Here is a 53,852-nt window from a genome sequence, read left to right as displayed (position 1 = left end):
TTATTTAATCTAACACACATATTTTTTTTTAGAGAACAAAAAAAATTCTCTAAATAAATTACAATAATTATATAATTAAAATAAAATATATAAATAAAATCAAAGAGAGCATCTGAACACTATTCGTTCGACAGAAAAAAATAAAAATGGTAAAAACTTTTAGTAATATACTATAATAAGACTATATAGAAATGAATTAAACACATTTAAAGGAAGTAATCTTTTTACAGATTTAGATTTGAAACACGTGAAGGAATACTGTTGAATTTTGAATTTCAAGACAAAAAACTTAAAAAAGAACATTTGAAAAAATATAGGAATTATAAGGTTCATTTACAATGCCAATCAGGAAAACCGGTAGTTACAGTAATTATCTGTACATATCACATCAAATCAAGAATCTATGTATATGATGAAACCGAAACATCTCTGTTAAAGCCAATAATAGAATATTTGACAGATTATTATGATGAAGTTAAGTATTTAACTATTAAAAATAAAATTAATAATGAGTTAAAACTGTCACTTAGGGAAATCCAATTTTTAGTACTATTACCATTCATGACTAGGAAAAAATTTAGATTAAATAAAGTAAGGGATGTTTGCAATTTGATAGAGGAAATTAAAGATAAAAAGCTATTCGATGATGAGAAATATTATTTACCGTTAATTTCAGCGATTCATCAGTGGCAGTGATGAAACAGAACAAAAAAACTTAATTAAGGTGTTAACTATGAATATGCCAGCAGATGAGATATATGAAAAAGTAATGAACAGTGGAATATACGAACAAGGATTGGAACAAGGATTAGAACAAGGTTTGAAGCAGGGAGAATTCAATATGGCTTTAAAGATTAAGAAATCTTTGGGAATTGATGAAGCGGTTAGACTCAGTAATTTCTCAAAAAAAGAACTTGAAGAAGAGATTTTAGATAAATAATTAATTGGGTTTAGTATTTCAAACCCAATATTATTCTCCAAAACTTACCCTTTCGAATTTTTCTAATGTTTTCAGTGATTTTGTAGCATCCACACCAATTTTTGTTGTAGTACCATCGCTTTCAGCTACAGGATCAAGTGATGAACCACGGACATTAGGAACAATCATAATGTCTCTGTCACCTTTTACACGTGTAGCTATTGCGTATTCTACATCTTCAGCGTCAAACACGTTAACGTCAGTATCCACTACAACACAATGCTTGAGTGACGGGTGAGCGGATAACGCTGCCATAATAGCATTTTTTCCGTCACCTTCGGTCTGTTTATTGATTGAAACAGCCGCATGCAACCAGCAGCATCCTCCTTCAGTTAAAACAACATTTTCAACTGTTGGAACTGCATTTTTTACGGATTTATATATTCTAGGCTCTTGAGGAAGTCCTTGAAGCAATTTGTGTTCAAATCCGGCAGGGACAATTGCATGATATGCAGGATTGTCTTTTTTGATATGCATTTTTTCCAGGTTAATAACCGGCTGGTCACGGATGATGTCATAAGTATCAGTCAAATCGACGAACGGTCCTTCAGCTATGCTTTCTGTTACGGAAATCTTACCTTCTAAAATGATATCCGCTTGAGGAACTTCCAGTTCTCCGCATTTGATTAAGGTCAATTCACCATCTTTAAATGCATTTGCAACTTCCATTTCATTATAGTCGATTGGAATTGAAGTGGTACTTGCAAGCAATATGGCAGGGTCCATTCCAATAGCTATTGCAATTTCCAGATCTTTACCTAATTTTTGAGCCTTTTGGAAATAGGTGTATAGATTTCTTGGAACTATCCTGATAACAAGTCTTTTATTATCTAATACCATCATCCTGTGAATGGATGCATTCTGTATTCCGTTTTCAGGGTCACGTGCAAACACGACGCCGGCAGTGATATATTTGCCTCCGTCCCTTTTATAATGGGTTAATATAGGTATTTTATCCAAATCCACTTCTAAAGTATCATATTCACTGAAATCAGTAAATTTATCCACTTTGATTGGATTGTCACTTGCTTCAATTATTTTTTCAGTAATTTCAGAAACTTCACAGTTAATTGATTTTGCTATTTTTTCACGGGTGTTACAGATACCTGAAACAACAGGCATGTCAAATCCCTTAACGTTTTTGATAATGACGGTATCTTTCGGATAATCTCTTAGAACACGGCTTATTTCAAATTCAGAGGATAGTTCTTCAGTAATTTCTATTATATTTTCATCATTAATATTCATTTTAATCCCTACAAGTTAATTTTCTTATCTTTTAATTTTGTTAAAAGTTCAATAATGTTAGCATCTTTAATTGAAAGTATTTCACCGGCAAGAACTGCTGCGTTACGTCCGTTATTGATTCCTACTGTTGCTACAGGCATGCCCGGAGGCATATTGACAGTTGTGAGCATATACTCATTTCCATTTTCATTTTCACATGGCACACCAATGACAGGCCTGTCGGTAAGACCTACTAAGGCACCTGTCACCTGTGATGAGTTTGAGCTGATTCCAATAAATATTTTGGAGTTTTTAACTTCATTTATATAGCTTTTAAACTTATTGTTTGATCTGATTGGACACACTACTTTCATATTGTAGCTGATTTTAAGTCTGTCTAGGGTAAGGCTAACTTTTTTGGCGGTAATCAAATCGGAATGCCTGCCGACAATGATTGCAACATCAGCATCCTTTTTAATCAATGAACTGTCAATTTCAATCAGTTCATCTTTCTCTATTTTGATGTTGTCGACATTCAAATAATCTTTAACGAGGTATTTCTTATCTTCAAATTCATCAACAGCTTTATTGCTATCGAAAACTTTTTGTTTATATCCCTTTCTTAAGTTGATGACTTTCTGGCGAACTTCTTCGTCATGAATTCCTATAAACTGTGCAGCCAGTATAGCACCGTTGTCTCCCCTGTCAATTCCCACAGTTGCAATCGGGGAAGGATAGGGCATCTGAACACAGGACTCAAGAGCGTCAATACCGTTTGTCTTCACATCTACTGGAACTCCGATTACAGGTCTTGGAGTATATGCGGCAATCGCACCCGGTAAATGCGCTGCAAGACCGGCAATTCCTATAAAAACTTCAATTCCAGCGTCTGTGCCCTGTCTTACAAGTTCACGAACAAGATTAGGTGTTCTGTGCGCAGAAGCTATTTTTAGACTATAGGGAATTTCCAACTTTTCAAAAATATTCATACTTTTCTCGGCAATGGCCATATCTGAACCGCTGCCTAATACAATCATCACCTTTGGAATCATTGTAAAATACCTTCATCATAATTAATTACTTTATAATATTGAATTTTTTTTATATTAAAATTTTTTATATTTAATTATATTATCTTTATTTAAAGTTTTTTACCGTAAAACATCACACGACGCGCTGAAAAATTCCAGAATAAAACCAATATTGATGCAAAAATTTTAGACCATAAATAATTTATTGAACACATGTCAGTAAAAATATAGAGAAGTATTTCAGTAAATATCAAACCTACGAAACTTATTGCTAAAAACAGATTAAATTCAACAGCCCTATTTTCTATTTGAGACTGGTTAAATACCCATGATGTTGACAAGTAATAGTTAGCTAGAACTGAAATGAAAAATGCGATTGCGGCAGCTATAAGGTAATTAACATTTAGAAAATGCACTAATGAGAAATATATGAAAAAATCAATTAAAAATGCTGTTCCTCCTACAAATATGAATCTGAAAAATTGTAGCAATATATTATCGGTTTTTTCAACAAATAGTTTATTAGTCAAATCTTTCATATTATCACACGTTTAGTTATTAAATCTCTATCATATAAATTTTAAAAGTGTTATTCTTAATAGTTTGGTCAAATTGAATTTCATGTAAAGTCAGTCCTGAGGAATTAAAACTGCCGATGTCTTCATATCCTCCATCAATATAATACACTTTAGCGCCAGATGCAATTTTACTCTGTATTCCAGGATCTTTTAGTGATTCATTTATATTTCCCGAAATGTTTTCGACAAAGCACAGGTGCTGATTGTCTTTTAAGAGATAGCCTTGGAGTTCAAAGTATGTTGGGAAGAAATCATTAAATATTATGTTTCCGCTTCCGATTACACTATTTAAAGATTCATACTCGGTTTGTGTATCAACCGCATCCTGTGATTGTATATTAATGAAGTTCACACATCCGATAATTCCAATTATTAACATAACTGTTAATATTATATAAAAAATCTTCTTATTATCATGTAGTTTTGTTAATAGTATTGAAAAAGCCAACCATAAGCATCCAACGGCAGGAATCAGGAATCTTTGATGGAAGAATGGATGCGTCAATTGTGATACAACAACACCAATTATCGGAACAATTAAAAATGCTATAATTCCACTGACTGCATATTCGTCTTTGACCCTGTATATTAGGTATATGCATATTATAAGCATGATGCTTCCTAAAATTGTAGGGGATACTAATTCATTTGACTGAATAAATACATTGGCAGGAGATAAAATGAAGTAAACATAGCTAATCAACGTGTTGACTGTAATCGGTGCAATCCAATAATTGCTTTCGATATTGGAAATTTGACCTAATATTATAAATATCCATGGAATGAATGCAATAACTCCAATTAATGCGGATATGAACCAGTATTTTATTTGTGATTTATTGTTTCTAAAAAGATGTACAAATAAAACAATGTAAAGTCCGAATGATGCCACTCCAGAAAAATAATGTGTATATTCAGAGCATATTGTTAAAAGGGTTAGTATAATCCAGCTTTTAATGTTAGGTTCTTTATAAATGTCATATATATAAATAAAGCTTGCAGTTACAAAGAATAATGCCCATGAATACATTCTTATTTCGACACTGTAAAGCATTAGCTGGGGCATCATTGCAATGCATAAAAAGAATAATCCTGCTGTTAGCATGCCAAAATCTTTTTTGACTTTTGTAACAGATAAAATTCCAATCAGATAAATTGGTATTAATGACACGATTTTTCCTACAACAGCAACATCCAAAAATGAAAAAATCTTAATGAAAACCTTAAAAATAAGGTAGTATAATAAGGGATGAACATCTCTTGAACCTAAATCAAGCATTTCTGAGACTGGGAGTTGTGAAAATGCTATTGAGTAAAGCTCATCATACCATAGACCTATTTTTGTCAGTCCAATATATGTCGTTATTAAAAGGAATACTGCTCCAATCATGAATAGTAAAATTCCTATAGTATTTTCGTCACTGCTGTTTTTAAATTTGAACATTGATATAAGTATATTATTAATATTATTTAATATTTAACAGCGGTTGTAAGCATTAACATTCCACCAATGAAAGACAAAAACACTGTGAGGAATAATAAGGATAATTCTTCTTTATCATAATTTAAGATATCTGCATTAATGATAAATGGAACAAAGATTAACAGAGGCATAAAGTAACGTGCAAAAACACCATTAATAACACTTGTGGCTCCAACACTAGACCATGTCAAGTACTGAACTGCGATTACTCCAATATATATTAACAATCCAATTAACAATCCTTTTATTCTAGTTTTTATCTCAAATTTTTCTTCTAATGGATATATTATTGAAAATGCAATGAAAGATAGTGTATAGAGTGCAGATAAAAGAGTGGATGAATAATCACGCACATCATTTGAGAAATAGAATAATCTATCAGCAATCACCGGAGATTCACTAAACACATTCAAAAACCTTTCAAAAGCAAAACCTGGGTTACTTGCAAGATAATTAATTTGCTCTGTAGCGTTCACATGTTTTGTAATGAAAAAGTCTCCTCTCCATGAATTTGAAAGTACACTTGTCGCATAGCTGCTCCAGCCAATTCCTATTCCAAGTGTAGGTAGTATTGCTAATTTGGAGACGATATTTTGTAATTTGCTTTCAAAGTGATTGTTTGGAATTAAAAAGATTAATAAACTTAGAGCTAAAAATGGGGATTTTAAAATTCCGGATAGGATTATTGCTCCATAAAATATTGCCAAATCAATCCATTTAATTTTAGGAGTTTTATAGAAATATAAGAAGTATGCAAATGCTAAAATCGCAAATGCTGAAAACATTCCATCAACGCTCATTGATGCGGCCTGGTAAATTGCAAGAGGCAGAATTGATACAATAAGCAATTGGAATTTTAAAATAGGGCTTTTGCGTATTGCTAATGAAATAATTCCTGCATATACTAACAGATTAAATAATCTTCCAAGCCATAACATCCAAATTGCATTTAAATCCAATAGTTTAGCTAATACAATACCAATTGCCTGTGGAAGATAAGAATAAAATGGATTTTGAGAAAATGCGGAATTGAAATAATTAGGAGTATAGTCAATCTTTGCATCATCAACATCCGTATTAAAAACATTCGCTCCAGCATTCTCACAAAAAATTATAATTGAATTTATAGTCTGATATCCGCTTTCACTTGTATTTGGTATTGGAATGTAAGTTGTTGATAATTGGCCTGTTGATAATATCTCAGACCTTACAAAATGCTCTTGTTCGTCGGATACATCATTAATTGGTGTTAAAAAAACACATGTAATCCCAAATAACAATATAATTATAAACGCAACTTTGTGAAGGTTATCTTCATTTTGTGTATAGTAATATAAGCTAAATGATCCTATAACAAAAATCAATATTAACATTCCTATCTCAAAAAGAGGAGATAAATAATCATCATATTGTAAGAAGGATAAGCTAAAAAGACAAATAATAATTAAGTAAATTAATGCGTATTTTTTATTTCCAAGATTTATATTCATTTTATCAACTATTCCATTGTTATTTATTATTTTCTTAAAAATAATATTTAAATATTAAATTAACATTGATAGTTGAATTCTTTTTCTTGAAATATCGACATCTAAAATTTTTACCCTGACAATTTCTCCCACACTAACAATATCTAATGGATGTTTGACAAATTTATTGGCTAACTGAGATTTGTGAACCAAACCATCCTGATGGACTCCAATATCAACAAAAGCACCAAAATCAACAATATTTCTGACAGTTCCTTCCAATACCATACCTTCCTTTAAATCTTCGATAGAAAGAACATTTTTCATTAATTTTGGCTTTGGCATATCCTCACGAGGGTCACGGCCAGGTTTTTTAAGCTCTTTTATAATATCCTTTAAAGTTTCAACACCAATATTAAGATTTGATGATATTTCTTCTAAGTTGATATCATCCAGTTTTAAATTGTCTTTTCCAATATCATCAAGCCCATATCCAAGACTTTTCAAAAGCTTTATCGTAGCATCATATGATTCCGGGTGGATTGTTGTGTTATCCAATGGATTTTGTGCATCATGGATTTTGACAAATCCTGCACATTGCTCATAAGTTTTTTTACCTAACTTCTTAACTTTCAACAATTCTTCACGATTATTAAAACTGCCGTTATTGTCACGATATTCAATGATATTTTTTGATGTAGTCTTATTAAGACCTGATACATAATTCAATAAACTATAAGAAGCAGTATTTAAGTCCACTCCCACTTCATTAACGACTTTTTCTACAACCCCATTTAATGACTCGCCCAGTTCCTTTTGGTTCATGTCATGCTGATACTGTCCAACACCAATTGATTTAGGGTCAATTTTTACGAGTTCCGCCAACGGGTCCTGAAGTCTTCTTGCAATGCTTACAGCACTTCTTTCACCCTCACTGAAGTCTGGAAATTCCTCATCAGCCAGTTGACTTGCAGAATAAACTGATGCTCCTGCTTCATTAACGATAATGAATTCCACATCCGTATTTTTAATAATATCTGCTACGATTTCAGCAGATTCCCTTGAAGCCGTTCCATTACCTATTGCTATAACATCGATGTTATATTTTTTAATCAAATCACGGACAATCTTTTTGGATTCATTAACCTTATTTTGAGGCTCTGTTGGGAATATTAATGCTGTATCTAAAACTTTTCCAGTATTGTCGATGATAGCTAGTTTACAACCTGTTCTAAAAGCCGGATCCCAACCGAGAATTATTTTTCCAGACAGTGGAGATTCCATTAATAACTGACTTAAATTTTGAGAAAATACCTTAATGGATTTTTCTTCAGCTATTTTGGTTAATGAATTTCTTATTTCACGTTCAATAGCTGGTGAAATTAATCGTTTATATGAATCCTTAATTGAGTCTTTAATGATTGGTGTAGTATAAGGATTATACTCGATTTTTTCAGGAATTTTGGATTTGTTTTTCAGGACATGCCTTGAAAGATATCTAATAATGTCATCTGTTTCAACTGTAACTTTTGCTTTAATTACTCCTTCTTTTTCAGCCCTGTTGATTGCAAGGATTCTATGAGCAGGTATCTTTTTCAAATCTTCATTATAGTCGTAGTAGATTTCATATTCGGAATTAGTGTCTTTATCTTTGGATTTTGTTTCGATTTTTCCTGTGTGAAATGTATTCTGCCTAATTTTTTTCCTGAAATCAGAATTTTCAGAGATTACTTCAGCAATAATGTCTTTAGCACCTTCAATAGCCTCTTCACCGGATAAGACTCCTTTTTCTGGATTAATGTAATTTTGTGCAATATTTTCAATTGGTTTTTCAACATCCTGTTTTAGAATAATGTCTGCCAATGGTTTAAGACCTTTTTGTTTAGCTATTGTGGCTCTAGTGTTTTTCTTACTCTTAAAAGGCCTGTAAATGTCTTCAAGCTCAACCAATGTCTCTGCATTTATAATGCTTTTTTTCAAATCATCTGTTAATTTACCTAGATTATCAATCCTTTCGATGATTTTGGATTTTTTCTCTTCAAGGTTTCTTAAGTATTTTAGCCTTTCATCAAATTTTCTTAAGACTTCATCATTCAACGAACCTGTCACATCTTTTCTGTATCTGGCAATGAATGGTATGGTATTGCCGTCATCAATTAGCTTTATAACTCTTTCAACTTGCCAGGATTTAATTTTCAGTTCCTTCTGGAGGGTTTCGCTTATCATGTTAATTCAGTTTTTTATTATCAAGTTCTTCGTTCATTCCCCATCTGAAGAATATTACTTTATCTGATCCGCTATTAAAACATTTATCAGCATCTTTCATCAGTTCATTTGCAGGCAAATCTGTAATATTGTTATCTGATTCATATGTCTGAAGACCGCACCAGACTTCAGCATCGCCGGAATTTTTTACAAACCATTCTGTTGTATTTTCAATCCATGTGCTGTTCTGCTCATAATTTCCTTTATAAATCATAGGTACAATAGCATCCACATATTTACTAATTGTAGGAATATCTTGACCGTAAAAATATTCGTCTTTGTCTGTTTCAGGCATTACCGTAGCGGATATTGTTAAATCAGGATTTACTTCTCTTACAGATTTTGAAAAACTTTCAACAAATTGATTTATGGCCTTTGTACCATTTTCATATTCATATGCGTTTCCCTCAAACCGGATATAGTCTATTTGTATACCGCTTACTTCATCCAAGCCCGCATAATATTTTGCTTCTTCTATTTTGTAATTGAAGTATTGCGTATCGGGAGTTCCGTTTTTGAGTGGTGAAATCCAGTTTCCCGTATTAAAAATCTGCATCCAAACATGAACTTCTATCCCATGCTCGTTAGCTTCTTTAATCCAGTCCAAAACATCTCGTTGGCCATATTCGGTAAAAGCAAAAGAGTTTAAAAAAATGTATTTAACGCCATTATCTGATAATTTATCAAAATCAACATCGTACATGTCTGTTGCCCAAACATAGTATCCGTATTTGTCACCTCCAAAATTGAAGAAATCCCAAAAACCGGACTTTTTGGAAACACTCATTTTTTCAAGTGAGAAATCATTTGTATTTTGATTATCTTGAAAATCATTATATTCCGGATTTACTGTATTTATGTCTGTTGCGAATACTGTTGAAATTGAAAAAATAAAACATAGCGTTAATAGTAATATTAACAATTTTTTGTAAATAAATAGTCCTCCTAATTATTCTCCGTTATATTGAATTTTTTCATTATCTTTTATATTATTTTTTGTTTTTTTGATTAAAAATCAATAATAATACTAATATAATAATAATGAAAATTATAGATTATTAATAATTAAACTCTTTAGGATGAGGTAAATGAAACATTTTAACAAAATCTTTTTATTTTTGATATTATTCATACTGATTATTCCGATTAGCTTTGCCAGCGATAATATCACTATGGATAATGATAACTTAGCTGTTGGTGCTGATGACACTTTATTATCGGCATCGGATATTTATTTTGACTCTTCAGTTGAAATAGATGGAAATGGAACTCAAACAAGCCCTTATAAATATTTATATTCCTCAAGACTGACTTCAAATAGTGTAGCCCATTTTGCAGATGGGGAATATCAATTGGATCGAACAAAAGACTTAAATAATTTAACAATTATAGGTCAAAGTCCTTTAAGCACGATTATTAAAAGCAGTTCATTAAAATTAACCACTCAAACAACATTAAACATAATTAACATCACATTAAACGATGTATCAATCAACAATCGTGGAAATTTCATGGCAAATAATGTGATTTTTGAAAACAGTGATGGCAGCTATACCGGCGGTTACAGTAATGTATTTGGTGGTATAGTCTATTCAAATGGCGGTACTACTTTAATTTATTCATCCACTTTTAAGAATAACACAGCAACTTATGGTGGAGCAATATATGCTACCAATTCAAAAGTAAAAGTAGCAGATTCTATTTTTGAAGATAATTATGCCTATAAATATGGTGGTGCTATTGCAAGTGAAGATAATTCCCAATTGTTTGTTGAAAATTCAGCATTTACCAATTGTTACACACTAACAAATGCAGGTGGTGCAATTTATTCTAAAGGGTCTCAATTAACTGTCAACAAATCTAACTTCACTTCATGCAATGCTACTTTTGGTGGAGCAATCTGTGATTTGGCATCCAATTCAGATGTAAATTCAATTATTGCCATTAATAATGAGGCTAATTATCAGGGAGGAGCTATTTATAAGATGTATGGGTCAATGAATGTAACTTCATCAACATTCACATCAAATAATGCATTAAGCGGTGGAGCAATATTTGCTGACAATTCATCATACTTTTCTGTCAAATCATCAAAATTTGATTCAAATGAGGCTACTTATGATGGTGGAGCCATTTACACTATTCTAAACACAAAAAATGTTATTTCATCCAACACTTATAAAAATAACAAGGCAAAAAATGAAAAAGATTATTATAATGCTTCCAGTTACGATTTGTCCATAGGAAACGGAAATTATACATTATTTAAGGGTGATTTTTCATTTAACGGATCTTTACCTTCTCAATATGACTTAAGAGATTACGGATGGGTAACTCCGGTTAAAAATCAAAAAGGCAGTGGGAACTGTTGGGCATTCACTTCACTCGCCGCTTTGGAATCTTGCATTTTGAAAGCTACAGGCATTACTTATGACTTGTCAGAAGAAAACATGAAAAACGTCATGGCATACTATTCAGATTACGGTTGGGTACTTACAACCAATAAAGGTGGATATGATGACATGGGAGTAGGATACCTTGTAAGCTGGCTTGGAGCCGTTGAAGAGGAATTGGAGACATTCAGTGATTATAGTGTATTATCTCCAGTATTGAACAGTACTATTCATGTTCAAAATTTAGTTTATCTTACACGTTCAAATTATACAGATAATAATGCAGTCAAAGAAGCTATTATTAAATATGGTGCTGTTGCAACAGGAATCTATTATTCCAGTTCTTTTATGAATTCAAATAGCTATTTTTACACAGGAGCAAACGGACCTAATCATGCCGTAACTATTGTCGGATGGGATGACAGCTACTCCAAAGATAAATTTAAGAAAATTCGTGTTAATGATACAACATATATTTCTCCAGGTGGAGACGGTGCATGGATTTGCAAAAACAGCTGGGGAACTACCTGGGGAAATAATAAAGGTTATTTCTATGTTTCATATTATGATAAGAATTGTGTAAGACTGGGAGATTACGATAAATCAACTTATACGATTATCTTAAACGACACTGTCCGTTATGATAAGAACTATCAGTATGACATAATCGGAATCACAGATTATTTAATTACAGGCGAAAGCACCATCTGGTATGAAAATATTTTCAATGCTACTGATGATGAATTTTTAGCCGCTTTTTCAACATATTTCAATGCAACATCTAAATGGACTGCCCAAATTTATGTAAATAATGCTTTAAAACTCACTCAAAATGGAATATCAAATGCAGGTTATTATACTTTTGATTTGGATGAATTCATTCCATTAAAAACTGGTGATGAATTTAAAATTGTTATTAAACTTGAAAATGATAATTTGGCTTCATTTCCAATTTCCGAAAAGGTAAGGTCAAATAGAATTTTATACTCTGAAGGTGTATCTTTCTTCAGTTTTGACGGTGAAAACTGGATTGATTTGTATAACTATAAGGCAGACATGTCACAATACGGCCATACTTATGATTCACAGGTTGCATGCATTAAGGCATTCACAATAAATGAGCTAAATACAGAAATTTCTCTTGATATCCCGGAATTTGTATCTGTTGACGCTCCATTAAATATTGCTGCTATTGTAAAAGATGAATATGGCAATTCAGTTAATTTTGGAAATGTAACATTTACTTTAGATTCTAAAGACTATACTGTCCCTGTTATTAATGGAACTGCAACTTTAAAAATTCAATTGACTTCTGTTAAGGATTATCCTATAACTGCTAATTACAACACTAATGAATATTATTTAAATTCAAATACTTCCAGTGTAATTAATATCACAATTAAATCCGCTAATTTAACGATAGATATTTCAGATATTCAATATGGTGAAAAATTCTTAATAAAAAATACTTTAACATCTGACGGTTTAAATGTTTCAGCTATTGTAAAAGTCACAATCAATTCAAAAACTTATTCCGTCAAGTCCAATTCCCAATCAGCAATCGATGATATTTTAAATCCCGGTGATTATGTGGCTACAGGATTTTATTCAAATATTGCAACTGCAAACACTACATTCAATGTAGCCAAATTACCTTTAAATATGGATTTAAATATATCAAAAACAGATTATGATTCTGTCATGATTTCTGTAAAACTTTCCGAGTCAATTAATGGTACTGTTAATGTAACTGTTAATTCCAAAGTCTATGAAGTAAATGCAACTAACGGCTATGGTGCTTTATCTTTATCTGATTTGGATTATGGAAAATATGCTGTCAATGCTACATTTTCAGATGCTATCCATGAAGATGCATATGGCAATGCTAATTTCAGTATAGATAACATTAAAACCAATTTAAGCGCAGATAATGTGGAAATGTATTATAAGGACGGACACAGATTTTATGTTACTTTATTTGATAAAAAAAGCAATCCTATAGCGAACCAGAAAGTTGTAATTAGAATAAATGGTGTTGACAATACCAGAGTAACAGACGGTAATGGTTCAGCTTCAATTGCTATAAATTTAATTGCTAACAACTATGATGTTTTTGTTGTCTATGAGGGTGATGGAAAATACCTTTCATCAAATTTATCCAGAACCGTAACCGTAAAATCAACTGTAAATTCAAACAATATCGTAAAATATTATAGAAATGACACTCAGTTTTATGCCACAATATTGGATTTCAAGGGGAATACGGTATCTAATGTAACTGTAAAAATGAATATCAATGGTGTTTTATATTATAGACCTACTAATTCTGAGGGTATTGTAAGATTAAACATTAATTTGGCCCCTGATACTTATATTTTAACTCTTACCAATCCATTTACTAATGAGATGAGATCTTATAATGTTACTGTTCTTTCCCGTTTGGTGGAAAATAACAATCTGGTTAAATATTATAAAAACGCTTCTAAATATTCTGTTAAGGTTTTGGATGAAAAAGGTTCACCATTAGCCGGTGTTAATGTTACATTTAATATTAATGGGGTATTCTATCAGAGAACTACTGATGCTTCAGGTGTAGCTAGCTTAAATATTAATCTTAGACCAGGAAATTATATTATTACAGCACAATATGGATTTGCTGCCGTTTCTAATACAATCACTGTATTAACAATTATAGAATCTTCAGACATTACAATGAATTATCGTGATGGCACAACATTTAAGGCTCGGATATTGGATGATATAGGTAACATATCACCCGGCGTTAATGTAACTTTCAATATTAATGGAGTATTCTATCAAAGGACTACCAACGCTTCCGGAGTTGCAAATTTAAATATTAATCTAATGCCTGGTGAATACATTATCACCAGCATGTATAAAGGATTACTTGTTTCTAATACGATTAGAATTAGAAGCATTTAATCAAACTTTTTTCTTTTTTTAACAAACATTTTATAATATTGAATAATATACTTATAAATAATTAAATAATTTTTTAGGTGAAAAATTGTCTTGGTTATTCGTTATTCTTGCATTTTTACTTGCCAGTATAAAAACAACAAAACCAAAATATCAGAAGGTTTCTGTTATTATACCGGCTTATAATGAAGAAAATACAGTAGCTAAGGTAGTTGAAGTTGTAAAGGCAGTTTCATTCGTTGATGAAATCATTGTAGTCGATGATGGATCGTCTGACAACACAACTCAGGAAGCTATAAAAGCTGGAGCTATTGTAATTAATCATGAAGTCAATAAAGGTAAGGGAGAAGCACTTTATACTGGTTATAAGAATGCTGAATGTGATATCATAGCTTTTATTGATGCGGATATTCATAATCTTACTTCTAAAAAAGTTGAGGAAATGATTATGCCTATTTTGCTTGGAAAGGCAGAGATTACCAAGACTAAATTTGCACGTGAAAGTGGACGTGTAACTGAACTCACTGCAAAACCACTTTTAAACTTCTTTTTCCCTGAAATTTCTTTTGAACAACCATTGAGCGGTCAGTTTGCTGCTCGTAAAGAAGTTTTGAAAAAGATTAATTTTGAAAAGGATTATGGTGTCGATGTTGGTATTGTTATTGATGCTGATATTTTAGGTATTTCCATTATGGAAGTCGATATTGGTGCAATTGAACATGATATGTCTCCTTTAGCTGATTTGAATAATATGGCTAATGAAGTTGTAAGAACAATTATGAGCCGTGCTAATAAGTACGGTAGGGTAACAATGATTGATGATATCGGATATTTTATTCGTATGTCTATTGTAGGTTTATCATTAGTTATTCTGGGACTTTTTACAATATTCTTTGTTAAATTCATCCCGTTATCTGTTGGGGTTATAATTACTATAATCGGAATTATAGCATCGGTTTATTATATAGCAAAGGTTATTATTCAGTCAATTATAATGTATAGAAAGACGCCGAGGGCTAACTTGTTCAAATCTTTCATTAGGGTTCATTTCCCGCTTATTATTTCAATGATTTTATTGCTTTTAATGCTTTCGACATTTTTAGGTGCCGCCACATTTGAAAACGGTAGCATTTCAATCGAGCCGAATTCAAGGAATTTGATTATTTTCACAGACCAAAGCAGCGACAATACTGTATCAGTCAGAGGACCATATACTGTGGACTCAGCTATTGAAAATGAATCTAATGTAATGAGGGTTCCAGCAGATGCAATGATGACTCTGGGAATTAGAGCAAATGACACGATAATTGTAAATAATGAAGCTTACATTGTAAATGACAGTAGAAGTTTTGAACCAGGTATATTAAGACTCCCTCTCGATGTTAAGGATACATTTAATGTTGATGATGGAGATATAATTCAAGACAGTCGTCTTGCCGATATATTTGAAAAATCAACCGTATATCATCATTACGGTTCAGATAATACATCAATTGTTGAGAAATATGATATCGGGTCAAGACAATCTGGAAGCTGGACATATGAAATTATTGTTGATAATGTTTCAGCCGGATATTCTTCAGGATTGTTCTCTGAAGGCCAAAGTTATGCCATATTTTGTGAAAATTCATATTTAGGCAGCATCACATATTCGGATGGAATAATCGAAAATCAGAATTTCACATTTAATGGCCATCAGATAGAACTAAAATTCAGCAATACAAATTCATCATCCATAAAGTATTTCGACAATGATTACTTTATAGATCTTTATTTTGATAATTAATAAAAAATAGTTAAATAAGAGAAAAAACTCTCTTATTTTTTATCATATGCTTTTACAGCTTCTTCAACATCATTATAAAGACCTAAAGCTGCAAGAGCACCTACTTTGCCCTGTTCACCTGTAACAGCTATTAATTCAATGCCTAAATCACTAGCAGTTTCTTCGGCTGTTTCAACATCCATCATACCGGATTTTGTTGCAATTGAATATTCTCTTAGTTTTTCCGGTATTTCAAGACCTTTTAAAATAGCTATTGCGGTTTTATCAGATAAAGTATCTCTTTTAAGAATTTCAATGACTCTTTTTACCAAAGTTTCTTTTTTATCACTTTCAACTGCAAAAGTCAAAGCAATTGAAACACAATTTTGAGTTTTATGAGGATTATGTGGATATAATTGGACAATAATATGGTCAAGGTATTCAAAACCTTCACTAGCTAATTCAACACCCAAATTATGAGCCATTGTCCATGTTGCACCGGCATCCTTAACATCTGTGTCATCAATACCTATTACAACTTTTTCAAGCTTAGGCGTTACAACGGTCGCCCTTCCTTCTTTAGAGCCACCACCAGATTTGAGGAGTTCAACGTATTTAACTCCTTTACCCATTCCTCTGCACATTCCAGCTCCAACTCCAGCGCCTGCAAGACCTGCATGTGTTACTTTAACCTCATCATCGATTACTTGGATTTCATCGATTCCTGCAGCATTAAAACTGGCTTTCAAGTCAAGAGGAGCAGATCCGACATGACATGAATAAACATGTTTGTTACCGTCACGATAAGCATCATCAATCAGTTCTGAATTATTTTTATATTGATGTAGCAACCAGTGGGAGCCTGAAATGCATGGATGATATTCGACGATTTCAACTTTATCGCCATCAACCATTGTAAGTACCTTTTCATATGGTGCAACCCATGGGTCTGAAAATTTTTCTTTTAACTCTTCAGGTTTTAGAATTTCCATATAATCATCTTAAATTTCTTTTAATCTATCACACATTTTAATAGCAGCTTCTACAGCACTTTTAGCGTTTTTAACACGTCTGTGAGCATCTAACCTGGTCATTCCAGGACCAGTAATTCCTAGAGCTACTGGAGTGTCATATTCCAAAGCCAAATCAGCGATTTTACGTGAAGCGTGCTGAGCAACAATTTGATCATGGTCTGTTGCGCCTTCAATTACAGCACCTAAAGTGATAATTGCATCGTATTCGCCTTTTTGTAATAATTTTTTAATGACAAGAGGCATATCGAAAACGCCTGGAACTGCCACTACTTTTGTAATTTCACAATCTCTATTTTTAGCTTCAGCTGTAGCTAATTCTAACATCATCTGTGTAATATCATAGTTAAATTCTGCAACGACTGCAGCAATTTCATATTTTACCATATTTTAATCCTCCATTTAAAAATCTATGCAAATATTAAAAGTAAGAAACCAGCAACCCCACTTAATACCATAATGATTATGATAAAGAGTGCAGCTAATTGCATTCTACTAAGTTTTTTCATAATAAAAATCTCCTTAAATTATAATTAATATAACATTTTTAAGTTATTTAAATTTTTTTCCAATTTTTCTGAAATTTTCTGTAAGCTTCCAACTATTTGAGTTCATGATTTCTGAATTTTCCTTTTCCAGTTTTTGAATTTTATTATTCAATTCATTGATTTTGGCTTCATAGATTTCATCTTTTCTAAATTCAGACTCACATACATCAATCAATTCCATAATTTTTTGAGTTAAATGTATAGTTCTATCTTTTCTATACTCATTTTCATTAGATATTTTTTCAGTGTCGCTATTCAATATAGAATTTAAAGTCTTTAAATTTTCATCTAAATTGTTTAAATTTGTTTTATATTCAATATCAAGCTTAGACATTTCACTATTTCTTTCACAAATTGCCCAAATGTGGGCATTTGAACCTTTATAATCGGATAGTTTGGATGGAAGATAAGGATTCTTAATGAAATGACCTTTAGTATAGCTATCTTCAACAATTAAAACATCAAATTTATTTGAAAGGTTTAAAAATTCTAAATAATCAATATTCTGGTTAAAAATTGTTTTTTCAAGTAATTCACTACTTAAAAGTTGTTCAAATAATGTCCTATTCGGACCGAATATATGAAGTCTTATTTTATTTTTATTTTCTTCAGATAAATTATCAAATGCATTGATAAAGTCTTCAAAGTTTCTATTTGAAATGATAACTCCAAAATAGGCAAAATTAATATATTTACTATCTAATTCGTATTGGCTTTCTTTAATGTAATAGTATTTTTCATCTAAAGTAGGATGTGGTGAAATAATATACTTTTTATTGATTATGTCTTCGATATTAAATGGTAAAGTATCAATCATCACATCTTTTTGACTTTCATTTGTAAATATGATTTCATCAGCAAAAATAAATGTTAAGTATTCGCATATAGCATTAATATCGTTATCTGAGGTAATTAATTCTAAATTTTTTTCTTTTAGGATTTTGTTAATTCTTCTAATGTAATTTTCATCTTCAAGCTTTTCACTTAAATGCCTATTTCCAAAAGTATAAATTAGCGGATCTGAAAATTCAGCTCTCCAATAAGTATTTGGATTATTTAATTTGTATTCTAATGCTAAAAAGTGTGAATGAACAAAATTAGCTCTGCTATATATCCTGTCGTAATTATTAATTAATTTTATACCTTCATTCATGAAATTTTTAATATTATCCCATTCTGTTGAAAAATTAGATTTTACAGTGAACTTTTGTACTATATATTCCAAGACAACCTTTTCAAGTGTAAAATCTTTTGTCATATCATCAAGGCTTGCACATATCACATCAACGTTTTTCTTTTCGGATAAAATTCTTTTGGCAACAACATTACTTGTAGTTGTATTCGTCGGTGGAAATGCATAAGAGATGATTAATTCTCTTTTATCATTATTTAGTTTGGATATGTCTTCATTAAGATATTTATAAGGAAAAAATTCAAATTTATAGCTTAAAATATCTTTTAAAACTTTTGTATAATCTTCAGGATAATTTTCAAGATAGTCGTTGATTTTAACTATTTGACCGCCAGTTAATCTTTCTATAAAACTCCTCATTTCTTGGGTTTTTGCTTTTTTGAGGCCTTTATTAATGTCATTAATCACTTTTAAACGATTTTCAACGTTGAAATGGTATGACATGTCCTGTCTAGATATTGAACCGTGTCTCCATAAGCGATAATAATTGGCTTTTTTATCCTTATCAACCACATAAAATTCAAAATCATTTTCAGGATAAAAATTTGCATAGTATGCAATGTCCACACCATTTTTGAGTTCTGGATTAAATGCAGAGTTTTTAACATTAATTGTTGGTATTACTTTATTTTGCGTAATTACAATCGCATCGGTAATTGTACTGTATGGATTTTCTATAATTCCAGAATTTTCTAGAAGAGGTGGAGTCATGTAGGAGTTTTTAACTTCACCAGTATTTTCATCAATATCAAGGAATGTTCCAACAACTATTCTATTAGGTTTTACACATTTGTATAACTCTTCGAAGTAATTGTGGCTGATATAATCATCATCGTCTATGAATGTGGTATATTTTCTGCTGGCCAAATCAATGCCTTTATTTCGGGCATTACAAACTCCTTTTTCACTTTCTGTTAGAATAATATTAACTTCAGGATTATCTTCCTGATATTTTTTAATAATATCTGGAGTCGAATCCAGTTCCCCATTCACAATAAAAATTGCTTCAAACAAATTAAAATCAATGCTTTGATTAATTAAAGAATCAAGTAATTTGGAAATATAATTTTCTCCTTTATATGTAGGAATAATAGCACTTATGCCGTCTTTTAATTCTGATTCCTTAATCATGATACTCACTTATAACAATTTTATAATTTCGTTTGCAACATCTTCAGTGGTTGCATTGCCACCTAAGTCACCGGTCAATACCTTCCCGTCACTTAATAACTTTATAATAGCGTTGTCAAGTTTGTCTGCAGATTCATTTTCATTCAAATATCTAAGCATCATAACTGCAGATAATATCATAGCTATTGGATTTGCTATTCCTTTTCCAGCTATATCGGGGGCTGATCCGTGAACGGGTTCAAATAATGCTCCATCATTACCTATATTTGCTGAAGGTATTAAACCAAGTCCTCCTACGAGACCTGCTCCTTCATCGGATAATATGTCACCAAACAAGTTTGTAGTCACTATGACTTCAAAATTTTGGGGTTGTGTAATAAGATACATTGCAGTTGCATCTACATAAAAATCTTCTTTTTCAATGTCGGGGTATCTTTCTCCAACTTCATAAAAGATTTCTTTAAATAAACCGTCACTTTTTTTCAAAACATTTGCTTTGTGAACACCGGTAACTTTAGATTTTCCATTGTCTTTAGCATATTTAAAGGCATAGTCTATAATTCTTTCTTCTGCTTCACGAGTAATTACTCTTTTTGCAATTGCTCCTTCTTGTGTGAGTTCTTCTTTATCTGCAATATATAATCCTTCTGTGTTTTCACGCACAATCATAAAATCAATGTCGTCAGACAATGAATTGGTGTTAGGATAAGATTTTACAGGCCTTAAATTTGCAAACATTTTCATTTCCTGACGTAATTTAACGATGACATCAGCTGCAGTTTCGCCAGCAGCACCAAACAAACATGCATCACTGTTTCTTACAATATCGATTGTTTCTTTAGGCAATGCATCCCCAGTTTTCTCTAAACATCCATCACCTGCTTCACCATAAATATAATCTAAATCAATATCTAAATTATTTAAAACAGTAATTGTAGCATCCATTACTTCTTTACCTATTCCGTCACCTGGAATAACTGCGATTTTGTATTTATTTTTTGTCTTTGAGGTACTCAATTAACCCACCTTTTTCAAGTATTTCTAACATAAATGGAGGTAATTTTTTAAAGGTTATTTCTTCTCCGGTTGAAGATTTGATAATGCCGTTATCCATGTCAACTTCAATTTCATCTCCATTTTCAACTAATTCACTAATTCCTGGAGCTTCAAGAAGTGGAACGCCCACGTTTGTAGCATTTCTATAAAATATTCTTGCAAAGGATTCAGCTATCACGGCTGAAATACCCGCACCTTTGATTGCAATCGGGGCATGTTCACGTGATGAACCGCAGCCAAAATTTCTTCCCGCTACGATAAAATCTCCTTTTTTACATTTTTCACTAAATTTATCATCCAATCCTTCCATACAGTGCTTTGATAATATTTCTTCATCAGTATAAATCAGATATCTTCCCGGAAGAATGATGTCTGTATCAATGTCATTTCCAAATTTCCATGCAGTTCCTTTCATATAATCACTCCGGTGCAACAATCCTTCCTTCAATTGCTGATGCAGCAGCAACTGCAGCAGAAGATAAATAAACTTTACCGTCAGGTGAACCTTGCCTACCTTTGAAATTTCTATTTGAAGTTGATAAACTTACTTCACCAGGACCTATAATTCCAGTATGTCCTCCAAGGCACGGACCACAGCAAGGTGCAGAAACTAAAGCTCCGGCATCTACAAATATCCTGATTAATCCTTCATCCAAGGCTTTAGAGTAAACTTCTTTTGATGCTGGAATGACCAACATTCTAGTTCCTTTTACAATTTGTTTTCCTTTCAGAATCTTTGCGGCATCTCTCAGGTCACTAATTCTTCCATTCGTACAGGATCCAAGAAATACCTGGTCGATTTCCTGGTCAACTTCACTTACGGCCTTTACATTATCAACATTATTTGGGCAAGCTACCTGAGGTTCCAAGTCACTAACATCAATGTCTATAATATTAAGAGAGTCTGCATTCAAGTCAGTTTTAAATATTTTATAAGGTTTTTTGGAACGTTTTTCAACATATTCTATTGTTTTTTTATCAGGCTCCACTAAACCGGTTTTTCCACCCATTTCAATAGCCATATTACATAAAACCATCCTGTCTGAAACACTCATGTCCCTAACTGTATCTCCTGCAAACTCACAGGCTTTATAAGTTGAACCGTCAGCTCCAATCTGGCCAATAATGTTTAGAATAACATCTTTAGCATAAACGTTTTCATTCAATTCACCTGTAATTTCAAAACGATTTGTTTCCGGTACTTTAAACCATAAATTACCTTCAGCGAAAACCATGGCCATATCAGTGGAACCAATACCTGTTGAAAATGCTCCTAAAGCACCATGGGTACATGTATGTGAATCAGCACCAACAATAACTTCTCCAGGAACAACATGACCTAGTTCAGGCAGTATCTGGTGGCAAACGCCTGCATTCACATCATAAAAATTCTCTATGTTCTGTTTTTCAACAAATCTTCTCATAATTATATGATTATTAGCAGAGTCAATAGAATCTGCCGGCACTTGGTGGTCAAATGGTATGACAATCTTTGATGGATCCCAAACTTTATCGACACCAATTTTTTCAAAGGATTCAACTGCAAGAGGTCCAGTTAAATCATGGGTCATTGCAACATCAATATTTGCAATTATAATGTCTCCAGCTTCAACCTTTTCTTTGCCGGAAGCTCTGGCTAATATTTTTTCAGACATTGTACTTGACATATTAATAAAACCTCATATTAATGAATAGTATATTGTCTTACATTCTATTTAAATTTTGAAAAAAATAATAATATTTAAATTTAAGTTATTTTTGGGTTCAAAATTTGATATTTTTTTTCAATTATAATTAATCATAAATTTATTATAACATGTCGAACAAAAAAATATTACATGAGTAAGTTCTTTGGAAGATTTAAAAAAGAAGAAATTCCTGTTGTGGAAGAGCAGGGTCCTGTTTGGGAAGATAGAATTTTTTGGGTAGAAACTTTACAAAAAATAGCTTTACCTGTATTAATGAACCTTAAAAAGGATTCTTTAAGAAAAAATATGATTGTAGAGTCCAATAGTCCAGAAGGTGAAAAATTTGCTTATCTTGAAGCTTTTGCTCGTGTATTTAATGGTATTGCACCTTGGCTGGAACTTGGACCGGATGAATCTGAAGAAGGCAGATTACGTGAAAAATATATTGATTTAACCATTAAAGCTATTTCCATAGCTGTAAATCCAAAGAAAAATGATTATATTTTATTTACTGAGCCTAAACAGTCATTAGTTGACATGGCTTTATTTGCTCAAGGTTTGCTTCGTTCTAAAAATCAAATTTGGCTCAATTTGCCAATTGATGTTCAAGCTAAAGTTATAGAAGAGCTTAAAAATACAAGAATCATTGCTCCTTATGAAAATCACTGGCTTTTATATACCTCAATAATCGAAGCAGCACTTTTAGAATTCACTGGTGAATGTGATATGGAACGTCTTGTTTATGCTGTCCATAAATTTAGAGATGAATGGTACATTGGTGATGCAATTTATGCTGACGGTCCGGAATTCACTAAAAATTATTATAACAGTTTTATTATTCACCCGATGCTCAATGATATATTAATGGTAATGAGAAAATACGGATTGGCCGATGGTGAATTTTTGGATATTCAATTAATGAGATCCTCAAGATTGGCTTCTCAATTGGAAAGATATATTTCACCTGAAGGTACTTTTCCTGTGATTGGGAAATCCATCAGTTATCGTACCGGTGTTTTCCATACTTTATCTCAAGTCGCATTGCTTAGGATATTGCCTAGAAATATTGAAGTTTCTCAAGTCAGGTCAGCTTTAACCAAGGTTTTAAGGAACATATTTGAAGGTAATCAGAATTTCACTAATGGAGGATGGTTATTATTAGGTTTCAATGGTCATCAAGTTGATATCGCTGAAAATGATATTAACACTGGAAGTTTATATATCTGCTGTTCAATATTTTTGGCTTTAGGATTAGATTCCAATGATCCGTTCTGGTCTAACGAATTTGCTGAATGGACTTCATTAAAAGCATGGAATGGACATGTAACTAATAGTGATCAATCTATTGACTTTTAAAATTGATTTTTATGAGTTTTAAATCTTTTTTTTCCAAAAACGAAAATTCGAATAATGATAGGGAAATTTGGGTTAAAACCCTATCGAAAATCATTGACCCTGTATTAACCAACATCGCCAATGAAACTCTAAAAGAAAATATGCCTGTTGCCTATGTTAAAAATGAAAGAGCAAAATTTGCACATTTGGAAGCAGTAGGCCGTACTGTATGCGGTATTGCGCCATGGTTGGAATTAGGCAGGGACAATACTTATGAAGGAAAATTAAGATCTAAATATATTGACTTAACTACTAAAGGTTTGGTAAATATTTGTAATCCTGATTCGCCTGACTATTTAATTTTTAATGAGCCTTATCAGCCATTAGTTGATTCGGCCCATTTGGTTGAAGGATTACTTAGGGCGAGAACTCAATTATGGGAAAATATTGATTCTGATGGTCAGGAGATGATTATTGATGCATTAAAATTAACCCGTTCCATTGAACCGTGGGAAAATAATTGGATTCTGTTTCCATCAATGATTGAAGCCTTCTTACTTGAAATTACTGGTGAATATGATGAATTCAGACTGATGCATGGTGTTAATGTTTATATGAATGATTGGTATTGTGGGGATTCCTATTATGGGGATGGTCCCAAATTCCATTTCGATTACTACAACAGCTATGTGATCCATCCGATGCTGACTGACATTCTTACAATTTTAAGAAAACATAATATTGGAGAATATACTTTTCTTGATGCTCATTTACACAGATTAAGGCATTATGCAGGTCATTTGGAAAGACTAATCTCCCCTGAAGGAACCTATCCTGTAGTTGGAAGGTCAATGCTATATAGAACTGCAGCTTTTCAAGCCTTAGGTCAGGCATGCTTATTCGGATTATATAACAAGGATGTAAAACCTGAACAGGTAAGATGTGCACTGACTAAAGTAATTAAAAATCAATTTTCCAACGATTCTAATTTTGATAAAAATGGATGGCTACGCTTCGGATTCAATGGCAATCAGCCAAAAGTAGCTGAAGAGTACAGCAACACTGGCAGCATGTATTTATGCACCACAGGATTCCTGCCTCTCGGATTGCCTCAAAGCGATAGGTTTTGGTCAGCTCCAAGCGCAGAATGGACTTCCCTTAAGGCTTGGAGTGGAAAGGATATAGATTCAAACATGTATATAAAAGATTAGATTTCGTATAGATTACCATAATTATACAATTTGATTTTATCCGGAACTTTTTCTATAATATTTTTAGTATCAAAAATTATGGTATTTTCATCTATTGAATCATAATCCAAGTGTTTAAATTCATTATGGTCACATAGGATTAAAATTAATTTAGCATTATCCACAGCATCCTTAAAGCTAACAAAGTTAGGATTTTCTATATGCGGGTCATGGATAGCTATTTCATAGTCTTTTTCGAGATTAGCTATAATTTCGTATGCCGGACTTTCCCTATCATCTCCGGTGTTTCCCTTATATGAAACTCCAAGGACTGCTATTTTTCCTTCTGAGATAATTTTTCTAACATTTTCACATACAAAGCCGGGCATTGAGTTATTAGTGTCTCTTGCCAATTTGATTATTTTTGCGGTTTCCGGCGCTTTCGCATATATGAAATAAGGGTCAATGGCAAGGCAATGCCCTCCAACACCAGGACCTGGGGAGTGCAAGTTAACTCTTGGGTGTTTGTTCGCCATTTTAATAACATCAAGTGCATTCACACCAATCTCAGCACATATTTTAGCAAGTTCATTTGCAAGTGCAATGTTAACGTCCCTGAAAGTATTTTCCATACATTTTGATAGCTCAGCAGTTTTTGCTTCAGTTAACATCAATTCGCCTTCAACAAATTGGCCATATACCTCGCTTGCCTTTTTAGAGCATTCCGGAGTTATTCCTCCGATAATGCGGTCATTGTGGATTAATTCATCAATGATTTTTCCAGGCAAAACTCTTTCAGGACAATGTGCGAGATATAAGTCCTTTCCAATAGTGAACCCTGCTTTTTCAAAAATAGGCTTTATGACGTCATCGGTTGACATTGGAGCTATTGTGGATTCAATAATAACCACATTTCCTTTTTCTAAAAATGGAATAATTGATTCACATCCACTGATTACATAGCTTAAGTCACAGCTATAATTTTCAACGATATATGGGGTAGGTACAGTAATGATAAACGCATCAGCTTTTTCAGGAGTTAATGATGCTTTATAAACGTTTAATTCTAAAGCTTTCTTAATTATATCAGATATTCCAGGCTCTTCGATGTGAATGATTCCATTGTTTAAATTGTCAATAATCTTCTCATTTACATCAACACCAACAACTTCGCAATGATTTCTGGCGAATAATGCTGCGGTTGGTAGTCCAATATAACCTTGACCAATTATACATACTTTCATAATTACAACCCCATTTAATTTTAAATATAAATATAGATATATTTAATTAATATAATAAATATTTGGGGATAAAATGAAAATCTTAATTACAGGCTCTAATGGAATGTTAGGGCATGATTTAATCGATGTTTTGAAAAATGAACATGAATTAATCTTAACGACATCTAGCTCATTAGATATAACAGACAAGGAACATACAATTGAATTTATTAAGGAGAATAAACCTGATATTGTAATCAATTCCGCTGCATATACCAATGTGGATGGATGTGAAGAAAACACTGATTTGGCTTTCGCAGTTAACGGTGAAGGTCCTAGAAATTTAGCACTTGGATGTAAGGAAGTTGACTGTCCACTTGTCCATGTAAGTACTGATTATGTCTTTAATGGTAAAAACACAAGGCCATGGGTCGAAGACGATGAAATTGGCCCTATCAGTGTTTATGGAAAAAGTAAACTTGAAGGAGAAATTGCAATTCAGGAAATTTTAGATAAATTTTTCATTGTAAGGACTGCATGGCTATATGGAGTTAATGGAGGCAATTTCCCTAAAACAATGTTGGAACTTGCTAAAAATCATCCTGAAATAACCGTTGTAACAGATGAAGTAGGATGTCCTACATACACCTTAGATTTGGCAAAGGCTATTGGTGAGTTAATAAAAACAGATTATTATGGAATATACCACATAACTAATTCTGACAGCTGTTCATGGTTTGATTTTGCGAAATATATCTTTGAGATTGCCGATGTTGATGTGGAAGTTACTCCAGTGACAGCATCCGAATTTGCAAGGCCTGCACCAAGACCTTCTTACTCTGTTTTGGAAAATAAAAAATGGATTGATAATGGATTTACTCCTTTAAGAAGTTATAAGGAAGCCATTAAAGAGTATATAGATATTATTAAATAGGTGGTTAAATGGATAAACGAATGTTAATAATTGTTTTTGCAATTATTATTCTGTTCGGCGGTCTTTTCCTGTCTGGAACATTCGCTCAAAAGGATGTTAAGGTAGTGGAAGATGGCCAGTACTGTACAGTGGATGAGGTTGCAGCATATATTAAGGAATTTCACAAATTGCCTAGCAATTACATAACCAAGGCAGAAGCTAGAGCTCTCGGCTGGTCAGGCGGACCTCTTAAGGAATATGCTCCTGGAAAAAGTATAGGTGGAGATATTTTCGGTAACAGGGAAGGTGTTCTTCCAAAAACTTCAGCTAAATACATTGAATGTGATATTAATGCTAACGGAACTTCAAGAGGGGCTGAAAGAATAATTTATAACACAGAGACATTTCAAGTGTATTATACATCAGATCATTATAAAACATTTAAAGAGGTATAAAATTGAAAGTATATGAACTTGACGGGAATCTGATAGCTAGTGAAGGCCATAAGTATCTAAAAGAGGCTCTGGATTTTCCTGATTATTATGGTGAGAATTTGGATGCTCTATACGATTGCTTATGTGATTTAAACTGTGAAATACATTTTACTAATGTAACTTCAGTGAAAGATTGTATTCTAGATACTTTTGACGATGCTAACAACGATAACGAAAATTTAATAATTAAATTTTTTTAAAAGTAAGTTTTTTATATTATACTTTTCAAAAAAATATATTAATTGTATTATTTTTTTGATTTAAATTACAAATAAATGAGTTAGATTTTTAATGTTTGAGAATAATGAGCACTTGAAAAACTTTAGTAAGTATAGTTTTTTGCTTACGGAGTTAATTAAAAGGGATATAAGTGGAAAATATAAGGATTCTACTTTAGGATTGTTTTGGAGTTTTTTAAATCCTTTATTATCCATGATTGTATTGACAATGGTGTTTTCACAATTTTTCGGCGGATCCATTCCTAATTTCCCTGTTTATTTGTTGAGCGGTAAATTAGTTTTTGATTTATTTGCTAATGCTACCACCGGAGCAATGGATTCCATTAAAGGAAACTCTGAAATTATAAAAAAGATTTATGTTCCTAAATACATGTTTGCTGTAGGAATTGTCTGTTCGGAGTTTATTAACTTCCTGATATCTCTTATTGTGCTCGTTGCCGTAATGTTTGTAACTGGAGCACCATTTTACATGTCTCTGCTGTACTCTCCAATTCCATTGTTTTTCTTGCTTGTATTAACAATGGGTGTTGGTTTGATACTTGCAACAGCCACAACATTCTTTACAGACATTAAATACCTATATGGTGTATTAACCATGTTATTATCATTTATGACTCCGTTATTTTATCCAATTGAAATGATACCAGAACAATACATGTTTTTATTTAAAATAAATCCTTTGTATGCAGCTGTAAAATGTTTTAGGGATATTGTTTTAGCAGGCACTTTTCCAGAAATGAAATTTTTCATTTATTTAATTATTACATCAATTATTGCACTTGCTATTGGAATTTACGTATTCTACAAATATCAAGATGAATTCATACTAAACATTTAGGAGATAAGAAGATGACAATCCAATTAAGATATCCAAAAAAAGTTTCTCAAAAGGAAGACAGTGAAAAATCCGCATGGGAAAATTTAGATAACATTATGCTTGATGATTGGGATGATGTTGCATCTACTCGAGTATCTCCTGGCCAAAGGCCGTCTGTAGTAACAATCAGTGATTTTAATTTCAATATTCCGGATGACGCAAGGGTTTCTGAAGTAGTAATTGAGCATGATTTTCATAAGGAATCATCTCAAAAACCTATTGAAATCGAACCTCCTCTAATCAAACTGTTCATTGAGGATAAGGAGTTTGAAATGTACTCTTTCATCAATGCCGACATTTATCCGGCTGACCGTAGTGTTGTCATACCTTTAGAAGATGTTTTGGGCGAAGATGTTAAAGGAGATAATTTTAAAATTGATTTTGAATTTCCGGAAAACCTGAATAATGATGCAGGAGTTTTATTCTTTGATTTTGTCCGTGTCAGATTGGTCTTTGAAATTAAAAGATATTTACTGACCTCTGGAGAGACGAATACCTATTTCCCAACAGAAAAAAAGCCAATTCAATTGGCCGTTGGAGATGAATTCAGATATTCGCTCTACTTTAGAAATGTAAATGGTGTTTCAACGAATCGTCAGGAAGTAAAATTAAATATTCCTGAAGGATTTGAAATCGTAAGGTATTACTTTAAGGCTTCTAAAATCAATAAGCTTACAGATGACGATGTCGATGAGGAGTTATATGAAGATGAGTTCGATGAAGATTCATTAACTTGGTATCCATCAGTACGTGGAAAAGGTTCCGCTGCTATCAGGCTTGTTTTAAAATGTAAGGAAGAAGGAATCAAGGCATTGTCCGGTTATAATGAAAACTTCGGTGTAACCCAGAATTTTTATGTAGAAGTTCATGATAAAGATTTTGAAAGCCCTCCGAATTTGTTCGATGAAACCACTAATGTATGGGGTTCAGAACTTGGAGATAATGAAGAATATCAATTAATGAACCAAGACACAGTTATTGAGGTAAATAATGTGTCAATGGAATTTAAAAAGGCTCAGGAAAAAGTAGATAATCTTAAAGAATATTGTATTAAATGGATTAAAAGGGAATTGAAACCTAAAAATAAATTCAAAGCATTAGATGATGTTTCATTTTCAGTTAATAAGGGCGAAAGGGTTGGAATTATCGGATTTAACGGTGCCGGAAAAAGTACTATCTTAAAAATATTGTCTGGTGTTTTAAAACCAACTAAAGGTGAAATTCATACTTATGGTACTGTAGCTCCATTACTTGAGCTCGGTGCTGGTTTTGACCATAATTATAGCGGACGTGAAAATGTATTTTTAAACGGAGCTATATTAGGATATTCAAGAGAGTTTTTAGAAAGCAAATTTGATGAAATTCTAGAATTTTCAGAGTTAGGAGACTTTATTGATATTCCTATTAAGAATTATTCTTCCGGTATGGTTGCAAAACTCGGATTTTCAGTTGCAACGCTTGTGGAACCTGATGTATTGATACTGGATGAAGTTTTATCTGTAGGGGATGTAAAATTCCAGAAAAAAAGTGGAGATAAGCTAAAGTCAATGATGGGTTCAGGTGTTACAGTATTGCTTGTATCTCATGCAACAGATAATATTCGTGAATTATGTACTCGTGCCATTTGGCTGGATCAAGGTAAAGTGGTAATGGACGGAGATGTGGATTACGTCTGTGATGCTTACATTGAAGCAGCTAAAAAAGCATCAGAAGAAGAATTAAGTGGTTTGGAACTAAATTAATTCACTTCTTATTATTTTTTTCATATTTTTTTTAGCTCTAATAGTTATTTTAATTAATTATTAGTTATAAAATATTATTCATATTTAAGTTATAAGTGATTTTTATGAAAGGTATTGTACTTGCTGGTGGTTCTGGAACTCGTTTGTATCCTATTACTAAGGCGGTTTCTAAACAGTTATTGCCGTTATATGATAAGCCGATGATTTATTATCCGATTTCTGTCTTGATGTTGGCGGGGATTAAGGAGATTTTGATTATTTCCACTCCTAGGGATTTGCCTATGTATAAAGATTTGTTAGGTGACGGTTCCTCTTTAGGAATTAGATTTGAGTATGCTGTTCAGGAGCATCCTAACGGTCTTGCTGAAGCTTTTATCGTTGGTGAAGACTTCATTGGTGACGATAACGTTGCACTGATTTTAGGAGACAACATTTTCCACGGACACAGATTCACTGAGATTTTAGAAAGAGCAACCAAACTTGAAGAAGGCGCAGTTATCTTCGGTTATTATACAAAAAATCCTGAAGCTTTCGGTGTCGTAGAGTTTGACGATGAATGGAATGTTTTATCCGTTGAAGAAAAACCTGAAAAGCCAAAATCCAACTATATCGTACCTGGCCTATACTTCTACGACAATGATGTAATAGAAATAGCGAAAAATGTCGAACCTTCAGAAAGGGGAGAAGTTGAAATTACATCAGTCAACGAAGAATACCTGAACAGAGGAAAACTCAAAGTAGAGCTGTTAGGTCGTGGAATGGCATGGCTAGACACAGGAACACACACAGGTCTTTTGGAAGCAGCAAACTTCATAGAAACCGTTCAAAAAAGACAAAGCCTATACATAGCATGTCTCGAGGAAATCGCATACAACAAAGGATACATTAATGACGAACAGCTTTTAAAAACCGCTGAAGAACTTAAAAAGACAGATTACGGTCAATACTTATTTAATTTAATTAAGGAGGATTAATATTTATGGGTCAATTTAAATTTACTGAATGTGATATTGAGGGTATGTTTTTAGTGGAACCTGCTATTTTCGGTGATAATCGTGGTTATTTCATGGAAACTTATCAGGAAAATGATTTTAAGGAAGCAGGTTACGATTTGACTTTTGTTCAGGACAACCAGTCCTCATCAACAAAAGGGGTATTGAGAGGCCTTCATTTGCAGTTAAAGTATCCTCAGGGTAAGCTTGTCCGTGTTATCAAAGGGGAAGTTTTTGATGTTGGTGTTGACTTAAGAGCTGATTCTCCTACTTACGGTAAATGGTTTGGAGCTATTTTGTCTGAAGAGAATAAAAAACAATTATACATCCCGCCATGCTTTGCTCACGGTTTTGTTGTCTTATCCGATACTGCTGAATTTGTTTATAAATGTACTGAGTTTTATCATGGTGAAGATGAAGGTGGTATTATTTGGAATGACCCCGATATTGGTATCGAATGGCCAATAGATGATATTGATGAATTAATTTTCTCAGATAAGGATAAGCAATGGCCTACATTGGCTGAATCACAAATCAAATATTAAAGGTGTTTTATAATGTCTAAAATTTTAATTACTGGTGGAGCAGGTTTTATAGGAAGCAATTTCGTAAAATACATGCTCGACAAATATTCTGATTATGAAATTATTAATTTGGATGCATTGACTTACTGTGGAAACCTTGAGAACTTAAAAGATATTGAGGATATGGATAATTATACCTTTGTTAAAGGTGATATCCGAGATAAGGAACTGGTGGATGATTTGGTGTCTAAAGTGGATTATGTCATTAATTTCGCTGCAGAAAGTCATGTTGACAGAAGCATTACAGATCCTGAAATCTTTATCAAATCCAATGTTTTAGGAACACAGGTTCTCTTAAATGCTGCCAAAGAGTTTGGAGTTGAAAAATACATTCAGATTTCAACAGATGAAGTATACGGAACATTAGGCGAAACAGGATATTTCACAGAAACCACTCCTTTACAGCCTAACAGCCCATACTCAGCATCAAAAGCAGGTGGAGACCTAATAACAAGAGCATACTACGAAACATTCGACCTACCAATCAACATTACAAGATGTTCCAACAATTATGGTCCTTACCAATTCCCGGAAAAGCTAATACCGTTAATGATATCCAACGCATTGGAAGACAAGAAACTACCTATTTACGGTGACGGGAAAAACATTCGTGACTGGCTACATGTATACGACCACTGTCAAGCAATAGATCTTGTATTGCACGAAGGAAAACTCGGAGAAGTCTACAACATAGGCGGACACAACGAAAGACAAAACATTCAGATTGTTAAATTAATACTTGAAGCTTTAGGTAAGGACGACTCATTAATTGAGTTTGTCGCTGACCGTCTAGGACACGACAGAAGATATGCAATCGACGCCGATAAAATCCGCAACGAACTCGGATGGGAACCAAAATACACATTCGAAACCGGAATCAAAGAAACCATACAATGGTATTTGGACAACCAAGACTGGATGGATCAGGTAAAAAGCGGCCAATACCAACAATACTACGAAAAGATGTATGGAAACAAGTAAATGGTGAAAAATATGGATGTAAAGATTTCAGTAGTTTTACCGGTCTATAATGTTGCCGATTATCTTAGAAAATGTTTGGACAGTTTAGTCAATCAGACATTTAAAGATTTTGAGGTTATTTGTGTAAATGACGGGTCCACTGATTTATCTTTAAGCATTCTTGAAGGTTATGCGATAAATGATTCAAGATTCAAAATCATAACTCAAGATAATAAAGGATTAAGTGGAGCCAGAAACACTGGAATTAAATATGTCCAAGGAGATTATGTTTTATTCGTTGATTCTGATGATTGGCTTGAAGAAAATGCATTAGAAGAATTATATGATCATGTTAAAGGATTCAATTCTGATATTACAATGTTTAAATTTAAATATTTTAATGAAGATACGAAAGAATTCAGTGAAAGTCCTTATACAAACCTAGAAATTATTCCAGATTCTTTTACAACTTCAAATTTTAATTATAATGATGTTTTGGATATTTTATTTAAAATATCTCATGCACCATTCAATAAATTATATAAGAAATCTTTTCTTGATGGATGCTCTTTTCCTGAAGGTTTAATTTATGAGGATTTATATTTCTTTTATACGGTTTTTTTAAATGCTAAAAAGACTTCAGTTATCAGAAAAGTGTTATACAATTATAGAATTCGGGATGATTCAATTTCTACAAAGGGAGATGAAAAATCCTTTGACATTTTTAAAGTTTTAATGCATGTTCAAAATAATCTGTTTGAAAAAGGAATATATGAGTCCGTAAAGCAGGATTTTCTAATGTTTATCATTGTTAATTTAAAATTTGTTTATTTACGATTAAATGAAGAGTTTAAAGATAGATTTATTGATTTAATTAAAGAAAAATATGGTGAGTTCAATTTGGGTGATGTAGAGGGTTTTGACGGATGGCATTATGAAGACCAGTCATTTTATAATTCAATCTGCATTTCAAGAAATAGTGAAATTTTCAATTTAAATTATGAAAAATTCCAGTATGAGATTTTATTAAAACATTATAAGACTTTATCTGAAACATTACAAGTTGAAAATAATAATTTAAAAACTCAATTGGAAGAGAAAACTGTTAAAAAATCCAGATTTAGAGATATTGTGAAATTATGAGCTATAAGTTAAGTGTTGTTATTCCTGTTTACAATGTTGAATCTTATATTGGCGAATGTCTGGATTCCATTGTAAATCAGACATTAGGAATTGAAAATATAGAAGTTATCATTGTAAATGACAAAACGCCTGATAATAGTATGGAAATTGTTAAGGAATATGCTTCTGATTATCCGTCTTTTAAAATAATCAATCATGAAGAAAATAAGGGATTGGGCGGAAGCAGAAACACAGGTCTAAAGCATGTAACTTCCGATTATGTTACTTTTGTTGACAGTGATGATTTTATATCATCAGATACATTTAAGGATTCATTGTCTAAAATTGAAGATTCCGGTGCCGATTTGTTAATTTATAATATGCAAACGTATACTGGAAATGAATGTATCGTAGACGAAAGTGTTCATAATCAAAATTTCGCTGAAAATATCATTGTTGATGACATAAATGATTACCCGAAATTATTTTTCTCAACATCAGCCTGTAATAAAATTTATCATAAAAGTCTATTCCCATTAATAGAATTTTCAAAAGGGCTTTATGAAGATAATGTTACAATTTCAAATGTTTTATTAAATGCAAAAAGAATATATTTAAGCAAAAATTCTAGCTATTTTTACAGAAAAAACCCTGAATCAATTACCGAAAGAGTTTCAAAGAAAAATGTCTTTGATTTATGTGATGTCATTTCAGGATTGTTTGATTTAAAGGATTATAATGTAAATTTACTAGCTATTAATTTCATTAATGATGTGTTGTTCTGGATTTACTATTATGATTGGCCTATTGCAGATGAAATATCTTTTGTAAATAAACTTCAGTCTTCAATTAATACAGTATCCGAAGAAGATATTGAACGTTTTATTCAATTAGTTCCAAATAAGAAAGTCTATAAGGAAGATATTTTAAGTCTTTTGAAATACGATTCAGATACATTTTTAGCTAAATTTAAATATTTTAATTCATTGAATAAGGTTAAATCAACAGCAAGTTTGTATATTGATATAGGTGATGGATTTAATGAAATCAATAAGGTTTCAATTGACTATTGTCCATTAGAAAGAAATAAATTAACATTTGATTTAAGTAATTTTGATAATATTCAATCTTTACGTTTTGATCCATTGGAAGGGGATTTTATCAAGGCAAGAATTAATAATATCGATGTCATTGATACAAATTCGGATAATCCAGATGATGAATATCAGATATTTACTAATTTGGATCCAAATTATATTTTAGATTGTAAATTCACTGATGAACTAATAATTGACTTTGATTTAATATTTTTAAATAAAACGGATATTGCTAATATATTAAATAATAAAAATAATATTATAAATGAGTTCAATCAAAAAAATAAAAAAGGCAGATTTAATTTTTTAAAGTAGTGTTATTATGGTAACTTTTAAAGACTTTCTAATCAAATCAAAATTCAATGTTAAAAAAGCTAAACTTTATCAAGAAAGCTATGATAAGATAATGGAATCCGGTTTATTTGATAAAAATTATTATTTAAAAGCTTATCCTCACGTTAAAAAAGCAGGAATGGATCCTTTGATTCATTATTTATTTTATGGTGCTAAAGAAAATAAATTTCCTTCACCAACCTTCAATTTAGTAAGGTATTTGCAGGAATATCCTGAAATCGAAAAGAACAATCTTAATCCTTTAATTCATTATATTGACAATGATGTTTCAGGGTTTACGATGGATAAAAGCCCTTTTCTTTTGAGAAGGCAAAAAATTATCGATACTAATATGGCATTTTTATCAAATTATGAATTTGAAGCAGAACCTTTAGTATCCATCATAATTTTAACCAGAAACGGCCTGCATCATTTAGAAAGATTATTCACGGATTTTGATAAAAAAACTAATTACTCCAATTATGAAATTATAGTTGTTGATAATGCTTCATCAGACGAATCTGTTAACTATTTAAAATCATTGGATTTGCCCATTACTATAATTGAAAACACCGAAAATGTCAGTTTCTCTAAAGGTAATAATGACGCTGCTAAAATTGCAAATGGTGAATACTTGCTTTTATTGAATAATGACATCGAGCCGACTTTTGGATGGTTAAATGAGATGGTCGGATGCATGTTGAACAATGATAATGTGGGGTCTGTCGGTGCCAAATTAATATTTCCATATTATGATGACATGAAAAGCCAAGGAAAATCATATACTATTCAGCATGCTGGCGTAAAATTCAGAGAAGAGAGAACTCCTTATATCTATGGTCCTTATCATGACCATATGTTTTCCACAATGATATTTTCAAGCGAATTGAACCATCAAAAGGAAGTTATCTCCAATACTGCGGCATGTCTTTTGATTCCAAAAGGCATTTATATGGATCTTGACGGTCTTGATGAAAATTATTTCTATGGATATGAAGATATTGATTTTGCATTTAAATTGTATCAAAATGGCTATAAATCTATTTTCAATCCTTTTGCGTTGTTATTCCACCATGAATCCGCTACCCGTGTTGAAGACCAGGCGGAAAAAAATAGACTTAATTTTGAAAATATCATGTATTTCTATAATAAATGGGGAGATTACATTTTTAAAGAAATTTTAAACGATAAACTTACTAATAATAATTTCATTACTAATAAAAAATTAGATATTTCCATTATAAGTAAAAATGATGAATTTATTCAGGAATTAACTCGAGATTTGAATAATATGGACTTTAATGTTAAATTAATTCCTGATTTAAACAATTTTGATATAGATGAAGATTGCGATATTCTAATATCTAATAATGAAGCATATGATGTTGATAAAATAATATCAAGATTGAACATAATAAAAGTTTTAATTTCAAGTAATGATGATTCTAGATATGATATCTGTCTAGACAAGCAAGATAATTATTCTCGAAAATTGATAAATATAATCAAAGAAAAGTATTTGTGATATTATGGGATATGATGAGATTTATGAAACTTACCAAGAGGTTTCAGAAAAACATATTGACAGGCCATTATTTGATCATTCAACTGATTCTTGTGAAGAAACAATTGAAGATATAAAAAATAATAAAATAGCTATCTATACAGCTTTCACAGGTGATTATGATACTTTAAAGCATCCTGAAGTCATTGATGAAAACTGTGATTATATCTGTTTTACCGATAATGCTGAATTAACATCAGACTTATGGAAAATAATTCCTATGGATGAATCTATCTTGGATAATAATAGAAAGGCCAAACAATACAAACTTCTCCCACACAAATACTTAAAAGATTATAAATATAGCTTTTGGCTAGACGGTACCTTTAAAATTAAAGGAAGCATTCGTGAATATATCTATAAAAATATCCGAGCTAACTCTAAAATGTTGGTTGTTGTTCATACAGAAAGAGACTGTGTTTATGAAGAGTATGATGCATCTAAAATTATCCCACGTTACCCAAGAGCAGTCATGGAAGAGCAAATAGAATATTATCGCTCCCAGGGATTTCCAGAGCATTACGGTTTAGGGGTAATGGGGGCGCTTTTCAGACAGCATAATCATCCGGATGTAATTCAGGTAATGGAAGATTGGTGGGATGAAAATATTAAATATACAAATCAGGATCAACTTAGTTTTGCATATGTGGCATGGAAAAACGATTTTCATCCTTCTGTAAGCAAAATCTACTATTGGGACAATGAATACTGGGCTAAAGAAGGTGAAAATTACCACCATAAGGTCATATTAACAACACCGATAACAAGTGACAATTTAAGGGCAAAAATCGGCGTCGATGTGGAAAATATGGAGTTGGGAGATACAATAGAATTATCCCGTGAAGAACTTTATCTTCTTGTTAATGATGTTAAGGGGATGGCAGGATATAGAATCGATACTGCCGGAAGAATCGGATTTTTACAAAACGAATATAATGAATTCATCAACTCAAATTCATTGAAATTAACAAAACCGTTAAGAGTTGCCGGAAGTCTTGCACGCAAGGTTAAGAATAATCATTATCTGAAGTCCGCAAAAAATTCAAATGTTGGTGTGGGCGAAGAACTCAGCGAATATTCTGCAATAAAGAATTTGGGAATCTTGAATGAATCCCAATATAATTCAATACATCCAAGTCCCGATGCTGTATTGCATTTCATTGAACACGGTTCAAAAACAGATTCTATTGATGAAAAAATAAAATATATTGACCCTATTTTTGATTTATATTATTATATCAGTGTTAATGATGTGGGTGATGATGATCCTATACTTCACTATATCAAAAAAGGATATAATCAAAAATTAAGGTTTAATAGAAAATATCCTCATTTCCTATCCAATTTAACTCAAAACATTCATTTACAGTTAGATAACTTTGCTACTGATCGTATTAAAAAAGAACTGGACTCCAACAGGTATATAACAGATTCAAAAGTATTGATTGATTATATAGTTACTAATAAGGAATTTAAAACAGATACAATAAAGGTTGGAGTGTTTTTAGAAGATAATTATGATAATATGAATGCATGTCCATTTATACGCATACACACTCCATTTTTCAAGCTGTCTGAAAGTGGGGATTATCACTTTTTCATTTATGGTCAGGAAATCATGCCTCTTTTGGATATTGACAACATGATAAATGCCCATATATTTGATGTAATTGTCATTCAAAGAGTCAATCCGTATTCTAATTACATTTTAAAGAAAGCTAAAAAGCATAATATAAAAATTGTTTATGAAAGTGATGATGATTTCCTGGATATCAATCCCGCCAATCCGTCTTACAACTATATTTTGGGCAATTTCGATAATATTAAAAAGCTAGTAACTAATTCAGACCAGGTAGTTGTCAGTACCAATGAGCTGAAAAATCGTTTCAATAATCTGGATATTGATAATGTTGAAGTAATTAAAAACTATTATGTGAATGATTACTTGCCTTTAAGGCCTTTTTCTTTCAGGGGAAATGATTTCATTAAAATAGGCTATTTTGGAACTTTAACTCATGAGAATGATTTGGAACTGATTCATAATGTAATTTTAAGATTAAAAGACATATTTTCCAAAAAGGGAATAAATGTGGTCTTCGAAATCGCCGGTGCTTCAATTGATGAAAATTCTGATTGGTATAATGTCCGAAAGATTCCTTATTATCCAATGTCAATGCATACATTTTACGACTGGTTAGGTAAAAATTCGGATTGGGATATTGGTATTATTCCTTTAGTAAACACAGAATTTAATAAATGTAAAAGTGAGCTTAAATACATTGAATTCTCAGCCTTGGGAATTCCGGTCGTTGCAAGTGATATGAATGTTTACAATGAGGCTATTGAAGAGGGGGTAACTGGATTTTTGGCGAATAATGAGGATGAATGGGTAGATAAACTCTCATTATTGGTTGAAGACCCAATTTTAAGAAACGGAATGGTTAATAATGCCAGAAACGATATATTGGAAAATTATAATATCAAATCCCGTTTAAGCCAGTGGGATGATATATTTAAAAAATTAAAAGGTTAGATTTCTTTTTTTAATCTTTGTTTTATATTATTTACCTTATATTTAAACCAGCCTTTTGTAGTTTGAAGTCTTGCAACCTGTTCGGTTTTCTGATTTAATTCTACTTCCAGATTATGAATTCTATTGGTAAATAACTGGTAGTCTCCCATCTGCATATATGCTTCATCCAGGTTTCCTGCAATTATCTGGTTGATAATACTTTTAATAGCATTATTTTGCGGGAAAGGTTCCACATTATTCAGTTGTTTAAATAAGGGGATAGATTTGTTAACCAATACTTTCTTATCTTCAAAATCTATCGTTTCACTCAATGCAACATCACTTAGCCATACTGATAAGTGCTGATTAAAAACAGTATCATAATATTTGCAGGCATTATTTTTCTTCAATACATCAATTGTATACAAATAACCTTCTATTAATCCGTCCAAATAATGCATTCCTTTTGATAAGCTTGTTGATGAATTATCGCCAGTTCTTAATCTAAAATTATAAACAACATCATTTATAAAGACAATTTTATTTGAATTAACAAAAACATCAATCATAAATGTCAAATCTTCTGCAAAGACACCTTCTGGGAATGTTATGTCATGTTTTAATAGGAATTCTTTAGGAAATATCATTCTCCAAATTCCATTTATTGAGAAGAATAATAGATTTTCATCAATGGAATTTAAAATGGTATCTTCTGTTATCCAGTCTTCTGTTACAAAATAGTTTTCCCCAAATGTTTGAAATTTACCAATGGCAACATCACTGGAATTTGCTGTAATGGCATTATATAATTTTTCAACGGTGTCTGGAAGATAATTGTCGTCATGGTCTATAAACATAATATAGTCTGATTCACTGTTAGCTATTCCAATATTTCTGGCTCTTCCGGGAGTTCCAGTCTTTTTGCCGGATTCATATGTTTTAATATTTTCATATTCCGCACAATATTTGTCAATTAACTCTTGTGTGGAGTCTGTTGAGTAGTCATCAACAATTATTAATTCAATATTCTCAAAGCCGATTGTTTGAGCTTTTATTGAGTTTATTGTTGAGTCTAAAAATTCAACACTATTATATGATGGAATAATAACAGTTACTTTATATGACATAAATTTATTTTTATGTTAATGTATTATATATAATTAAGAGTTGAAATCATGATTTTTTCTAAATCAATTAAAAGAAATCCTAAAGCTTATATTGCGTTTAAATCCAAAGGGAATCCGCAAAAAATTTCCCAATATCAAAATGCCTATTCAAGGATAAAAAGTCTGGCTATTCTTGATGAGGAAAAATACATTGAAGTTCATGGAAATTTAAATGATTTAGATTATATTCTTCATTACTTGTATTATGGGGTCAATGATACATTGGAAGTCCAGCAATCATATACAAGTGATATTTTCAATCTGGAATTCTATAAAAATACGTATAATGTATTAAATCCTATTTTGGACTATGTTTTAGATGGTTTTTTTAAAAATAATAATATCAATATTTTGGACAATAATTATATAAATACACTTGAAATACCTCTTTTTGAACAGTATTTTTCAAATGAAAAAACTAAAGTGGAGAAAATTGTCAATGATTCATATTATATAATGGATAAAAAAACGCTGATTCCTTATATTCAGCGTGAAAATCCTATTGAAATGGATAGTATTCGTGTTGGTGTTTTTACAAATGATCCTTTTGAAAATTTAGCCCCATGTCCATACATCAGGCTTCACGGATTGTTCTCGGAATTATCCAAAAGCGAAAAATACACATTTTTCATGTATGGTATGGATAGTTTTGTCATGATGGATATTGACAATATCTTGAGATGCAGGCTGTTCGATGTTGTTGTGGTTCAAAGAATTTTGCCTTTTTTAGATGTTCTTCGTGAAAAATGCCAAAGATATGGAATTAAATTAGTTTATGAGACTGATGATGATTTATTGGGTGTTGAAGAAAATAGTCCGTCATATGAATATGTAACGAGGGTATCGCAGTCAATTAATGATATTATTGATGCTTCGGATGTTATTACAGTAACCACTCCTACTTTAGCTTCAAAGTTTGATAAAAATAAAACGGTGATTATCTCAAATTATTATGTGAATTCTGTTTTTGATATAAAAGATGATATTAAACGTGAAGGAAAACTTAAATTAGGTTATTATGGTACATTAACCCATACAAAAGATTTATTCTTAATAAAAAATGTTATTTTAAAATTAAAGGAAAAATATGACTTTGATTTTGAAATAATTGGCGGATTTAATGCCTCTGATAATGTTGATGAGGATTGGTTCAAGCCAGTTCAGCTTCCGCCAAATAATATGGATTTTGAAAAATTCATGCCTTGGTTGGCAGATACTGTTGATTGGGACATTGCTCTTGTTCCTCTTGAGAATTCATCATTCAATCAATGTAAAAGTGAGTTGAAATTTATAGAATTGGCTGTTTTGGGTATTCCTGGTGTTTTTTCTAATATGTGTGTTTATAATAATGTTGTCAAAGATGGCTTTGATGGATTTTTAGCTAATGATGAAGATGAATGGGTTGAAAAGATAGAAAATCTTATTTTAGATGCATCATTAAGAGAAAATATTCGAAATAATGCGTTAACTAAAGTTTTAAATGAGTACACTATCGAAGATAGAATTAAATTATGGGATGATATTCTTTCAAAATAAGGATAGTTTTATATATTTTTAAATGTTAATACTATTCAAGGAAAGAAAATCTATCGGAAGTTATCTTCCGGTTATGGGGAATGGTGATGATGAATGTTGGAAGAGTATTTACCTTTTGTTGGATTGATAATCTTCGGAAATATTGAAAATTTAGTTCTTTCTTCTCAAGGTGTTGTGGCTGGTGTTAATCCCGTTAAATTAGGTATTGCTAGTTTTATTGCAGTAGCTATGTGGTTAGCTATTGGAACTTTTGGAACTCAAATTGCTTTAGATTATGTTGATTTCATTGACTTTTTCGGTGGCCTTGTTATTTTCATATTAGGTGCACAGGCTATGATTGAATCCATTAGGGGAGAATAAAATGACTAATGAATTAAAACAATTTTTGGGTTTAATTGTTTTTGGAAACATTGAAAACCTTATTTTAGCGGCGCAGGGTGTTGGTGCTGGTGTTGATCCTGTAGGTCTATCTATTTTAAGTTTTATTGCTGTTATTTGTTGGTTATTAATCGGTACTTTAGGTACAAAAGCGGCTATTAAATATGCAAGACATATTAATTTCATTGGCGGGCTTGCTATATTCATTTTAGGTATTCAAGCAATGCTTGAATCATTACCAGGAATTATTTCATTTTTCCACTAATTTTATTTTTTTTCTATTTTTAGATATATTTAATTAATATCAAGTGAATATTAAATATTGACATTAATTTTTATTGCTGATTTTTATGAGTGAGAATGTAGACCCTTATGAAGTTGTTAAAACAAGATATGAATCAAATGTGGATAGTTTCATTTTAAGCGATTTATTTCAACCTACTTTGGAAGTTGATGATGAATTAATTAGTGATATTGAAGATAATGAATTAATCGTTTATACAGCTTTTACAGGAGGTTATGATTCTTTAAAAGAGCCAGAATTTATAGATGATAATACAAGATATGTCTGCTTCACTCAAAATTCCGATTTAAAATCCGATACATGGGAAATTATCCAGATGGAAGACTCTACATTAGATGACAATAGAATTGCAAAACAATATAAAATTTTTCCAAATAAGTACTTTCCGGATAATAAATATAGCTTTTGGATTGATGGCTCTTTTAAATTGGTCGGAAGCATTCGTGAATATGTTTATAAATATATCAATTCTTCAATGTTGACTGTTGTCCATCCGGAGCGTGATTGTATCTTTGATGAGGCGCTAAGTTCCATTCAATTTCCAAGATACTCTAATTTCACCATATCAAAACAGGTTGAAAAATATAGAAACGAAGGAATGCCTCTGCATTATGGGCTGCCGTCACTTGGTGCAATATTCAGAAATCATAATGATTCCGAGATTATTTCTTTAATGAATCAATGGTGGGAGGAAATAATCAATTATACAAATCAGGATCAGTTAAGCTTCACGTATCTGATGTGGAAGAATAATTTTCATCCTTCCGTTGCATCTGAATACATCTGGTTCAATGATTATTGGACAAAAGTCGATGATTATCATCATAAAACTGAATTGGATGATTATATTACAAGCAGAAATTTAATTAAATCTCTGGAAGGCAATATTGGAGAGAAAAATACTTTAACCAAAGAAGAAATTAACTTATTGTTCAATGATATAGATGCCTTAAGAGATGAAGCTGAAGCTTTAAATCAGGTTAGAAATCATTGGGATAATCAAATCAATGGAATTAGAGATTCGTTTTCATGGAAATTAACAGGTAAACTTAGAAGTATTAGAAATAAAGGTGATTAAATGGACAGAAATCTTTTAAGTTTATTGCTTCCCTCTAATCGAGATTATAAATCTTATGTAAAATACCGCAGATATTATAATGAAATTGATAATTCCGGATTGTTCAATCATGATTTTTACAATGAGATGTATGAGGATGTTTCCGGAGATGCGTTAACGCATTATCTGGTTAAAGGATATAAGGAAGGAAAATTGCCTTCTCTTGATTTTGATCCGGATTTTTACCAAAAAGCATATCCTGATGTTAAGCAGGCAGATTTAAATCCGTTGTTTCATTATGTGGTCTACGGTAAATCCGAAGGAAAATTCATTCAGCAGTCCTATTCCATCAGAAGAAAGAATGAAATCTGTGAAACTAACTTGGCGTTTTTATCCAATTATGAATTTGACACTGAGCCTCTGGTATCAATTATAATTTTAAATAAGGATGGTATGAATCATTTAAAACGTTTATTTAAGGATTTTGATGCAAAAACTAATTATTCAAATTATGAAATCATTGTTGTAGACAATGCTTCTGTCGATGAATCCGTTAATTATTTAAAAAGTCTTGATTTGCCTATCACAATTATAGAAAATGACATTAATGTCAGTTTTTCTAAAGGTAACAATGACGCAGCTAAAATAGCTAATGGTGAATATTTGCTTTTGTTGAACAATGATATCGAACCTACTTACGGCTGGTTAAATGAATTGGTGGGAACGATTGTGTATAATGAGGATGTGGCTTCTGTTGGAGCGAAACTCGTTTTTCCATTTTATTTCAATGCCAATAGGGACCAGTCATATGAAATACAGCATAGTGGGGACATTTTTGCCGAAAGAATGTATCCTTGCTGTTTATATGCAGTAAATAAGTCTGATTCAAGATTAAATCTTTTTGATTCTTCATTAACTCGAAACAATCAGTGTGTTGCCGTAACCGGTGCAGTTAACTTGATTGATAGGAAAGTATATGATGAGCTTTCAGGATTAGATGAGGAATATTTTTATGGCCTTGAAGATGTTGATTTCTGTTTAAAATTACATAAAAAAGGATATAAAGTACTTTTTGCAGGCAACGCTTTATTATTCCATCATGAATCCAGTACTCGTGTTAAAAGTGAAAGTTATTTTGAAAATGACAAACGAAATTATTCTATTTTTTGGAATAAATGGGGTCAATATCTGTCCAGATGTTTGCTTTTGGATAAGATCAATTCCAGAAAGTTTTTCACGGAAAAGAATCTCAAAATAACAATTATAGATTCAAAAAATGAAGAAGATAAAGAACTGATACATGAGATTTCTAAAAAGTTCAATGATTTGGATTATACTGTTGAATTAATATCCGACCTGGAAAATTACTACATCGGCAATTCAACAGATATTTTGCTTTCATTTAATGATGATTATGACTTAAACAATATGATAGCCCGTAAGGATATTGTAAAAGTTATTGTAAACAATCACAACTTAAAAACTGATAATTATGACATTTGCGTTTCTTTAAATGAAATTAAGTCAGATTGCAAAAACAACATCATAATTAAAGACGATTTTGCCAATGAATTTCTGGATAATCTTGAAAAAATTTTAATCGATGGTTATGAGTTTTAAAAATAAGTTATTAGCTAAGTTTCCTTCAAAATATATTTCATATAAGGTTAAAGATGAAAATGAAGCTAAAGAAATTATAAATGGATATAAGGCTGTCCGTAAAAATAATCTGTTTGATGACGATTTTTATTTAGAGAAATATCCTAAGGTTAAAAGTTCTGGTATGGATCCTTTGCTTCATTATATTTTTTTCGGATTTAGTGAGGGAAAAAAGCCAAACAGCGAATTTGATGGCGTTTTTTATAAAAATCATTATGATGATGTTGGCATCAATCCATTACTTCATTATGCATTGTATGGTATCAATGATAACAGAGTAATTAAACCCAATGGTGCTGATTTGTCTGAGTTCAATGGCTTTGATAAAAATATTTTATTCATTCTTCATGAAAAAATCGGCACTGTCGGCGGCACAGGATTTCTAAATTTGGATATTATCCAACATCTTCCTGACGAATACTCTGCCTTTATTTTAACTTCTGATGGTGAAGATGTTGAATTATGGCAATATAATGGTTCTCTAGATAAAATTGCCAATTATCCAGTCAGTTTCAATACGGATTTTTCAGTCATTGATAATGATGACAATATAATCTCTAAAGATAATTTCAATAACATCTTTTTCAATAAGGATTTAGCTATAATTTATGATGAAATCCTTTCAAAATTAGATATAAATCTGGTTCATATTAATCATTTAATTAATCATAGTTTTGATTTAATCAATTGTGTCACACAAAAATCAATTCCATTTTTGGTTAGTCTACATGACTTTTATTATTTATGTCCATCTATACATTTAGTTGATAAAGATTGCAAATATTGTAACTTCGCATGTGAAAGCTGCGGAGGAATTTCTAAAGATAAATCTTTATCCAATGATGAAATACTCAATAAATGGAGAAAATTATTTAAAGATATGTTATCTAAGTCTTCATACAATATTGCTCCCAATCAGAGTGTTATAGAATCATATAAAAAAATTTACTCTGATTTGGATAATTTTAAATTAATTGAGCATGGTGTTAATATAGATAAATCCTCTCATAGGCCCGCATTGACTTCAAATCCTTGCAGAGTTTTAGTTCCGGGACATGTATCTCCCCATAAGGGATCCTTGTTAATAAAACAAATTAAGCAGTTGGATAAGAATAATCTGCTTGAATTGCATTTCATGGGGACTACAATACCTAATCTGAATAGTTTCGGTGTCAATCACGGAAGATATGAGAGAAGCGACTTCAATAATATCGTAAGTGAAATTAAACCATCTTTTTCTTTAATCTTGTCCACTTGTCCTGAAACATATTCATATACTTTAACCGAATCATGGATGGCGGGTATTCCTGTTATAGCAAGTAATTTGGGAGCTTTAGAAGAAAGAATTTCTAAAAGCGATGCCGGATGGTTAGTTGATTATACAAATCCTGAGGACATATATAATTTTATTATTAATATCAATCAAAATGATTACCAAAATAAGCTATCAAATATTTCAAAGATTAAGTTTAAAGATATTAATGAAATGTGTGAAAATTATATCGAATTATATAATAGTTTAACTGATTAAAATGGCTAATTATAAAATATCTGTAATTATATCCACTTACAATACTGGAAATTATTTGAATGAATTTTTAGATTCCATCAAAGCTCAAAGCATGGGATTTGATAATATAGAAGTTATTTTTGTCGATGACAAGTCAACTGATGAGTATACATTGAATCTGTTGAAGGAATTCGATGAATCCTATCAGAATGTAAAATCCATATTTTTAGATAATAATTCAGGTTTTCCTGGGACTGGAAGAAATGTCGGTTTAAAAAATGCCAATGCAGATTATGTAATTTTCGCCGATCATGATGATACATATACCAAGAATGCCTTTGAGGTAATGCACAATAAAATAGCCCAGAATGACATGTTAATATCTAATTTTAATCAGGTTTACACTGACAAATCCATTCCATTCAAATCAATTTATGGCGATAAAGGTGAAATTGAAGTTTCCAGTTTTCGTGACGATGAAAACCTTTTAAGAGTTCCAGCCGCCATATGGACTAGGTTATTTAGAAAGGATTTCCTGATTGAAAACGACATTCGTTTTTTAGAAGGGATGTTGGCTGAAGATGTTTATGTTGCAACATATGCCTGTTTAAAGGCTGATGGAATAATTTATCTAAATGATTTTTATTCATATAACTATAAAATAAGGGATTCAAGGCATAATAAGTCAACAATTCATGTAAGAAACCGTAAATACATTGAAGCTATTTTAAATGGCTATTATAAAATCGATGAAATGCTGGTTAACATAAACCAGACATCATATGGCGAACTTATTTTTAAAAGCCATCTCACTTCATGGTTATATACAATTGTTTTATCTCAAGTTTCAGATGCCGATAAAAAGGAATTATTTATTAAATCAAGAGACATATTTAGTAAATATTATAGTGAGGACCCTTTCTTTAAAAAAAGATATAATAATCTTGTCGAATTAATATTAAATCAGGAATATGATAAAGCGGTTTTGGAATCTAATAGGTTATCAAAAACGCAGAAAAATATGAATGATAGAAGTTTATTTTCTAGAATAAAAAATAGATTGGTTAGATAATATGGAAAAATATAAAGTGAGTGTTGTTGTTCCAACATATAATTCAGGTTTATTTTTAAATGCCTTTTTTGATTCAATGATGTATCAGAGCATTGGTTTTGAAAATATTCAGGTGGTTTTTGTTGATGATAATTCCGATGATGAATATACTTTATATTTGCTCGAATTATTCGATAAGAATTTTTCCAATGTCAAATCAATATTTTTAGATGAAAACAATGGATTTCCTGGAAAAGGACGTAACATAGGTTTGGATTTATCAGACGCTGAATACGTTATATTTTCTGACCATGACGATACGTATGTCCCTGAAGCATTTGAGGTAATGTATAATGCTGCCAGTGAAAAAAATGTGGACATGCTTATCACAAACTATTATAAGATTTTTCCTTCTGAAAGAATTGAAGTTGAAACGGTGTTCAATGGCGAAAACGTTCTAGTCAAGGATATTAATGAAGATACTCGATTGTTTTCAATTGACCCCGCAATATGGTGTAAAATGTTTAGAAAGGATTTTTTACTAGGCAATGATATACATTTCTTGCAGAGCATGTTGGCGGAGGATTTATACTTTTTTATAGTGTCTCTTTTCACATCAAAATGTACATATTACTTGGATGACTTTTTCAGCTATAACTACAACATTCGTAATGTTGAGGGAGACAAATCAACCATTCATATCAGAAATAAGAAATATCTTGGGAAAATGGTTGAAGGTTACTATGAATTGGATAAATATTTAATAGATTACAATTTAACGGAATTTTATGCTATAATCTTTAACATGCACTTCGTTTATTGGTTGACAAGTCTGGTTCTCAGTGATATTAGTAATAATGAAAAATTAGAGTTAATTAAGTTTATCAATCCTCTTTTAAAGAAAAATGTTGAAATAACTCCAGGATTTAATGAAAGAATCTATTCAAATTTAACAAATCCTATTTTAGAAGATAACTATAATGAAATACTTAAGATTATTAATTCTATCAAGAGATATCGTGGAATACTAAACAGAATGACGGATATTTTTTAGGGCTGTGGGGTAGTTTGGATGTATTTAAAACATAAGATATTTGGAAGCATTTTTAATATTTTTGCCAAGTTTCCTATTCAGGATAATATGATTTCATTTGTTATAGATTCCAATGAATCATTCAGCGGCAATCTTGAATATATAAAAAACGAGTTTGAAAAAAAAGGCCAATACAAATTTAATTTTTATTATAAGGATAAGATATCCTTCTCTTCCTTAAAAAAATTAGCTACCTCAAAATATGTTTTTTTAAATGACAATTTCTTTCCTATTGCATTCATGAAATTTAAAGATGAAACTTCAGTCATTCAGCTGTGGCATGCTCCGGGAGCTTTTAAAAAATTTGGGGGAAGCGTTGAAAATAAGGATATGCTTAAGCTAATTTCAGACAATACTGATTTTTTAATTGTCACTTCAAAAAATATTGAAAACTATTACAGCGAAGCATTTCAGATTGACAAGTCCAAAATCAAACCTTTGGGTCTTCCCAGGGCGGATTATTATTTTAAAAATCATGATGTTGACGGATTAAGGGAGAAATTCAATAAAAAATTCAACATTTCCCCGGATAAAAAGATAATCCTATACACCCCTACATTTAGGGAAGATAAACTCTACAATAATGTATTCAATTATCTGGATTTGAAGAAATTTAATGAACAGCTGGCTGATGATTATGTTTTAGCATTAAGGCTCCATCCGAAAATTAAAAATTTTTACTCTGAAGATATTTCCGTTGACGGAGATTATATTGACTGCAGCAATTATAAAAATGAACAGGAATTGTTATTGCTGGCGGATATTCTAATAACTGATTATTCGTCCATTATGATAGAGTTTGCAATGTTAAGTAAACCTATAATATTTTTCGCTTATGACTTGGAAAACTATTTAAACAATGAACGTGGGTTTTACTTGAATTATAAAAAAGACCTTCCAGGACCAATTGTATATAATGATGATGAGCTAATCACTGTTATTCGCGAAGGAATCGATATTTCTAACTTAAATTCATTTTTAAAAACACAATTTGATTTTATTGATGGACACGCATCCGAAAGAGTTGTTGATTTTGTAATTAATGAAGGTGGAAAAAATGAGTAATGTTAAAATGAGTGTTATCGTACCGGTTTTCAACGAACAGGACTATATTTCCGCCACTTTGGATTCGATTTTCAATCAGAACTTTGAAGATTATGAAATCATTGTAGTAGATGACGGCTCAACAGATGATACATTAAAAATAATTGAAGAAAAATTTGCTGATTCAGACATTGCACATAAAATCATTCATCAGAAAAATTCCGGCGTAAGTGCTGCTAGAAATAAGGGAATTAATGAAGCAAATGGTGAATATATAGTATTTGTCGATGGAGATGATTATCTATTGACAAATCATTTATCTGAATTGTATAATTCAGATTATGACTTTAGCTTAATTCAAATGATTAAAAAGGATAATGAAAAGTTATCCAATCCTCATGTTTATGATGTTGATGAAATTAAAGCCAAGGACTTTATAAAGTTGGAACTTGGAATGGAAGTGCCTTTTAATTTTGTACAATTGTCATATAAAACAGATATTATTAGAAAAAACAATTTAAGATTCCGTGAAGATATAAGCTATGGTGAAGATTCAGACTTTGCATTAAGGGCACTGATTTTAGGTGATTCTATTAAAATAAGCAATGAAATAACATATTATTATATTCAGCATCAGGAGTCTTTAATTAATACTTCCAAATTAAAACGTTTTGATTTCATTCCTGTTCTGGAAGATTTGGCGGAATTCTTTAGAGAACTCTCCCATCCGGATTTGGTCCAATTAATTTATAATTCAAGGATTCCAAGAGCTATTTTTGGCAACATGAACTATTTTTTCTATAATGACTATGACTATGATGAGGTAATTGAAAAAATGAGGGAATTGGATTTATTCAATAAATTAGCTAATTTTAAAGGAGATAAGAAATTTGAGTTAAAAATTAAGTTATTTTTATTTAATCCAAAACTATATTATATATTGTGGAAAAAATTTAAAAATTCAATCTAGATTATTATGAAAGTTTCAGTAGTAACACCCAATTATAATGGAGTTAAATTTCTTAAAAAGTATTTTGATTCACTCAATCGTGATAGTGAATGCATCGGTGAAGTCATTATTGTAGATAATGGATCTGATGATTCAAGCCTAGATTATATTAAAAACAATTCCTTCAACTTCCCAGTTGTTATAATAAGCAATGATGAAAATTTAGGATTTGCAAAAGCCGTAAATCAGGGAATTTCAAAAGCTAAACATGACTATATTTTCTCCTTAAATAATGACACTGAAATTAAGAAAGGCTCAATTAAGGCAATGCTTGATTTGATTCGCGATGATGATGTTTTTTCCGTTCAGGCAAAAATGCTAAAAGCTGACAACAAGTCACTTATTGATGATGCCGGTGACCAGTACAATCTGCTTGCATGGACTAAAAAGACCGGTGAAAACAGAAACTCAAATGACTATTCTGAAGTTTTTGAAATATTTTCCAGCTGTGCAGGTGCTGCTTTGTATAAAAAACCATTATTGGAAAAATTAGGGCTTTTTGATGAAAAATACTTCGCATACATGGAAGATGTTGATTTGGCTATCCGGTCACAAATCAGCGGTTATAGAAATTTACTCTGTCCCGAAGCTATTGTATACCATATAGGAAGTGCAACAAGCGGCAGCAGATACAATGACTTTAAAGTTAAAATTGCTGCAAGAAATAATGTATGGACAGTCTACAAGAATCTTCCAGTTCCGCTGAAAATAATTAATTTCATTTTTCTATTCTTTGGTTTTGCAATAAAATATGTTTTCTTTTTGAAAAAGGGATTTGGTCCTGTTTATTTAAGTGGTGTTAAAGAAGGTTTATCCACAAGATCACAGCTTCAAAAGGTCAATTTTAAAAAGTCTAACCTGAAAAACTATTTTAGACTGGAATATAAATTAATAGTTAACACATTAAATTTTTTAAAAAAGTGAATTATCATGGATTTATCTATAGTTATTGTAAATTATGGAACGTTTGAACTAACTAAAAACACTATCAATTCTATTTTGGAGTATTCCTATCCATTTGACATTGAAATCATTGTTGTGGACAATGCATCTCCTGATGACAGTTTATCAAAGCTGAAAGAATATTTTAAAGACAAGGTAAAATTCATTGCAAGCCCGTCAAACAATGGATTTGCAGCCGGAAATAATTTGGCATTAAAAACTATTGATTCAAAGTATGTTCTTCTCTTAAATTCAGACACTGTCGTTTGGGAGAATACGTTGAAAGACATTTACGAATTCATGGAAAACAATTCGGATGTTGGGGCATGCGGATGTCAGGTGCTTTTGGAGGACAATACTCTTGATAAAGCATGTAAAAGAACTTTCCCTAATGTTAAAAACTCATTTTTCAGGTTATTCCATATTCCAACAAATAGTGAAGACGATAATTACAATCTAGATGATTTGGATGACGATGGAGTCTATGAAATCGATTGTTTGACCGGAGCTTTTATCTTTACAAGAAAAGAAATTCTGGATGATATCGGTTTACTGGACGAGACATTTTTCATGTATGGTGAAGACATTGATTTATGTTACAGAATAAAAAAGGCGGGTTGGAAAATAATATACTATGGAAAGGATAAAATAACTCATTTCAAGGGAGCCAGCAGTAAAAGACAAAGGCCTAAACTTATTTATGAGTTCTATCGTGCAATGTACATATATTATAAAAAACATCATGCTAATGAGTCAAATATCTTAGTTAATCTGGTTGTTTACCTTGGAATATCTGTTTTATGCATTTTAAAACTTTTTTTAAATATTTTCAAAAAGAAAAATTAAATATTATATAAAATTCATATCATATTATTAACTAATTTGGGGTTTAATGTATGATAAAAGAAAATCAAAGATGGTTTAATCTAATCATGGTTCTGGTTGACGTTTTAGTTATAGCAGTATCATTAGCCGTTTCATGGTGGTTACGTTTTAAAACTACAATGTTCGGACCAATCGGGGGCCATCTTCCGCTTCAGAATTATTTATTATTCTTAATATTTGCCGTAATTCCGGTTTATCTGATATTGTACTTTTCTTTTGGATTATATAAGCCTCGCAGAACCTATAAAACGATATTTTCGGAAGC

General features: G+C 31.5%; 46 protein-coding genes (1 of these 46 only partly in view). 31 read left to right on the top strand and 15 right to left on the bottom strand.

Annotated features, from left to right (window positions below; all coding sequences use genetic code 11):
- The first annotated feature begins 261 nt into the window (after positions 1-261).
- On the top strand, positions 262-696 hold the full coding sequence (locus tag IJQ68_RS03285; RefSeq protein WP_292796902.1) for a hypothetical protein: 435 nt from the start codon (positions 262-264) through the stop codon (positions 694-696).
- Positions 697-733: 37 nt separating this feature from the next.
- Entirely contained in the window at positions 734-940 is a 207-nt protein-coding gene (locus IJQ68_RS03280) for a hypothetical protein (protein ID WP_292796900.1), read from the top strand.
- A gap of 30 nt (positions 941-970) precedes the next feature.
- Here IJQ68_RS03280 and IJQ68_RS03275 read toward each other — a convergent pair whose 3' ends face one another.
- The 7 genes from IJQ68_RS03275 to IJQ68_RS03245 all read right to left on the bottom strand — a co-directional run bounded on the left by IJQ68_RS03275 (position 971) and on the right by IJQ68_RS03245 (position 9,954).
- Positions 971-2,227 (bottom strand): UbiD family decarboxylase, encoded by a 1,257-nt coding sequence (locus tag IJQ68_RS03275; protein WP_292796898.1) that lies wholly within the window; start codon positions 2,225-2,227, stop codon positions 971-973.
- 8 nt (positions 2,228-2,235) lie between these two features.
- On the bottom strand, positions 2,236-3,258 hold the full coding sequence (purE, locus tag IJQ68_RS03270; protein ID WP_292796895.1) for a 5-(carboxyamino)imidazole ribonucleotide mutase: 1,023 nt from the start codon (positions 3,256-3,258) through the stop codon (positions 2,236-2,238).
- A gap of 89 nt (positions 3,259-3,347) precedes the next feature.
- Complete coding sequence (locus IJQ68_RS03265) at positions 3,348-3,776, bottom strand: GtrA family protein (RefSeq protein WP_292796893.1); 429 nt, start codon at positions 3,774-3,776, stop codon at positions 3,348-3,350.
- A 19-nt stretch (positions 3,777-3,795) separates the two neighbouring features.
- On the bottom strand, positions 3,796-5,259 hold the full coding sequence (locus tag IJQ68_RS03260) for a glycosyltransferase family 39 protein (RefSeq protein WP_292796890.1): 1,464 nt from the start codon (positions 5,257-5,259) through the stop codon (positions 3,796-3,798).
- A 26-nt stretch (positions 5,260-5,285) separates the two neighbouring features.
- Positions 5,286-6,578, bottom strand: a complete 1,293-nt coding sequence (locus tag IJQ68_RS03255; protein ID WP_292796888.1) for a DUF2142 domain-containing protein — start codon at positions 6,576-6,578, stop codon at positions 5,286-5,288.
- Positions 6,579-6,842: 264 nt separating this feature from the next.
- The gene (locus tag IJQ68_RS03250) at positions 6,843-8,993 is read right to left on the bottom strand and encodes a Tex family protein (protein WP_292796886.1); all 2,151 of its coding nucleotides are present in this window, start codon (positions 8,991-8,993) and stop codon (positions 6,843-6,845) included.
- A 1-nt stretch (position 8,994) separates the two neighbouring features.
- Positions 8,995-9,954, bottom strand: a complete 960-nt coding sequence (locus tag IJQ68_RS03245) for a putative glycoside hydrolase (protein WP_292796884.1) — start codon at positions 9,952-9,954, stop codon at positions 8,995-8,997.
- A gap of 166 nt (positions 9,955-10,120) precedes the next feature.
- Here IJQ68_RS03245 and IJQ68_RS03240 point away from each other — a divergent pair, with 166 nt between their 5' ends.
- On the top strand, positions 10,121-14,368 hold the full coding sequence (locus IJQ68_RS03240; RefSeq protein WP_292796882.1) for a C1 family peptidase: 4,248 nt from the start codon (positions 10,121-10,123) through the stop codon (positions 14,366-14,368).
- Between the two features lie 85 nt (positions 14,369-14,453).
- Positions 14,454-16,151, top strand: coding sequence for a glycosyltransferase (locus tag IJQ68_RS03235; protein WP_292796880.1), 1,698 nt, complete (start codon positions 14,454-14,456; stop codon positions 16,149-16,151).
- Between the two features lie 32 nt (positions 16,152-16,183).
- Here IJQ68_RS03235 and mmp11 read toward each other — a convergent pair whose 3' ends face one another.
- The 6 genes from mmp11 to hacA all read right to left on the bottom strand — a co-directional run bounded on the left by mmp11 (position 16,184) and on the right by hacA (position 22,755).
- Positions 16,184-17,122, bottom strand: coding sequence for a methanogenesis marker protein 11 (gene mmp11 / locus IJQ68_RS03230; protein WP_292796878.1), 939 nt, complete (start codon positions 17,120-17,122; stop codon positions 16,184-16,186).
- A 9-nt stretch (positions 17,123-17,131) separates the two neighbouring features.
- On the bottom strand, positions 17,132-17,548 hold the full coding sequence (gene ribH / locus IJQ68_RS03225) for a 6,7-dimethyl-8-ribityllumazine synthase (protein ID WP_149731868.1): 417 nt from the start codon (positions 17,546-17,548) through the stop codon (positions 17,132-17,134).
- A 165-nt stretch (positions 17,549-17,713) separates the two neighbouring features.
- Complete coding sequence (locus tag IJQ68_RS03220) at positions 17,714-20,032, bottom strand: glycosyltransferase (RefSeq protein ID WP_292796874.1); 2,319 nt, start codon at positions 20,030-20,032, stop codon at positions 17,714-17,716.
- A gap of 9 nt (positions 20,033-20,041) precedes the next feature.
- A complete protein-coding gene (locus IJQ68_RS03215; protein WP_292796872.1) occupies positions 20,042-21,049 on the bottom strand; it encodes an isocitrate/isopropylmalate family dehydrogenase in 1,008 nt (335 codons plus the stop codon).
- A complete protein-coding gene (locus tag IJQ68_RS03210; protein WP_292796870.1) occupies positions 21,024-21,503 on the bottom strand; it encodes a 3-isopropylmalate dehydratase small subunit in 480 nt (159 codons plus the stop codon). The genes IJQ68_RS03215 and IJQ68_RS03210 overlap by 26 nt, the downstream gene beginning before the upstream one ends.
- A 4-nt stretch (positions 21,504-21,507) precedes the next feature.
- Positions 21,508-22,755, bottom strand: a complete 1,248-nt coding sequence (hacA, locus tag IJQ68_RS03205) for a homoaconitase large subunit (protein ID WP_292796868.1) — start codon at positions 22,753-22,755, stop codon at positions 21,508-21,510.
- Between the two features lie 171 nt (positions 22,756-22,926).
- Between hacA and IJQ68_RS03200 the strand changes: the two genes are divergently transcribed.
- Positions 22,927-24,132 carry a DUF2264 domain-containing protein gene (locus IJQ68_RS03200; RefSeq protein WP_292796866.1) on the top strand — a complete coding sequence of 402 codons (1,206 nt, stop codon included), beginning with the start codon at positions 22,927-22,929 and terminating at the stop codon, positions 24,130-24,132.
- A gap of 11 nt (positions 24,133-24,143) precedes the next feature.
- Positions 24,144-25,322, top strand: coding sequence for a DUF2264 domain-containing protein (locus tag IJQ68_RS03195; RefSeq protein ID WP_292796863.1), 1,179 nt, complete (start codon positions 24,144-24,146; stop codon positions 25,320-25,322).
- Here IJQ68_RS03195 and IJQ68_RS03190 read toward each other — a convergent pair.
- Positions 25,319-26,545: a nucleotide sugar dehydrogenase gene (locus IJQ68_RS03190; RefSeq protein ID WP_292796860.1), complete on the bottom strand. Its 1,227-nt coding sequence runs from the start codon at positions 26,543-26,545 to the stop codon at positions 25,319-25,321. The two genes, IJQ68_RS03195 and IJQ68_RS03190, sit on opposite strands and share 4 nt — an antisense overlap.
- Positions 26,546-26,618: 73 nt before the next feature.
- Here IJQ68_RS03190 and rfbD point away from each other — a divergent pair, with 73 nt between their 5' ends.
- The 12 genes from rfbD to IJQ68_RS03130 all read left to right on the top strand — a co-directional run bounded on the left by rfbD (position 26,619) and on the right by IJQ68_RS03130 (position 39,974).
- Positions 26,619-27,458 carry a dTDP-4-dehydrorhamnose reductase gene (rfbD, locus tag IJQ68_RS03185; RefSeq protein ID WP_292796857.1) on the top strand — a complete coding sequence of 280 codons (840 nt, stop codon included), beginning with the start codon at positions 26,619-26,621 and terminating at the stop codon, positions 27,456-27,458.
- An 8-nt stretch (positions 27,459-27,466) separates the two neighbouring features.
- Complete coding sequence (locus tag IJQ68_RS03180; protein WP_292796855.1) at positions 27,467-27,892, top strand: ribonuclease domain-containing protein; 426 nt, start codon at positions 27,467-27,469, stop codon at positions 27,890-27,892.
- 2 nt (positions 27,893-27,894) lie between these two features.
- Complete coding sequence (locus tag IJQ68_RS03175) at positions 27,895-28,131, top strand: barstar family protein (protein WP_292796853.1); 237 nt, start codon at positions 27,895-27,897, stop codon at positions 28,129-28,131.
- Between the two features lie 91 nt (positions 28,132-28,222).
- Positions 28,223-29,008 carry an ABC transporter permease gene (locus IJQ68_RS03170; RefSeq protein WP_292796851.1) on the top strand — a complete coding sequence of 262 codons (786 nt, stop codon included), beginning with the start codon at positions 28,223-28,225 and terminating at the stop codon, positions 29,006-29,008.
- A gap of 11 nt (positions 29,009-29,019) precedes the next feature.
- Positions 29,020-30,789, top strand: coding sequence for an ABC transporter ATP-binding protein (locus IJQ68_RS03165; RefSeq protein WP_292796849.1), 1,770 nt, complete (start codon positions 29,020-29,022; stop codon positions 30,787-30,789).
- Positions 30,790-30,893: 104 nt separating this feature from the next.
- The gene (rfbA, locus tag IJQ68_RS03160; protein WP_292796847.1) at positions 30,894-31,763 is read left to right on the top strand and encodes a glucose-1-phosphate thymidylyltransferase RfbA; all 870 of its coding nucleotides are present in this window, start codon (positions 30,894-30,896) and stop codon (positions 31,761-31,763) included.
- A 5-nt stretch (positions 31,764-31,768) separates the two neighbouring features.
- On the top strand, positions 31,769-32,326 hold the full coding sequence (gene rfbC / locus IJQ68_RS03155; protein ID WP_292796845.1) for a dTDP-4-dehydrorhamnose 3,5-epimerase: 558 nt from the start codon (positions 31,769-31,771) through the stop codon (positions 32,324-32,326).
- Positions 32,327-32,338: 12 nt separating this feature from the next.
- The gene (gene rfbB / locus IJQ68_RS03150; RefSeq protein ID WP_292796843.1) at positions 32,339-33,346 is read left to right on the top strand and encodes a dTDP-glucose 4,6-dehydratase; all 1,008 of its coding nucleotides are present in this window, start codon (positions 32,339-32,341) and stop codon (positions 33,344-33,346) included.
- A 12-nt stretch (positions 33,347-33,358) separates the two neighbouring features.
- Positions 33,359-34,468, top strand: coding sequence for a glycosyltransferase family 2 protein (locus IJQ68_RS03145; protein WP_292796841.1), 1,110 nt, complete (start codon positions 33,359-33,361; stop codon positions 34,466-34,468).
- Positions 34,465-35,859, top strand: coding sequence for a glycosyltransferase family 2 protein (locus IJQ68_RS03140; RefSeq protein WP_292796839.1), 1,395 nt, complete (start codon positions 34,465-34,467; stop codon positions 35,857-35,859). The genes IJQ68_RS03145 and IJQ68_RS03140 overlap by 4 nt, the downstream gene beginning before the upstream one ends.
- 7 nt (positions 35,860-35,866) lie before the next feature.
- Positions 35,867-37,402, top strand: coding sequence for a glycosyltransferase family 2 protein (locus tag IJQ68_RS03135; RefSeq protein WP_292796836.1), 1,536 nt, complete (start codon positions 35,867-35,869; stop codon positions 37,400-37,402).
- Positions 37,403-37,406: 4 nt separating this feature from the next.
- The gene (locus IJQ68_RS03130) at positions 37,407-39,974 is read left to right on the top strand and encodes a glycosyltransferase domain-containing protein (protein ID WP_292796834.1); all 2,568 of its coding nucleotides are present in this window, start codon (positions 37,407-37,409) and stop codon (positions 39,972-39,974) included.
- Here the strand turns inward: IJQ68_RS03130 and IJQ68_RS03125 are convergent.
- Entirely contained in the window at positions 39,971-41,080 is a 1,110-nt protein-coding gene (locus IJQ68_RS03125; protein WP_292796832.1) for a glycosyltransferase family 2 protein, read from the bottom strand. The two genes, IJQ68_RS03130 and IJQ68_RS03125, sit on opposite strands and share 4 nt — an antisense overlap.
- A gap of 48 nt (positions 41,081-41,128) precedes the next feature.
- On the opposite strand from IJQ68_RS03125, the gene IJQ68_RS03120 reads away from it, so the two are divergent.
- From IJQ68_RS03120 to IJQ68_RS03060, 13 genes are all read left to right on the top strand, one after another.
- Complete coding sequence (locus IJQ68_RS03120) at positions 41,129-42,655, top strand: glycosyltransferase (RefSeq protein ID WP_292796830.1); 1,527 nt, start codon at positions 41,129-41,131, stop codon at positions 42,653-42,655.
- A gap of 93 nt (positions 42,656-42,748) precedes the next feature.
- The gene (locus tag IJQ68_RS03115) at positions 42,749-43,015 is read left to right on the top strand and encodes a hypothetical protein (RefSeq protein WP_292796827.1); all 267 of its coding nucleotides are present in this window, start codon (positions 42,749-42,751) and stop codon (positions 43,013-43,015) included.
- A 1-nt stretch (position 43,016) separates the two neighbouring features.
- Positions 43,017-43,298, top strand: coding sequence for a hypothetical protein (locus tag IJQ68_RS03110; protein ID WP_292796824.1), 282 nt, complete (start codon positions 43,017-43,019; stop codon positions 43,296-43,298).
- Positions 43,299-43,383: 85 nt separating this feature from the next.
- Positions 43,384-44,415, top strand: coding sequence for a glycosyltransferase domain-containing protein (locus IJQ68_RS03105; RefSeq protein WP_292796822.1), 1,032 nt, complete (start codon positions 43,384-43,386; stop codon positions 44,413-44,415).
- Positions 44,416-46,014 (top strand): glycosyltransferase family 2 protein, encoded by a 1,599-nt coding sequence (locus tag IJQ68_RS03100; RefSeq protein WP_292796819.1) that lies wholly within the window; start codon positions 44,416-44,418, stop codon positions 46,012-46,014.
- Positions 46,004-47,584: a glycosyltransferase gene (locus IJQ68_RS03095; protein ID WP_292796816.1), complete on the top strand. Its 1,581-nt coding sequence runs from the start codon at positions 46,004-46,006 to the stop codon at positions 47,582-47,584. Before IJQ68_RS03100 ends, IJQ68_RS03095 begins: the two co-directional genes overlap by 11 nt.
- Before the next feature lies 1 nt (position 47,585).
- Positions 47,586-48,635 (top strand): glycosyltransferase, encoded by a 1,050-nt coding sequence (locus tag IJQ68_RS03090; protein ID WP_292796814.1) that lies wholly within the window; start codon positions 47,586-47,588, stop codon positions 48,633-48,635.
- Position 48,636: 1 nt separating this feature from the next.
- The gene (locus IJQ68_RS03085; protein WP_292796812.1) at positions 48,637-49,668 is read left to right on the top strand and encodes a glycosyltransferase; all 1,032 of its coding nucleotides are present in this window, start codon (positions 48,637-48,639) and stop codon (positions 49,666-49,668) included.
- Positions 49,669-49,686: 18 nt separating this feature from the next.
- Positions 49,687-50,772 (top strand): CDP-glycerol glycerophosphotransferase family protein, encoded by a 1,086-nt coding sequence (locus IJQ68_RS03080; protein WP_292796810.1) that lies wholly within the window; start codon positions 49,687-49,689, stop codon positions 50,770-50,772.
- The gene (locus IJQ68_RS03075; RefSeq protein WP_292796808.1) at positions 50,765-51,721 is read left to right on the top strand and encodes a glycosyltransferase family 2 protein; all 957 of its coding nucleotides are present in this window, start codon (positions 50,765-50,767) and stop codon (positions 51,719-51,721) included. The genes IJQ68_RS03080 and IJQ68_RS03075 overlap by 8 nt, the downstream gene beginning before the upstream one ends.
- Positions 51,722-51,727: 6 nt before the next feature.
- Entirely contained in the window at positions 51,728-52,684 is a 957-nt protein-coding gene (locus tag IJQ68_RS03070) for a glycosyltransferase family 2 protein (RefSeq protein WP_292796806.1), read from the top strand.
- 6 nt (positions 52,685-52,690) lie between these two features.
- The gene (locus tag IJQ68_RS03065) at positions 52,691-53,548 is read left to right on the top strand and encodes a glycosyltransferase family 2 protein (RefSeq protein WP_292796803.1); all 858 of its coding nucleotides are present in this window, start codon (positions 52,691-52,693) and stop codon (positions 53,546-53,548) included.
- A gap of 50 nt (positions 53,549-53,598) precedes the next feature.
- Positions 53,599-53,852, top strand: the start of a protein-coding gene (locus IJQ68_RS03060; protein ID WP_292796800.1) for an undecaprenyl-phosphate glucose phosphotransferase. Its footprint extends 1,150 nt past the window's final position; the window shows 254 of its 1,404 coding nt (coding positions 1-254); the start codon lies at positions 53,599-53,601; the stop codon falls past the right edge of the window.

The organism is Methanobrevibacter sp., assembly GCF_017447225.1.
GTDB lineage: Archaea > Methanobacteriota > Methanobacteria > Methanobacteriales > Methanobacteriaceae > Methanocatella.
This window is presented reverse-complemented; position numbering and strand designations above follow the sequence as displayed.

What these genes read in the sequence shown, in the direction of transcription:
- purE (WP_292796895.1), bottom strand. Translation starts at nt 3,258, where the DNA reads ATGATTCCAAAGGTGATGATTGTATTAGGCAGCGGTTCAGATATGGCC.
- IJQ68_RS03250 (WP_292796886.1), bottom strand. Translation starts at nt 8,993, where the DNA reads ATGATAAGCGAAACCCTCCAGAAGGAACTGAAAATTAAATCCTGGCAA.
- IJQ68_RS03120 (WP_292796830.1), top strand. Translation starts at nt 41,129, where the DNA reads ATGATTTTTTCTAAATCAATTAAAAGAAATCCTAAAGCTTATATTGCG.
- IJQ68_RS03125 (WP_292796832.1), bottom strand. Translation starts at nt 41,080, where the DNA reads ATGTCATATAAAGTAACTGTTATTATTCCATCATATAATAGTGTTGAA.
- IJQ68_RS03085 (WP_292796812.1), top strand. Translation starts at nt 48,637, where the DNA reads ATGGAAAAATATAAAGTGAGTGTTGTTGTTCCAACATATAATTCAGGT.
- IJQ68_RS03075 (WP_292796808.1), top strand. Translation starts at nt 50,765, where the DNA reads ATGAGTAATGTTAAAATGAGTGTTATCGTACCGGTTTTCAACGAACAG.
- IJQ68_RS03130 (WP_292796834.1), top strand. Translation starts at nt 37,407, where the DNA reads ATGGGATATGATGAGATTTATGAAACTTACCAAGAGGTTTCAGAAAAA.
- IJQ68_RS03265 (WP_292796893.1), bottom strand. Translation starts at nt 3,776, where the DNA reads ATGAAAGATTTGACTAATAAACTATTTGTTGAAAAAACCGATAATATA.
- rfbC (WP_292796845.1), top strand. Translation starts at nt 31,769, where the DNA reads ATGGGTCAATTTAAATTTACTGAATGTGATATTGAGGGTATGTTTTTA.
- IJQ68_RS03165 (WP_292796849.1), top strand. Translation starts at nt 29,020, where the DNA reads ATGACAATCCAATTAAGATATCCAAAAAAAGTTTCTCAAAAGGAAGAC.
- IJQ68_RS03110 (WP_292796824.1), top strand. Translation starts at nt 43,017, where the DNA reads ATGACTAATGAATTAAAACAATTTTTGGGTTTAATTGTTTTTGGAAAC.
- IJQ68_RS03275 (WP_292796898.1), bottom strand. Translation starts at nt 2,227, where the DNA reads ATGAATATTAATGATGAAAATATAATAGAAATTACTGAAGAACTATCC.
- IJQ68_RS03170 (WP_292796851.1), top strand. Translation starts at nt 28,223, where the DNA reads ATGTTTGAGAATAATGAGCACTTGAAAAACTTTAGTAAGTATAGTTTT.
- IJQ68_RS03065 (WP_292796803.1), top strand. Translation starts at nt 52,691, where the DNA reads ATGGATTTATCTATAGTTATTGTAAATTATGGAACGTTTGAACTAACT.
- IJQ68_RS03090 (WP_292796814.1), top strand. Translation starts at nt 47,586, where the DNA reads ATGGCTAATTATAAAATATCTGTAATTATATCCACTTACAATACTGGA.
- IJQ68_RS03105 (WP_292796822.1), top strand. Translation starts at nt 43,384, where the DNA reads ATGAGTGAGAATGTAGACCCTTATGAAGTTGTTAAAACAAGATATGAA.
- rfbB (WP_292796843.1), top strand. Translation starts at nt 32,339, where the DNA reads ATGTCTAAAATTTTAATTACTGGTGGAGCAGGTTTTATAGGAAGCAAT.
- IJQ68_RS03180 (WP_292796855.1), top strand. Translation starts at nt 27,467, where the DNA reads ATGGATAAACGAATGTTAATAATTGTTTTTGCAATTATTATTCTGTTC.
- mmp11 (WP_292796878.1), bottom strand. Translation starts at nt 17,122, where the DNA reads ATGGAAATTCTAAAACCTGAAGAGTTAAAAGAAAAATTTTCAGACCCA.
- IJQ68_RS03070 (WP_292796806.1), top strand. Translation starts at nt 51,728, where the DNA reads ATGAAAGTTTCAGTAGTAACACCCAATTATAATGGAGTTAAATTTCTT.
- IJQ68_RS03280 (WP_292796900.1), top strand. Translation starts at nt 734, where the DNA reads ATGAATATGCCAGCAGATGAGATATATGAAAAAGTAATGAACAGTGGA.
- IJQ68_RS03135 (WP_292796836.1), top strand. Translation starts at nt 35,867, where the DNA reads ATGGTAACTTTTAAAGACTTTCTAATCAAATCAAAATTCAATGTTAAA.
- hacA (WP_292796868.1), bottom strand. Translation starts at nt 22,755, where the DNA reads ATGTCAAGTACAATGTCTGAAAAAATATTAGCCAGAGCTTCCGGCAAA.
- IJQ68_RS03260 (WP_292796890.1), bottom strand. Translation starts at nt 5,259, where the DNA reads ATGTTCAAATTTAAAAACAGCAGTGACGAAAATACTATAGGAATTTTA.
- IJQ68_RS03095 (WP_292796816.1), top strand. Translation starts at nt 46,004, where the DNA reads ATGAGTTTTAAAAATAAGTTATTAGCTAAGTTTCCTTCAAAATATATT.
- IJQ68_RS03240 (WP_292796882.1), top strand. Translation starts at nt 10,121, where the DNA reads ATGAAACATTTTAACAAAATCTTTTTATTTTTGATATTATTCATACTG.
- IJQ68_RS03195 (WP_292796863.1), top strand. Translation starts at nt 24,144, where the DNA reads ATGAGTTTTAAATCTTTTTTTTCCAAAAACGAAAATTCGAATAATGAT.
- rfbD (WP_292796857.1), top strand. Translation starts at nt 26,619, where the DNA reads ATGAAAATCTTAATTACAGGCTCTAATGGAATGTTAGGGCATGATTTA.
- rfbA (WP_292796847.1), top strand. Translation starts at nt 30,894, where the DNA reads ATGAAAGGTATTGTACTTGCTGGTGGTTCTGGAACTCGTTTGTATCCT.
- IJQ68_RS03100 (WP_292796819.1), top strand. Translation starts at nt 44,416, where the DNA reads ATGGACAGAAATCTTTTAAGTTTATTGCTTCCCTCTAATCGAGATTAT.
- IJQ68_RS03200 (WP_292796866.1), top strand. Translation starts at nt 22,927, where the DNA reads ATGAGTAAGTTCTTTGGAAGATTTAAAAAAGAAGAAATTCCTGTTGTG.
- IJQ68_RS03190 (WP_292796860.1), bottom strand. Translation starts at nt 26,545, where the DNA reads ATGAAAGTATGTATAATTGGTCAAGGTTATATTGGACTACCAACCGCA.
- IJQ68_RS03140 (WP_292796839.1), top strand. Translation starts at nt 34,465, where the DNA reads ATGAGCTATAAGTTAAGTGTTGTTATTCCTGTTTACAATGTTGAATCT.
- IJQ68_RS03080 (WP_292796810.1), top strand. Translation starts at nt 49,687, where the DNA reads ATGTATTTAAAACATAAGATATTTGGAAGCATTTTTAATATTTTTGCC.
- IJQ68_RS03115 (WP_292796827.1), top strand. Translation starts at nt 42,749, where the DNA reads ATGTTGGAAGAGTATTTACCTTTTGTTGGATTGATAATCTTCGGAAAT.
- IJQ68_RS03220 (WP_292796874.1), bottom strand. Translation starts at nt 20,032, where the DNA reads ATGATTAAGGAATCAGAATTAAAAGACGGCATAAGTGCTATTATTCCT.
- IJQ68_RS03145 (WP_292796841.1), top strand. Translation starts at nt 33,359, where the DNA reads ATGGATGTAAAGATTTCAGTAGTTTTACCGGTCTATAATGTTGCCGAT.
- IJQ68_RS03210 (WP_292796870.1), bottom strand. Translation starts at nt 21,503, where the DNA reads ATGAAAGGAACTGCATGGAAATTTGGAAATGACATTGATACAGACATC.
- ribH (WP_149731868.1), bottom strand. Translation starts at nt 17,548, where the DNA reads ATGGTAAAATATGAAATTGCTGCAGTCGTTGCAGAATTTAACTATGAT.